Origin of the sequence: Pararhizobium sp. DWP3-4 (assembly GCF_049898205.1) — a bacterium.
In the GTDB taxonomy this organism is placed as follows: domain Bacteria; phylum Pseudomonadota; class Alphaproteobacteria; order Rhizobiales; family Rhizobiaceae; genus Pararhizobium.
Genome location: NZ_JAFCXF010000002.1, coordinates 721522 through 774827 on the forward strand (window position 1 = coordinate 721522; position 53306 = coordinate 774827).

At 59.4% G+C, this 53306-nt stretch carries 69 protein-coding genes, 2 tRNA genes and 1 riboswitch (2 of these 72 only partly in view); of the genes, 34 read left to right on the forward strand and 37 right to left on the reverse strand.

What is annotated here, in order from left to right; translation table 11 throughout:
• The 12 genes from ACP7E6_RS08680 to ACP7E6_RS08735 form a co-directional block, all read right to left on the reverse strand.
• Window positions 1-862, reverse strand: the 5' portion of a protein-coding gene (locus ACP7E6_RS08680; RefSeq protein WP_426229302.1) for a terminase large subunit. 857 nt of this gene lie to the left of the window's left edge; the window shows 862 of its 1719 coding nt (coding positions 1-862); it begins with the start codon at window positions 860-862; the stop codon falls past the left edge of the window.
• Window positions 859-1350 (reverse strand): hypothetical protein, encoded by a 492-nt coding sequence (locus tag ACP7E6_RS08685; protein ID WP_426229303.1) that lies wholly within the window; start codon window positions 1348-1350, stop codon window positions 859-861. The genes ACP7E6_RS08680 and ACP7E6_RS08685 overlap by 4 nt, the downstream gene beginning before the upstream one ends.
• 88 nt (window positions 1351-1438) lie before the next feature.
• Window positions 1439-1693, reverse strand: coding sequence for a hypothetical protein (locus tag ACP7E6_RS08690; protein ID WP_426229304.1), 255 nt, complete (start codon window positions 1691-1693; stop codon window positions 1439-1441).
• A 1-nt stretch (window position 1694) separates the two neighbouring features.
• Window positions 1695-2024, reverse strand: coding sequence for an HNH endonuclease (locus ACP7E6_RS08695; protein WP_426229305.1), 330 nt, complete (start codon window positions 2022-2024; stop codon window positions 1695-1697).
• Window positions 2025-2229: 205 nt separating this feature from the next.
• Complete coding sequence (locus tag ACP7E6_RS08700; protein WP_426229306.1) at window positions 2230-2889, reverse strand: transcription termination/antitermination NusG family protein; 660 nt, start codon at window positions 2887-2889, stop codon at window positions 2230-2232.
• Window positions 2873-4108: a helix-turn-helix domain-containing protein gene (locus tag ACP7E6_RS08705; protein WP_426229307.1), complete on the reverse strand. Its 1236-nt coding sequence runs from the start codon at window positions 4106-4108 to the stop codon at window positions 2873-2875. Before ACP7E6_RS08705 ends, ACP7E6_RS08700 begins: the two co-directional genes overlap by 17 nt.
• Window positions 4105-4263, reverse strand: a complete 159-nt coding sequence (locus tag ACP7E6_RS08710) for a hypothetical protein (protein WP_426229308.1) — start codon at window positions 4261-4263, stop codon at window positions 4105-4107. Before ACP7E6_RS08710 ends, ACP7E6_RS08705 begins: the two co-directional genes overlap by 4 nt.
• A complete protein-coding gene (locus ACP7E6_RS08715; RefSeq protein ID WP_426229309.1) occupies window positions 4264-4563 on the reverse strand; it encodes a hypothetical protein in 300 nt (99 codons plus the stop codon).
• On the reverse strand, window positions 4560-6218 hold the full coding sequence (locus ACP7E6_RS08720) for a hypothetical protein (protein ID WP_426229310.1): 1659 nt from the start codon (window positions 6216-6218) through the stop codon (window positions 4560-4562). The genes ACP7E6_RS08715 and ACP7E6_RS08720 overlap by 4 nt, the downstream gene beginning before the upstream one ends.
• Entirely contained in the window at window positions 6215-6490 is a 276-nt protein-coding gene (locus ACP7E6_RS08725) for a hypothetical protein (RefSeq protein ID WP_426229311.1), read from the reverse strand. Before ACP7E6_RS08725 ends, ACP7E6_RS08720 begins: the two co-directional genes overlap by 4 nt.
• On the reverse strand, window positions 6490-6990 hold the full coding sequence (locus ACP7E6_RS08730; protein WP_426229312.1) for a hypothetical protein: 501 nt from the start codon (window positions 6988-6990) through the stop codon (window positions 6490-6492). Before ACP7E6_RS08730 ends, ACP7E6_RS08725 begins: the two co-directional genes overlap by 1 nt.
• A gap of 256 nt (window positions 6991-7246) precedes the next feature.
• The gene (locus tag ACP7E6_RS08735; RefSeq protein WP_426229456.1) at window positions 7247-7501 is read right to left on the reverse strand and encodes a carph-isopro domain-containing protein; all 255 of its coding nucleotides are present in this window, start codon (window positions 7499-7501) and stop codon (window positions 7247-7249) included.
• 146 nt (window positions 7502-7647) lie between these two features.
• Here ACP7E6_RS08735 and ACP7E6_RS08740 point away from each other — a divergent pair, with 146 nt between their 5' ends.
• Window positions 7648-8292 carry a S24 family peptidase gene (locus ACP7E6_RS08740; protein WP_426229313.1) on the forward strand — a complete coding sequence of 215 codons (645 nt, stop codon included), beginning with the start codon at window positions 7648-7650 and terminating at the stop codon, window positions 8290-8292.
• A 1-nt stretch (window position 8293) separates the two neighbouring features.
• On the opposite strand, the gene ACP7E6_RS08745 is transcribed toward ACP7E6_RS08740, so the two are convergent.
• Complete coding sequence (locus tag ACP7E6_RS08745) at window positions 8294-8668, reverse strand: hypothetical protein (protein WP_426229314.1); 375 nt, start codon at window positions 8666-8668, stop codon at window positions 8294-8296.
• Window positions 8669-8883: 215 nt separating this feature from the next.
• Between ACP7E6_RS08745 and ACP7E6_RS08750 the strand changes: the two genes are divergently transcribed.
• From ACP7E6_RS08750 to ACP7E6_RS08835, 18 genes are all read left to right on the forward strand, one after another.
• Window positions 8884-9198: a hypothetical protein gene (locus ACP7E6_RS08750; protein ID WP_426229315.1), complete on the forward strand. Its 315-nt coding sequence runs from the start codon at window positions 8884-8886 to the stop codon at window positions 9196-9198.
• A gap of 153 nt (window positions 9199-9351) precedes the next feature.
• A complete protein-coding gene (locus ACP7E6_RS08755; protein WP_426229316.1) occupies window positions 9352-9525 on the forward strand; it encodes a hypothetical protein in 174 nt (57 codons plus the stop codon).
• The gene (locus tag ACP7E6_RS08760; RefSeq protein ID WP_426229317.1) at window positions 9525-9746 is read left to right on the forward strand and encodes a hypothetical protein; all 222 of its coding nucleotides are present in this window, start codon (window positions 9525-9527) and stop codon (window positions 9744-9746) included. Before ACP7E6_RS08755 ends, ACP7E6_RS08760 begins: the two co-directional genes overlap by 1 nt.
• Window positions 9724-10062, forward strand: a complete 339-nt coding sequence (locus ACP7E6_RS08765; RefSeq protein ID WP_426229318.1) for a hypothetical protein — start codon at window positions 9724-9726, stop codon at window positions 10060-10062. The genes ACP7E6_RS08760 and ACP7E6_RS08765 overlap by 23 nt, the downstream gene beginning before the upstream one ends.
• Window positions 10059-10235: a hypothetical protein gene (locus ACP7E6_RS08770; RefSeq protein ID WP_426229319.1), complete on the forward strand. Its 177-nt coding sequence runs from the start codon at window positions 10059-10061 to the stop codon at window positions 10233-10235. Before ACP7E6_RS08765 ends, ACP7E6_RS08770 begins: the two co-directional genes overlap by 4 nt.
• A 2-nt stretch (window positions 10236-10237) precedes the next feature.
• Window positions 10238-10468 (forward strand): hypothetical protein, encoded by a 231-nt coding sequence (locus tag ACP7E6_RS08775; RefSeq protein WP_426229320.1) that lies wholly within the window; start codon window positions 10238-10240, stop codon window positions 10466-10468.
• The gene (locus ACP7E6_RS08780) at window positions 10465-10839 is read left to right on the forward strand and encodes a DUF4326 domain-containing protein (protein ID WP_426229321.1); all 375 of its coding nucleotides are present in this window, start codon (window positions 10465-10467) and stop codon (window positions 10837-10839) included. The genes ACP7E6_RS08775 and ACP7E6_RS08780 overlap by 4 nt, the downstream gene beginning before the upstream one ends.
• On the forward strand, window positions 10836-11378 hold the full coding sequence (locus ACP7E6_RS08785) for a hypothetical protein (RefSeq protein WP_426229322.1): 543 nt from the start codon (window positions 10836-10838) through the stop codon (window positions 11376-11378). Before ACP7E6_RS08780 ends, ACP7E6_RS08785 begins: the two co-directional genes overlap by 4 nt.
• On the forward strand, window positions 11375-11917 hold the full coding sequence (locus tag ACP7E6_RS08790) for a hypothetical protein (protein WP_426229323.1): 543 nt from the start codon (window positions 11375-11377) through the stop codon (window positions 11915-11917). The genes ACP7E6_RS08785 and ACP7E6_RS08790 overlap by 4 nt, the downstream gene beginning before the upstream one ends.
• Window positions 11907-12185, forward strand: a complete 279-nt coding sequence (locus tag ACP7E6_RS08795) for a hypothetical protein (RefSeq protein WP_426229324.1) — start codon at window positions 11907-11909, stop codon at window positions 12183-12185. The genes ACP7E6_RS08790 and ACP7E6_RS08795 overlap by 11 nt, the downstream gene beginning before the upstream one ends.
• A complete protein-coding gene (locus ACP7E6_RS08800; RefSeq protein WP_426229325.1) occupies window positions 12182-13021 on the forward strand; it encodes an HNH endonuclease signature motif containing protein in 840 nt (279 codons plus the stop codon). Before ACP7E6_RS08795 ends, ACP7E6_RS08800 begins: the two co-directional genes overlap by 4 nt.
• Window positions 13018-13299 (forward strand): hypothetical protein, encoded by a 282-nt coding sequence (locus ACP7E6_RS08805; RefSeq protein ID WP_426229326.1) that lies wholly within the window; start codon window positions 13018-13020, stop codon window positions 13297-13299. Before ACP7E6_RS08800 ends, ACP7E6_RS08805 begins: the two co-directional genes overlap by 4 nt.
• On the forward strand, window positions 13292-13816 hold the full coding sequence (locus tag ACP7E6_RS08810; RefSeq protein ID WP_426229327.1) for a hypothetical protein: 525 nt from the start codon (window positions 13292-13294) through the stop codon (window positions 13814-13816). Before ACP7E6_RS08805 ends, ACP7E6_RS08810 begins: the two co-directional genes overlap by 8 nt.
• Window positions 13813-14856 (forward strand): hypothetical protein, encoded by a 1044-nt coding sequence (locus ACP7E6_RS08815; protein ID WP_426229328.1) that lies wholly within the window; start codon window positions 13813-13815, stop codon window positions 14854-14856. Before ACP7E6_RS08810 ends, ACP7E6_RS08815 begins: the two co-directional genes overlap by 4 nt.
• Entirely contained in the window at window positions 14849-15223 is a 375-nt protein-coding gene (locus ACP7E6_RS08820) for an HNH endonuclease signature motif containing protein (protein WP_426229329.1), read from the forward strand. Before ACP7E6_RS08815 ends, ACP7E6_RS08820 begins: the two co-directional genes overlap by 8 nt.
• Window positions 15220-15411: a hypothetical protein gene (locus tag ACP7E6_RS08825; RefSeq protein WP_426229330.1), complete on the forward strand. Its 192-nt coding sequence runs from the start codon at window positions 15220-15222 to the stop codon at window positions 15409-15411. Before ACP7E6_RS08820 ends, ACP7E6_RS08825 begins: the two co-directional genes overlap by 4 nt.
• Window positions 15408-15614 carry a hypothetical protein gene (locus ACP7E6_RS08830; RefSeq protein ID WP_426229331.1) on the forward strand — a complete coding sequence of 69 codons (207 nt, stop codon included), beginning with the start codon at window positions 15408-15410 and terminating at the stop codon, window positions 15612-15614. Before ACP7E6_RS08825 ends, ACP7E6_RS08830 begins: the two co-directional genes overlap by 4 nt.
• The gene (locus ACP7E6_RS08835; RefSeq protein WP_426229332.1) at window positions 15601-16668 is read left to right on the forward strand and encodes a tyrosine-type recombinase/integrase; all 1068 of its coding nucleotides are present in this window, start codon (window positions 15601-15603) and stop codon (window positions 16666-16668) included. Before ACP7E6_RS08830 ends, ACP7E6_RS08835 begins: the two co-directional genes overlap by 14 nt.
• Before the next feature lie 40 nt (window positions 16669-16708).
• Here ACP7E6_RS08835 and ACP7E6_RS08840 read toward each other — a convergent pair.
• Together ACP7E6_RS08840 and ACP7E6_RS08845 are read right to left on the reverse strand one after the other, a co-directional pair.
• Window positions 16709-16782 (reverse strand) — tRNA-Gly (locus ACP7E6_RS08840).
• Between the two features lie 66 nt (window positions 16783-16848).
• Window positions 16849-17946, reverse strand: coding sequence for a 2'-deoxycytidine 5'-triphosphate deaminase (locus ACP7E6_RS08845; protein WP_426229333.1), 1098 nt, complete (start codon window positions 17944-17946; stop codon window positions 16849-16851).
• Between the two features lie 108 nt (window positions 17947-18054).
• A riboswitch (SAM riboswitch) is annotated at window positions 18055-18133 on the forward strand.
• A 44-nt stretch (window positions 18134-18177) separates the two neighbouring features.
• On the opposite strand from ACP7E6_RS08845, the gene ACP7E6_RS08850 reads away from it, so the two are divergent.
• A complete protein-coding gene (locus ACP7E6_RS08850) occupies window positions 18178-19362 on the forward strand; it encodes an O-succinylhomoserine sulfhydrylase (RefSeq protein WP_426124009.1) in 1185 nt (394 codons plus the stop codon).
• A 48-nt stretch (window positions 19363-19410) separates the two neighbouring features.
• On the opposite strand, the gene ACP7E6_RS08855 is transcribed toward ACP7E6_RS08850, so the two are convergent.
• A complete protein-coding gene (locus ACP7E6_RS08855) occupies window positions 19411-20031 on the reverse strand; it encodes a CDP-alcohol phosphatidyltransferase family protein (protein WP_426229334.1) in 621 nt (206 codons plus the stop codon).
• A 95-nt stretch (window positions 20032-20126) separates the two neighbouring features.
• Here ACP7E6_RS08855 and apaG point away from each other — a divergent pair, with 95 nt between their 5' ends.
• The gene (gene apaG / locus ACP7E6_RS08860) at window positions 20127-20519 is read left to right on the forward strand and encodes a Co2+/Mg2+ efflux protein ApaG (RefSeq protein ID WP_426229335.1); all 393 of its coding nucleotides are present in this window, start codon (window positions 20127-20129) and stop codon (window positions 20517-20519) included.
• 13 nt (window positions 20520-20532) lie between these two features.
• Here apaG and ACP7E6_RS08865 read toward each other — a convergent pair whose 3' ends face one another.
• From ACP7E6_RS08865 to ACP7E6_RS08875, 3 genes are all read right to left on the reverse strand, one after another.
• Window positions 20533-21528, reverse strand: a complete 996-nt coding sequence (locus ACP7E6_RS08865) for an Hsp33 family molecular chaperone (RefSeq protein WP_426229336.1) — start codon at window positions 21526-21528, stop codon at window positions 20533-20535.
• Window positions 21529-21860: 332 nt separating this feature from the next.
• On the reverse strand, window positions 21861-22778 hold the full coding sequence (gene argF / locus ACP7E6_RS08870) for an ornithine carbamoyltransferase (RefSeq protein ID WP_426229337.1): 918 nt from the start codon (window positions 22776-22778) through the stop codon (window positions 21861-21863).
• A 52-nt stretch (window positions 22779-22830) separates the two neighbouring features.
• Window positions 22831-24024 (reverse strand): aspartate aminotransferase family protein, encoded by a 1194-nt coding sequence (locus ACP7E6_RS08875; protein WP_426229338.1) that lies wholly within the window; start codon window positions 24022-24024, stop codon window positions 22831-22833.
• A 433-nt stretch (window positions 24025-24457) separates the two neighbouring features.
• Here ACP7E6_RS08875 and ACP7E6_RS08880 point away from each other — a divergent pair, with 433 nt between their 5' ends.
• Together ACP7E6_RS08880 and ACP7E6_RS08885 are read left to right on the forward strand one after the other, a co-directional pair.
• Window positions 24458-24991: a GcrA family cell cycle regulator gene (locus ACP7E6_RS08880; RefSeq protein WP_426229339.1), complete on the forward strand. Its 534-nt coding sequence runs from the start codon at window positions 24458-24460 to the stop codon at window positions 24989-24991.
• A gap of 13 nt (window positions 24992-25004) precedes the next feature.
• Window positions 25005-25382, forward strand: a complete 378-nt coding sequence (locus ACP7E6_RS08885; protein WP_426229340.1) for a VOC family protein — start codon at window positions 25005-25007, stop codon at window positions 25380-25382.
• Window positions 25383-25403: 21 nt separating this feature from the next.
• Here ACP7E6_RS08885 and phoB read toward each other — a convergent pair whose 3' ends face one another.
• The 7 genes from phoB to phoR form a co-directional block, all read right to left on the reverse strand.
• Window positions 25404-26087 (reverse strand): phosphate regulon transcriptional regulator PhoB, encoded by a 684-nt coding sequence (gene phoB, locus ACP7E6_RS08890; RefSeq protein ID WP_062583052.1) that lies wholly within the window; start codon window positions 26085-26087, stop codon window positions 25404-25406.
• 107 nt (window positions 26088-26194) lie between these two features.
• Window positions 26195-26905: a phosphate signaling complex protein PhoU gene (gene phoU / locus ACP7E6_RS08895; protein ID WP_426124020.1), complete on the reverse strand. Its 711-nt coding sequence runs from the start codon at window positions 26903-26905 to the stop codon at window positions 26195-26197.
• A 78-nt stretch (window positions 26906-26983) separates the two neighbouring features.
• A complete protein-coding gene (gene pstB, locus ACP7E6_RS08900) occupies window positions 26984-27799 on the reverse strand; it encodes a phosphate ABC transporter ATP-binding protein PstB (RefSeq protein WP_060636187.1) in 816 nt (271 codons plus the stop codon).
• A 12-nt stretch (window positions 27800-27811) separates the two neighbouring features.
• Complete coding sequence (gene pstA / locus ACP7E6_RS08905) at window positions 27812-29134, reverse strand: phosphate ABC transporter permease PstA (protein WP_426229341.1); 1323 nt, start codon at window positions 29132-29134, stop codon at window positions 27812-27814.
• Window positions 29131-30615 (reverse strand): phosphate ABC transporter permease subunit PstC, encoded by a 1485-nt coding sequence (pstC, locus tag ACP7E6_RS08910; protein ID WP_426229342.1) that lies wholly within the window; start codon window positions 30613-30615, stop codon window positions 29131-29133. The genes pstA and pstC overlap by 4 nt, the downstream gene beginning before the upstream one ends.
• 100 nt (window positions 30616-30715) lie before the next feature.
• Window positions 30716-31750, reverse strand: a complete 1035-nt coding sequence (locus ACP7E6_RS08915; protein ID WP_426229343.1) for a substrate-binding domain-containing protein — start codon at window positions 31748-31750, stop codon at window positions 30716-30718.
• Between the two features lie 194 nt (window positions 31751-31944).
• A complete protein-coding gene (gene phoR, locus ACP7E6_RS08920; protein ID WP_426229344.1) occupies window positions 31945-33186 on the reverse strand; it encodes a phosphate regulon sensor histidine kinase PhoR in 1242 nt (413 codons plus the stop codon).
• Between the two features lie 148 nt (window positions 33187-33334).
• Between phoR and ppk2 the strand changes: the two genes are divergently transcribed.
• Window positions 33335-34216 carry a polyphosphate kinase 2 gene (ppk2, locus tag ACP7E6_RS08925; protein WP_426229345.1) on the forward strand — a complete coding sequence of 294 codons (882 nt, stop codon included), beginning with the start codon at window positions 33335-33337 and terminating at the stop codon, window positions 34214-34216.
• 30 nt (window positions 34217-34246) lie between these two features.
• Here the strand turns inward: ppk2 and ACP7E6_RS08930 are convergent, their stop codons facing one another.
• Window positions 34247-35383: a biotin transporter BioY gene (locus tag ACP7E6_RS08930; RefSeq protein ID WP_426229346.1), complete on the reverse strand. Its 1137-nt coding sequence runs from the start codon at window positions 35381-35383 to the stop codon at window positions 34247-34249.
• 371 nt (window positions 35384-35754) lie between these two features.
• Here ACP7E6_RS08930 and ACP7E6_RS08935 point away from each other — a divergent pair, with 371 nt between their 5' ends.
• Together ACP7E6_RS08935 and ACP7E6_RS08940 are read left to right on the forward strand one after the other, a co-directional pair.
• Window positions 35755-36714, forward strand: coding sequence for an NAD(P)H-dependent flavin oxidoreductase (locus ACP7E6_RS08935; protein ID WP_426229347.1), 960 nt, complete (start codon window positions 35755-35757; stop codon window positions 36712-36714).
• A 123-nt stretch (window positions 36715-36837) separates the two neighbouring features.
• Window positions 36838-36913: transfer RNA gene (locus ACP7E6_RS08940), tRNA-Thr, on the forward strand.
• 125 nt (window positions 36914-37038) lie between these two features.
• On the opposite strand, the gene ACP7E6_RS08945 is transcribed toward ACP7E6_RS08940, so the two are convergent.
• Together ACP7E6_RS08945 and ACP7E6_RS08950 are read right to left on the reverse strand one after the other, a co-directional pair.
• On the reverse strand, window positions 37039-37719 hold the full coding sequence (locus ACP7E6_RS08945) for a hypothetical protein (protein WP_426229348.1): 681 nt from the start codon (window positions 37717-37719) through the stop codon (window positions 37039-37041).
• 11 nt (window positions 37720-37730) lie between these two features.
• Window positions 37731-38624, reverse strand: coding sequence for a hypothetical protein (locus ACP7E6_RS08950; protein ID WP_426229349.1), 894 nt, complete (start codon window positions 38622-38624; stop codon window positions 37731-37733).
• Here ACP7E6_RS08950 and ACP7E6_RS08955 point away from each other — a divergent pair.
• Window positions 38610-38852 carry a hypothetical protein gene (locus ACP7E6_RS08955; RefSeq protein ID WP_426229350.1) on the forward strand — a complete coding sequence of 81 codons (243 nt, stop codon included), beginning with the start codon at window positions 38610-38612 and terminating at the stop codon, window positions 38850-38852. The two genes, ACP7E6_RS08950 and ACP7E6_RS08955, sit on opposite strands and share 15 nt — an antisense overlap.
• A gap of 196 nt (window positions 38853-39048) precedes the next feature.
• On the opposite strand, the gene ACP7E6_RS08960 is transcribed toward ACP7E6_RS08955, so the two are convergent.
• A complete protein-coding gene (locus ACP7E6_RS08960) occupies window positions 39049-39345 on the reverse strand; it encodes a hypothetical protein (protein WP_426229351.1) in 297 nt (98 codons plus the stop codon).
• Window positions 39346-39613: 268 nt separating this feature from the next.
• On the opposite strand from ACP7E6_RS08960, the gene ACP7E6_RS08965 reads away from it, so the two are divergent.
• The gene (locus ACP7E6_RS08965) at window positions 39614-39775 is read left to right on the forward strand and encodes a hypothetical protein (RefSeq protein WP_426229352.1); all 162 of its coding nucleotides are present in this window, start codon (window positions 39614-39616) and stop codon (window positions 39773-39775) included.
• A gap of 202 nt (window positions 39776-39977) precedes the next feature.
• Entirely contained in the window at window positions 39978-40166 is a 189-nt protein-coding gene (locus ACP7E6_RS08970) for a hypothetical protein (RefSeq protein ID WP_426229353.1), read from the forward strand.
• Between the two features lie 39 nt (window positions 40167-40205).
• Here the strand turns inward: ACP7E6_RS08970 and ACP7E6_RS08975 are convergent, their stop codons facing one another.
• On the reverse strand, window positions 40206-41033 hold the full coding sequence (locus ACP7E6_RS08975) for a bifunctional allantoicase/(S)-ureidoglycine aminohydrolase (protein WP_426229354.1): 828 nt from the start codon (window positions 41031-41033) through the stop codon (window positions 40206-40208).
• 180 nt (window positions 41034-41213) lie between these two features.
• On the opposite strand from ACP7E6_RS08975, the gene ACP7E6_RS08980 reads away from it, so the two are divergent.
• Complete coding sequence (locus ACP7E6_RS08980; RefSeq protein ID WP_426229458.1) at window positions 41214-41549, forward strand: MOSC domain-containing protein; 336 nt, start codon at window positions 41214-41216, stop codon at window positions 41547-41549.
• On the opposite strand, the gene ACP7E6_RS08985 is transcribed toward ACP7E6_RS08980, so the two are convergent.
• Together ACP7E6_RS08985 and ACP7E6_RS08990 are read right to left on the reverse strand one after the other, a co-directional pair.
• The gene (locus tag ACP7E6_RS08985) at window positions 41542-42693 is read right to left on the reverse strand and encodes an AI-2E family transporter (RefSeq protein ID WP_426229355.1); all 1152 of its coding nucleotides are present in this window, start codon (window positions 42691-42693) and stop codon (window positions 41542-41544) included. The two genes, ACP7E6_RS08980 and ACP7E6_RS08985, sit on opposite strands and share 8 nt — an antisense overlap.
• A gap of 189 nt (window positions 42694-42882) precedes the next feature.
• Window positions 42883-44094, reverse strand: a complete 1212-nt coding sequence (locus ACP7E6_RS08990) for an MFS transporter (RefSeq protein WP_426229356.1) — start codon at window positions 44092-44094, stop codon at window positions 42883-42885.
• Window positions 44095-44484: 390 nt separating this feature from the next.
• Between ACP7E6_RS08990 and ACP7E6_RS08995 the strand changes: the two genes are divergently transcribed.
• The 4 genes from ACP7E6_RS08995 (at window position 44485) to ACP7E6_RS09010 (ending at window position 49857) form a co-directional block, all read left to right on the forward strand.
• The gene (locus tag ACP7E6_RS08995) at window positions 44485-46185 is read left to right on the forward strand and encodes a long-chain fatty acid--CoA ligase (protein WP_426229357.1); all 1701 of its coding nucleotides are present in this window, start codon (window positions 44485-44487) and stop codon (window positions 46183-46185) included.
• A gap of 440 nt (window positions 46186-46625) precedes the next feature.
• The gene (pgi, locus tag ACP7E6_RS09000; protein ID WP_426229358.1) at window positions 46626-48251 is read left to right on the forward strand and encodes a glucose-6-phosphate isomerase; all 1626 of its coding nucleotides are present in this window, start codon (window positions 46626-46628) and stop codon (window positions 48249-48251) included.
• Window positions 48252-48387: 136 nt separating this feature from the next.
• On the forward strand, window positions 48388-48630 hold the full coding sequence (locus ACP7E6_RS09005; RefSeq protein WP_426229359.1) for a DUF6894 family protein: 243 nt from the start codon (window positions 48388-48390) through the stop codon (window positions 48628-48630).
• Window positions 48631-48813: 183 nt separating this feature from the next.
• Complete coding sequence (locus tag ACP7E6_RS09010) at window positions 48814-49857, forward strand: glycosyltransferase family 4 protein (RefSeq protein WP_426229360.1); 1044 nt, start codon at window positions 48814-48816, stop codon at window positions 49855-49857.
• Window positions 49858-50080: 223 nt separating this feature from the next.
• Here the strand turns inward: ACP7E6_RS09010 and ACP7E6_RS09015 are convergent, their stop codons facing one another.
• From ACP7E6_RS09015 to pyrC, 4 genes are all read right to left on the reverse strand, one after another.
• On the reverse strand, window positions 50081-51007 hold the full coding sequence (locus tag ACP7E6_RS09015; RefSeq protein ID WP_426229361.1) for a carbohydrate kinase family protein: 927 nt from the start codon (window positions 51005-51007) through the stop codon (window positions 50081-50083).
• A 74-nt stretch (window positions 51008-51081) separates the two neighbouring features.
• Window positions 51082-51780, reverse strand: a complete 699-nt coding sequence (locus ACP7E6_RS09020) for an orotate phosphoribosyltransferase (protein WP_426229362.1) — start codon at window positions 51778-51780, stop codon at window positions 51082-51084.
• An 89-nt stretch (window positions 51781-51869) separates the two neighbouring features.
• On the reverse strand, window positions 51870-52436 hold the full coding sequence (locus ACP7E6_RS09025; RefSeq protein WP_426229363.1) for a glyoxalase superfamily protein: 567 nt from the start codon (window positions 52434-52436) through the stop codon (window positions 51870-51872).
• 198 nt (window positions 52437-52634) lie between these two features.
• On the reverse strand, window positions 52635-53306 hold the 3' portion of the coding sequence (gene pyrC, locus ACP7E6_RS09030; protein WP_426229364.1) for a dihydroorotase. 381 nt of this gene lie beyond the right edge of the window; only the last 672 of its 1053 coding nucleotides appear in the window; its start codon lies off the right edge, out of view; the stop codon is at window positions 52635-52637.

The window sequence follows — 53306 nt, forward strand, 5'->3', positions numbered from 1 at the left end:
GTGACCAGTTCGCGGGATCGCGCCAGGGCTTTTCTGGAGAGGTCTGCATTGCCTCGGGAAATTCGTAGAGGATCGGGAGCATCCGAACGCCCTCGGTGATGCGACCGTCCCTCACACCGCGAGCATACTGCAATTCATCTCTAAACACGCCGAAGGGTGGTACCTCCGACTGTGTCGTGATGATGATCAAGAGGCTGTCCTCGTTGGTGATCATCCCTCCACGGATCTGGCCGATCACGCGGCTGGCAAAACTTGCATGCGCCATCACGTGGAGTTCGTCCAGAATGGCAAAGGCCGGTATAGACCCTGTTACAACCTTCGGATCGAAGCTCTTGATCTTTAGCTTGGCGTTCATCCGGACGCCGGTTTCGGGATCGACATGCTGATCCACAATCGTCTTCTTGTGGTCGATTACCTTGAACCGGCGATCAAGGTAATCATCTGCCTTGATCATCGCCACGGCCTGCTCGAAGCACTTCTCGGCGACTTCCTGCGTCGGGCCCACGATCATTCCGTCGATGTTCGGCCGTGTGTTCATCATCAGCGCGATCAGCCCGAGCGCCGCCGCATTGGTCGTCTTGCCGTTTTTCTTCGGCACCAGGTTGAAGATCTCGCCGACATAACGTTTCCCGGTCTTTGGGTCAATCGAACCAAAGGCCACACGAACGATGTCGCGCATCCATTCCCCGGCAGCCTGCCCCATCGTCGGCATGCCACGAATATCTGGCACGCGCAGCTTATTGAACAGGGCAACGGCGCACTCTGCGCGCACTTCGTCGAGTGGAATGTGCGGGATAGGTGTCTTTCCCGCCTGAAGCTTCTGAAACCAGTCCGGGCACGCGAATGAGACGGCGTCGGTCAATGCTTGCGTCCCATCTTCGCGAAGATATCGCCGTAGTCATCGGGAATAACCTGGGCGTCCTGCAGTCGTTGCTCTTTCTTGCCGAGAGGTGCCGCCCGCTCCTCTGCGTCGTCGTCTTCATCTCGCTCCGACGGCTTATTGCGGGGAGCCATCGGTCCAGCCTCTGCCAGCCTCTCTCGCAACTGACGGATTGAAGGCGTGTGACCTTCCCGAACCCGCTTGAACAACACATCGAGCATTAGGCCATCGACAAAGACGGCCCCATTTTCCAGCTCACGGGAAAAATGTTTGCGGAGCGTCTTTTCATCGACCCCCATGTCCTCGGCGATGCGCTTATGCGTCCAACCGGCCGCGACACGTACCATGACAAAGTCTTGATTATCCTTGTCTTTTTTGAATGATGGACGGCCCCGCCGATCACGGAGGGGGAGTATCTTATTCCCGAACAAGTCAATGTCAGGCTTGTCGCCAGAATTTTCGTTTGCCACAGGAAAAAAACCTCTGAAAGCGGGGGACGCGGGTCCGGAGGGGCGGCGGTTTTCAGACTTTTGACCCGCCCCCCCCCTTCGGGCCTGATCAGCCCTCGTCGGGGGTCTGGCCGACCTCGACCATGACAGGAGGATGTGCAGTGCCGATGATACGGAGGATGACAGGAGCACCTGCATTGATGCGCTCGATCTCGTCGGGTGTTGGCAACCACGCGGTACACATAGCGTGGGTGCCATCACCACCAACGGTGCAATTGATGGTCTCATCACGAAGGGGAAGGCCCAGGTATCCTTGGCTCTTGCCGATCACGCGGGTTGCTCCCGCGATCATACCAATCTGCATATCACCAACCGGGCTGAGCCCGCTCCTGCTTCTGCTTCTCGCTGTCGTGGTAGGCTTTGCTCACGGTCTGGACATTCTTGATGTCCCAGAACAATTGCTCATCACCGTTGTGTTTGATCCGGTGGTCAGCAACAGGGCTGTTCGGTGCAGGGTACTTCCCCATGCAGATGACACCGGTCTGCTGGCAGGTGTAGGCATCACGAAGCAACACCTCTAACCTCAGCTTGCGCCAGCGCTCGGTCTTGTACCACTTGCGCCATGCCACGTTCTGGTCACGCTCACGAAGGCGAGTCTTCTCATCACCAGCCAGACGGCCGAGCCGTGGTGCCATGGCGCTCAGCCTTGGCGCGAGAGTGGTGAGCTTGCCCATACTCTAAGAGCGCAAAAGGCGACCTATCGGCCGCCTCGTCAAACTCTGTTTATAGCAGTAGCAGTTGCCCTGAATCGGTGCCTCGAAAGTTTTGAGGCTGGTAGGGCGGGGTCCGGGCGCGAGAGCGAAGGTCACTGAGAACCGGATCATCCACTCCACTTTCTAGTCATAAGCGTCTCAGCAATGCAAGAGGCAACAGAACGGGCACTGGACGCCCCAACAGCACCATCTCGACGACAGCGTCGCCGCACCCGTCTGTCCTGCAGGTGATGATTTCGCCCTTCAGGAAACTGAACGGCCCGGCGGTCACCTCGACCTTCTGGCCTTTGCTAAACAGCCCAGCCGGACGTTTGAAATCGTACTCCCCACGCGCCGCCTTCTCATTGAAAGTAGTCATTTCTTGAAAGGCGACACAACGCGGATTATCCCACCCACCAACCACACCACGGACATAGTCGAAACCCTTAAGACCGCGCATCGCTTCAGGGGTGGAAACGCATCGAACAGGCACATAACCATTGAGGACAGGTAGGTCTTGCGGTGGCAATTCCTTGTGTCTGCGGCGAAGAACGGGACCTTTACGCATTGCCACAACCGCATCGATTTCTGCATCGCCGAGCATCTTTTCCACAGTTAGCTCCCGCCCGCTATCGACCTGAAGGCAGATCCACGTTGCCTCCTTTGGCGATTCGTCGGCGATTCGCTTAGAGGCTGCAGCCACTTCCCGCGCTCTAATGGCCTGATGATCGGCTAGCTTCGAAAGCTGCATGATGCCCTTCATCGACACCTTGCCGTCAAATCCGTTGAACCTATGCTGCATGTTCATCGCCCTGCCCTCTGCCGATTGTTTCCTTGAACGTGTCCAGCGCCGCCAAGACAGCGTCGTCGCTGTCACCATCGGTCACCGGGAAGCAGATCCATTCCGCCGAGCCCATTTCTGGCCATGGCCAACCCATCCGCTCATGCAGGCGCTTCCAGGCCGCGACGATCGCGGCATCGCGTTGCGTGCTGTACGATTTGAAGCCCTCTGAAGCCGCAACGAGTTCCGGCGAGACATGCACTGGCTTGAAGCCGTTATGCATCTCGGTGACCTTCGGCCAAGCGTAGCGCATTCGCCATTGCCTACGCTCCGTCTCGCCCTTCTCACCGCCTGCCTTCACAACAGCTTCGAGATAGGCCGTCATGCGTGGCAACGGCTGCTCTGGCCCCAGCAGCGTTGCAATTCGCATCGCCTGCCATGCACGGCTGAAAGCCTTGAATACCTGGGGTGCCTGATGGCTGACACCCGACGCAGTGCCTATCCGTTCCCAAGCACGCTCCGACAGATACGTGGCCCCAGCCTTCGTGAAAGATCGACCGATTGCCTTGGTCGACGACAGATAGGCGGCGGTCCGCTCCTCGCAGTCCCGGCGTTGCTGCGGCGTCAACGCCAGCCAAGCGCGCCGCGTCGTCATCTCGGTATCGCTGGCATAGCTGGGCCAAGTTGCCCACCATTTCCGAAACCGGCGCTCTAGGTTCTTGGGATTTTCTTCCTCTTCCCCATTTTCGCTCGCGCGCTCTCTCTCTCTTTCGTTAGAAGACGGCGTTAAAGATGTATCGTTAATAGGTGCCCGCTGGGCAAGGCAGGGGGTGCCCGACGTGGAAGGCAGGGGGTGCCCGCTGGAGAAGGCAGGGGGGGCATCCGACACAACGCCCGCTATAGGATCATATTCCTCGTCCACTTCACCATCATTCCAAGAAGACATGACCATATCCGACACGGCCCGATCGTGAATGACACGGTACCAGTGAGCGGAGTCGCGGCCGTCTGCGCTTTCGATCTCGCGTTTTTCGACAACCCCAATTTCGTAGAGTCGACTTAGCGACGCCTGGACCGTGGAGCGACCGCAGCCGAGTTCGTCCGCCATCTTGACCTGACTGCGTCGGCACCATCCCTCTTTGTTTGTGAAGCTGCCGAGAAGGCACAGCACCTTGAGATCGCTGCCCTTCAGGCGGCTGTCGGTGATGATCCAGGCAGGAACGATAGAAAACCGTGCATTACTCATGCCGCACCTCGAACGTGTATGGCGAGCACGATCCCAAACCAGAACGTAGCGAGTTCGGCAAAACCCAGCAGACCAAAGCGCTCGCGCAGGTGATCGCGCCGAGCTCGTGAATTCCAAATGATGACCAAGGATATCAGCAAGATCGAATCCGTCATCTACGCCCCCTTCCCCTCGCCGCCGCGTGCGATAATCGCCAGCCCGATGCGGGCATATTCCCGCTCGAACCGAATCCGTTGTGGAATTGTCCCGCTCGAGTCGCGGATGGCCGAAGACGCGGCGACCTCAGCATTGAGCGCCGCTATCCCGTCTTGAAATCCGGCGGTTACGAGGAGGTCATGAATGGCAACATGATCCCGTGAGAGGACCTGCTCAGGCACCCTCAGAAGCCAGCGGGCGCGCATGGCGTCGTCCGGGGCATTAGCCAGCTGTTCGATAATCGGAAGCATGATCGTCATTCCGCCGCCTCGCTGACACGCGGCGCCAGCACCGGATAAGCGCCGTCATCGTCCGCTTCGCCAATCAACCCGGCCGCGAGGAACTCACCAATCAGCGCTTCCGCCACACTGTCGCGAACACCGATCTCGCGGCGCAGATCGCGCCGACCGAACGCAGCAACAGACCGTATCCAGACAAGAGCCAACTCCCGGCCTTCGTCGATCCGCTCATCCATGGTTTTTCGTGGGGTTGTACGGGTGAAGTCCTCGTCATCGTCGATAAACGACGCCATCGAAACAGCGCCGCCGTCGCCTGGCGCGAGCCCTGACCGCTCCTGATAGTCGGCCCAGTCCACCCGCTTCATGCTGGTGTCCTGCCCATAGGTTCCGTCAGGCTGCAGCTCCCAGACAAACCACGCGGTGTTCATCCGGCTGGACGCCCTTTTTCCGTCATAACCTTCGCGATGCATCATCGGCAGGCGCCGCTTGAACACGTAAACCCTCGCCGGCGGGTTATCGTCCATCACGAACGACCGAGCCTCATCCTTAAAGCCGCAGAGAAAATTGAGATTTAGGAGCAAGGCCATCTTGCGTGGCCGGTGCACGCGCAGCGCATGCGCCACGAAATCGTTCAGGACATCGCCATAGGGCGGGTTGGTGACGATATCCGGCCCCTCGCCATCACCCGCCACGCTGGCGAGAAAGTCGCCGACCGCCTGACGTCCCCCATGCTGATCCGTCGCGCCACGGTCGACGAGGTCGGAAAGGAGAACCGCATAACCCTGCCCTTCCAGCACCTTCGAAATTGCGCCCAGGCCGCATGCGGGCTCCCAGATGGTCCCCGAGAAATTTTCAAAGGCTAACAGGGTCCGCATCGCCTCCGGCGGCGTCTGGTAGAAATTGTCGCCGCGATCCTTTTTGCTAGCCGAGGCCGTGCCGATCGCAGATCGCAGATTGGCGCGGGAAGGCTCTAGACCGCCCTCGACCCGCGCTTTTACCGTGCTTTCGAGGAAGCCGGGCGAGCGCTCATGCGCCTCGCGGTACCGCCGTCCTTCCATGATTTCCTTGCGGGTCAGGCCCGCATCGGCCAGCTTGAAAACGTTCTCGTCTGGAACGTTTTTTGGCCGCCCTTGTCCCGCCGCCTCGCCACGATCGCGCGCCGCGTCATAGGCGTCCGCTATCCGAATTTTGGCCCATACCTCAATCAACAGCGCATCGGCCTGCATGCGATGTGCCTTATCGACCAGCCGCTTTCCGGCAGCTCCGAATTCTGCGGCAAACCCGGCTGCCGCCTTGCTTTCGCGATAGGCGCCCGAGGCAAGGACCTTGGCCGCCACCGCGTCTCCCTCGTCGAGCAGCGACCGTGCACGCTCGATTGTCTGCACCAGGTCAGATGCATCGGGCGCCACCGCCGGAAGGTTTTCTATTTCATGCGGCCCCTGCTCAGCCTGCGCCGGTCCTGCCAGAACAACCATTGAAACAGCGACCGCGAGTTTTTGCGCCTTCTCGGTCGGATACCAGATCGTGCCATCCTTCGGATCACGCGACAGCATGCCCTTCCCGTTCAGCTTGCGCGCCGCCGACTGTTCCTGCGGTGTCGCGCACCGATACGACCCAGACAGGCATGCCGATTGCAGTACCCTAGCCTGGGCTTCACCAATCTGGCCGTTCATCATTCAGCACTCCGCAATCTGGCGAGATACGCCCGGCCCTTTGGTGAAATGGAGACACAACGCCGGTCTGGCCCTGCGGGACCGGCGAGATCCTGCCGGAGGCAGGCCTGCGACTGGCGCCGATCGTCATCGGTTTCGAGAAACAGCCGCCCACCAGCCGCTTCCAGCTTGCGCAGGAAGGCACGAGCCGTACCCTCAAGCGTCACGTCGAGCGTCGACTGCATCGGCGAGGAAGCGGAAAGGCGGCCTGGCAAGGTGAGATGGCAGAGCGGCATCAATCACCCACCACGCGCAGGCCCGCCGAAATCCCGCCCCGCGCGATGATCTGGGTAAGTGAAGTCTTCATGTCCGGGATTTTGCGTTCCATTGCCTCAAGGTTGCGCATCGAGATCATTGCCTCGGAGGGCGTGATGACCATGTCGGAGACAGCAGCGGCCAGGCCGATCTGCAATTCACCGTTCAGCCGCTGCAGCTCGCCATTGTCCCGCATGACGCACCGCCCGTCCGCCGGCTTGTCCTTGGGGCTGACGAGCGTGCATTCGTGCAGTTCGGCCATGGCGCGTGTCACGACGGGATCGCCGCATTCAGCCTCAAGGCGGATGATCGCCGTGATCGGGAGAAGCTCGGTATCAGTCGTCGAGTTGCAGCGACCAATCTGGCTTTTCGAGATCGATGCCAGTTCCGCGCTTTCCTCGATCCCGCCGTTAAGCTTGATCAACATGCGGTTGGCGGCTTTCAGCCGGTGAAACCATGCATTCGTCATTGTATCGGACATCGGAACGTCTCCCGCGCAAGCGCGCAAAAAAGCCTTTCCCGCGCCGGGAATTTCGAGCGGGTTTTCCCATAGTGGGAAGAGATGAAACTTGCGAATGTCAGCCCATCAGATCACGGAGGACCGCAGGAACATGGCAAACCAAAAAACAAAGTGGCCCCGGCTGGGAGGAGGAGATGCCGGGGCCAGTCGGCAAGGCCCGTGGGAGAGGGGAGGAACCCCACGGTCTCTCTGCCTTGCTGGGGGAACCGATAAGACATCATTGAGCGGCCTCATGGGTGAGTTGGAACTCCGTCGAGACCTCTCTGACCGCGCAATTTGCGAGGTACAGCTCCGTTGGCCCGTATGCCGTCAACGCAATGATCGTCGGCCAGTGACGATCTGGTATTCCAGTCCTCGTCCACTTGTAGACCGCGTCGCGGGAAATCTCAGCGCCAGCTGTAACGCTGGCGCGCGCAATCGCATCGGGGCCACCCGCATCCTTGATGATCTTCCTAATCGAGATTTCGCTCATAGGTGCACCAATACTGGATTTTAATTCCAACTTCAAGGCACTCGAATTCCAAACCGGAAAATAAATCCGAAAGTATGATGGTTAGCATGTTTTGGTGGCAGAGATTAGATCAGAGGCGGAGCGAGCTTGGCTGGAATAAGGCTGAGATGGCTCGTCGCACAGGAATACCTTACGACAACATCAACAAATATTTGCGTGGCGAAGTTGAAAACCCGCGCGGGGACACCTTGGAGGCGCTTGCTAAGGCGATCAGGCGGCCATTGGTGTGGCTGCGAGATGGCACTGAAGTTGGGGAAAATGACGTCACCCCTTCCGCCGGCAAACTCGTAGCAGCAGCAATCGTAGGGCGGGTCGAAGCTGGATCGTTTCGCGAAATCGACGAGTTCGACCAGTCTGAACAGGTTTTAATTTCCGTTCCGGCCGACGAGCGGTTCCCGCACGCTCGTATGCTGGTGTTCGACGTATCCGGGGATTCCATGAATGATCTAAGCCCCAGGCCGATCTTGGATGGCGACCGCATCGTTTGCGTTGCCTATGAAGATGTCGCACATGAAGCGGTACTGCGAGACCGTATGGTCGTAGTGGTCGAGCGAACGCGCGACGGAGGGCAAACAAGAGAGTGGTCGGTTAAGCAGGTAGAGATCTATCAGGATCGGACCGAATTTCACCCTCGATCAACAAACCCTAAGCATAAGCCAATTGTTATTTACAGAGACATTAATGCCGACGATGGCGTGAAAGTAGAGATAATTGCATTAGCTCGAAGCATTCAGAACGATCTGACATTCTAACTTACGCTGCCAGCGCTTCGGTCTTCATGAAACGCGAGCATGCTTCGCGTATCCCCGCAATCAGCCAGCTTTTTGGCTCGGTGCACAAAAGCATTTCACCATCGGGACCAAGAAAGTTCATCACAGGATACACCCCGAAGTCTGGGCCGTGACCTACTGGGGATAGCTTAGTAACCCTGAAGCTGTAGCCCGGAAACTTTCGCAGCAGAAGGTCAATTAGTTTCTCCTGCTGAGTAAGCGAGCCGCGATTGTCTGGCGGGGGCACAATTACAAAACTCATCACATCCCTACAGGTCATAATTCTTCTCCTGTCCAATACCGATGATGTTTCCGACCAGACATTGGCAATCCATGCAGTGAAATCGCATTTCGCCAAGCAAACCACTCTCAATGAGTTCGTCTATGTCCTCCGGCGCGTCGTCCACAGCAGGCACGTCAATGCGCCGCTCACTTTCCCGCAAGCAGTTTGAGCATCGAAGGTGAAGATTGAAGACGCGAGGCTTGTGTCGAAGCGCAACTGACATAACGTTTGTTCTCCTTTGGTTCTCATAAATCCAGAAATTAACTGTCGAGTCGAGTCGAATCATCAATATGGAATTTAAATCCAATTACGGATTGACCTTTCAGACTATTGGATTTATTTTCCAGTTTGTCCGCGCCATCCTGGCGCCATGGAGAACGGAAATGACCACGAACAAATTTGACAACGCTTCCCCCCGTCAAATCATCGAAGCAATGGCAGAGGGAATGCGACGCCAGGGCGACGGCTGCACCGATCGCCACCTGAAACTGCTCGGCTTCAGCCAATCCCATCTAGACCTCTACGGCGATGCCGCCCGTGAGATGGCGATGGCCAAGGCCGAGCCTCTTTCCAAGGTCCGCGTTCCCGCCCGTCGCGCGGCCTAACCCGATGGACACCCGCACGCTCACGGAAACCGGCGAAGTCGTTGTCGCTGACGAGGCGCCAGCCGCCTCGCCGTTCCTGAGTTGGTTTCTGACGGGCGCGCTCGCCACCCTCCCCATACACGGCCTTGTCGCCTTCATTTTTTGGAGAATGTCATGAAGCATCGCCTCACCAGTTATGAACTTGCACGCCTGCAGGTACGTCAGGATCGTCGTCTGCTTGCCATTGTCCTCTTCGGTTTGCTCATGGCCCTCTTCATGAGCGCCGCGCTCATCCCCGCCGGCATTCACCGCCAGGCTGCGTGGCACTATGCTGAGGCCCGCGTCTGATGTCGCGCGCCCTTCAATTAGCTTTGGCCGAATGCCGCCGCGACGCCGTGGAGCCATCAGGCTCCTTCGAGCAGATCGCGGCCCGCCATGGCCTCGACCCTGAAGACCTGTGCGTCGCGTGGTTCGACGATCCCGCACGAGAATCCACAACCCGCCTGCGCCAGCAGCGTGACAGACAGCAGCAGGAGAGCCGCCTCCATGACGCACACCAGTCAGCTTAAGGTCTCCGCCGCCCCAGCACGAGCAACACACGAGTTCATACCCGCCGTCGTCGAGACGATCCGGGCCGACGTGTTCGCGGGCTATCCGACGCGTGAGATCGCGAAACGCCACGGCGTGTCGTACTCCGTCATGGAGGTGTTTCTCGCGACCCGCCGGGGCCGCTGGTTGAGTGAGCGCCGGGCACCGTACCAGGTGAAACGCGATCGAATCGTGCTGTTTCGCCCCAGATCGCGCCGCGACGGCGGCTACGACATTCGCCCATTCTCAGTCGCCAAGATCTCAATGCATGTCGCAGCCCTGGAGGGAAGGCCATGAAGCCAGCCCCGATCGAGCGCCCTATGCTGCCATTCCGGGTCCATTTCAACGACCCGGCAATCCAACCGTTTGATATCGACGCCTGCGACGCGGCCGAAGTGCGCGAGCGCATGAAGAAGCAGAGGCCGGAACAGTCGATCAACAAGATCAAGATCGTCAGGGAGAACTTCTAGCTATGACTGACGTTACCGTCGACACCGGCCCCCTGAACGACACTCAGACCCAGATTGCGCGAGCGGTCATGTCGCTACTGGAAGGCTTCGAATACGAAGACGCTCTTGCAGCCATGATGGCAGTTCTAGCCGGTTGCGTCGCAAATGGGTCTACATGTGCCCGCGAAGCAAGGACCCTTGCCGAGGCGCTCGGCGAGGCGTTGGTCGAACTCGTAGAGGACGGAAGGTCATGACACCCCTTCGCCTCCGTCTTTCTCGCGCCAAAGGTTTCGATCTGCAAGCGATGTCGATCGCCACCAACGGCCTCTCGGCCGTCAACGTCGCACGGCCGTCGAAATGGGGGAACCCGTTCATCGTCGGCAAGGATGGCACGCGCTCCGAGTGCGTTGATTTCTACATCACCATGCTTACGCGGGGGTACTTTATAGCCTTATCGCCCTCAGTCGAGAAGCAGCGCGAGATCCGCCACTACGTTTCCGACAATCTCGCCAGCCTAAGGGGCAAAAATCTCGCCTGCTGGTGCGCTCTGGACGGAAAGCCCTGCCATGCTGACGTGCTTCTGACGGCCGCCAGCCGGATGACCTGCGACGAGGTGGGCGGATGAACCTCGCTGATGCCAAACGCATGTTGCCGGAGATCCGCGAGACGCTTGGTCTTTCCAGCGAGGAATGGAGCGAGAGCTACAACGTCGCCGAGGGACGCACCGAGCTTTGCAGCAAGGACCGCCTTACCGGACGCGTCGATCCGATGGCATCTATCCTGCCCGAATGCGGCTTTGCCGACCAGCGTTTGATCCTGCGTGCCCGAACCTACCTTGCCGCACTCGACGCGCTGTTCGTCGAAGCGTGCCGCGTCATCCGCAGCCAAGAGCCTCCCGAGGCGACCGCCGAGCGCGAGCGACGCCGCAAGGAGAAAGAGACCGATCATGCCCAACATTGCGGACGCCTCTGCAACGACAGGGTTTTCCGCCGCTACCTGCTGGAGCGTCACCAGCTGACCGACCAGTCCGACATAGAGCGCATCAACACCCGCGTGCGCCACATCCTTGCGGTCCAGTCGCGCGCCGAACTCAACACTGACCCGGCCGCCCTTGCTCGCTGGAAAAATCTACTGGCCGACTTTTACGCATGGAGAAAGCTATGACCGAGATCGAACACCAGGGCACGATTGCAATGTCAGCACCCGAAGGTCTTCCTTTGAGTGATATCGTCGCCCGCCTTCGCCGATATCGGCCGCGTGACGAATTCGGCGATCCAGTCAAGCACACAATCTGCGACGAGGCCGCCGACCAGATTGAGCGCCTGCGCACCCCACCACCCCAAGATCTTTCGCGGGGGTCTCAAGACGTTCTGGCTGAGCGCCGCCGGCAGGTAGAAGTCGAAGATTTCCGCATCGACGAGGACGATCACTACACGTCCGGCGAGATGGTGTGGGCAGCAACCTGCTACCTGCAGAACGCAGCGGTTGCCGCGAAGATGCAAGGTCTCGGCTTGTTGACCGCCAGCCAGTGCGACGAGCGTGGCAAGTCGCTTCCCAAGCCCGAAGCGTGGCCCTGGGACGCCGAGTGGTGGAAGCCAGCCGGCCAGCGCCGCGACCTGGTCAAAGCAGCCGCGCTCATACTCGCCGAAATCGAGCGCCTAGACCGCGCCGCTGCCACCCTGGAGACCGCTCATGAAAAATAGGCTCATCGATCTCAATAATCATCTGTTCTCTCAGCTTGAGCGTTTGAGCGAAGAAAACCTGACGTCCGATCAGATCGAGAACGAGGTGAAGCGGACGGACGCTATCGTTGCCGTCAGCGAACAGCTTATCCGAAACTCCGAACTGTCTCTCAAGGCTGCGACCCTCGTTGCCAACCACGGCGACCGTTTTAAGCCGATGCTTCCGACGATCTTCCGGCCGGCAGAAACTTTGGAGGGCAAGGCGATCACCGATGGGACCGAGAAATGAGACGCGGCCCTATCCCCTACAGTGCCGAAGAGATGGTCTGGCTCGAAGCAAACTTTAAGCTGGTGATCAGCGACTATCATCGCGCCTTTGTTGCCGCGTTCGGGCGCGACGACGTATCTCTCTGCCACCTCAATCAGTTGCGCAAGCGCAAGGGATGGAAGGTCGGCCGCGACGGCGGGCGCTATATCGGTCGCCGCCGGCGCTTTAGCGATGCCGAGATCACGTGGCTGCGAAACCATTGCTCGATGCCGATCAGCGAATACCATCCGGCTTTCTGCAAAGAGTTCGGCCGAGAAGATGTTTCTGCTGCCAATCTTCACGGCCTGCGGAAGCGCGAGGGCTGGAAGACAGGCCGAACCGGACATTTTGTGAAGGGCGCGGAACCTCTCAACAAGGGCAAAAAATGCGCACCTGGAACAGGTGGGCTGCACCCGAACGCGCAGCGCACACAATTTCGACCCGGCCGACTTCCGCACAACCATCAAGGCGCAGGCCACGAACGCATCGACAGCAAGGATGGCTACGCGATCATAATCGTGGATGAGGTCAATCCCTGGACTGGTGCTGCGACCCGCCCGATGCACAAGCATCGCTGGCTGTGGGAGCAAGCTAACGGCCCGATCCCGGATGGTTTCGTCCTGAAGTGCATTGGCGAGGACAAGACAAATTGCGACCCGTCGAATTGGGAACTGATCCCGCGTGAAGTCTTGCCGCGGCTGAACGGCCGATTTGGCATGCACTACGACCAGGCCGCCCCTGAAATCAAACCGACCATCATGGCCGTGGCCAAGCTGAAACATGCGGTGACGCAGGTTCGCAGGAGGAAATCAGCATGAGCGACACCCAAAACCCACCGCCCTCACAGAATGTGGAAGCGTGGCAACCAATGGACACGGCGGAGTTAACCGGGCGAAAAAACATCTTACTCGCCTTGCCACACGGCGATGTCAGCGAAGGATATTGGGGCGCCGCCCACTACGACAGGCGTAAGCGCGATTATGTCATGGGGTGGGTCACCAGCCCGAACAGCGGACTTGTGCGCCCTATCGCTTGGCAACCCATGCCAAAGCACCCGAACGCCGCCCTCAAGTCGGAGGGCTCAGCCGATGAGTGATCTTACCTTTGGCGCTCCGGACCTCTCGGAAGTCAGCGGCGAAGAGCCGACTTCGCATCTCCGTTGGAACAACGACATCCTTGAACAGAAGTGGGAGCGGCGGGTGTATTCGCCACGGCCGTCAATCAGTCACGATTGGCGGACTGTGCCCGTTACCGGCGATACGCAATCGCCCGCAGAGAATTTGCTTGCACTTTCCGAGGATCAGATCGCGGCCGTCCTGCACCTAGTTGAAAGCCGTCTCTGCATCATATGGGCGCAGGTCGGCGCGCGTGAAGCCTTTGCCAACGAGCTTCGTGTTCTGGAACCGGTCAGCGAAGACGAGGCAGAGCTGTGCTCTGCCTGCGATATGCCGTTTGAAGACGGCGACATGGTCTACTGGAACAGCGACGATACCGGTCATCTTCACGCTGGCTGCTGTGGCCCGGGGCGGGAAAGCTACGTCAACGCCGATGGCGAGCCCTTAAAGGACGGCGAGCTGATCCCTGCGCCCTTCGTGTGGAGGGCCGGCCGATGAGTGATCTTCTTCAGCGCACCGCCGAAGGCATTCAAGAGAGGATGGACGAGATCCTTGCCAACTTCAAACCCGGCGCGAAAGTCACCGTCTTGGTCCGCACTCCGGATAAGCCGACAGCCGATTTCTGCATGACCGATGACAACCTCTGGGAGGTTACCGCCATGCTTAAACGACGGATGGTCGATGCAGGTTATCCGGTAGTCAGCAGCGAGCCATTGGCCTTCATTTCGCAAAAGGCGTTCGGCCAGCTGATCGCCGATCGCAGCAGCGAATACCTAATGACGGTACCGCGTGACAAACCGGGGCCGATGGAGGTCGCGCTCTTTACTTGGCCAACTCCTGCGCCCGAAGCCAACCCGCCCGTACCGGACATGGTGACGCCCACCTTGGATCGATCCGCACTCCGCACCGCGATCCGGCGAGGCCTGGAAGGTGAGAGCAATGTAGCGCCGGTGGTTGAGGCTGTTTTGGAGAGCGTCGAAACCTACCTTGCGGAAGCTTTCCGAAATGCGGCATCGCCCGCACCGAAAGAGATTAGTGGAGCGGACAACCGCGACGCTTGTGGGCCTCAGCTTTCGCCTACTCCGCCATGCGGAACCCTGTCGTGCTCGGACTTGGCTTTAGCCTACTGCCGCTCCACAGCCGCAGACTACCAGAACAATGGCAACGATTCCACACCGCCCGCAACGAGACTGATGGGGGTCGAGAACGCCGCGCTACGCAAAATCATCAGCGATGCGGCGGCTGCTTTGCCAAACGGCGCCTATATCCATCCGCAAGCGTCGGTCGGCTTCATGGAGGGTCTTCCGAAAGAAATCGCCATGGTGTGCGCCGATCTCAAAACGGCTGCCAGCAACACACCGCCAACACCGAATGTGGCGGGTGAACATGCAGAGACTGCTGTTTTAGCTGCAACGCGTGATGGTGGAACGCATGGCGCACAAGCGCAGAACGAAGACAAGATCAAGGTCCTTGCCGAGGCGATCGAGCGAGGCGAAGCCTATCCTACTCCCGCTCCGGGGGCGGAAACCGATGAGTAGTCGCCGCGACCGCATCCGAGCGAAGATCATGGCGCGGGTCGAGATCGACCCTGTGACAGGCTGTTACAACTGGACCGGCCCGACTTCGGGTAACGAGGGCCGGGGGGCAGACTATCCCCGCATGTCGCTGGACGGTCAGACGGTTGCTGTTCACAAAGCCATGTGGACCAATGAGCACGGCTTCATCCCCGGAAAGAAGGAGCTGGACCACGTCTGCCGCAACCGCCGCTGTGTCAGGCCGGACAACGATAAGCACGTTCAAATGGTCACCCGTAAGCGCAACGCCATACGACGGGAAGAGGCGCGCCGTGCGCGGCTTGGTCATAACGGCGGGCCGTCGCTTGAATGCGAGGAGGTGATGCCGTGAGGGCAGAACTCGACAGCAACAAGCGCCGCCGGCAGCAGATGTATCTCAAGGGTTTTAGACAAGCTCGCGATCTCGCCATCCAGGTGATCGAGACTGTCGACACCACGGATCGCAGCCTACTGGCAAACGCGGTCCGCGCCATTCACCCGCCGACGAAGATCCGGCATAAACCGGAGGACAAGCCATGAGCCGAACAGCAACCATCAACAAGGTGGAACTGAATCAGATCGCAGCGCTGGCGACAGCCAAGAACGTCATGATCGAGATCGTCCGCAACGGCACGACAATCCGCGTTTCACCGCACCAAATGCGGCCGGCAGTTGACGAGAGCGAAGAATCCGCACTTGATCGTGAGCTTGAGGCATTCAAGGTGAAAAATGGTTACAGTTGATCTGAAGGGCATCCATACGGTTAAGGCCAAGGGCAGCGTCTATTACTACGCATGGCGCGGAGGCCCCCGCCTTGAGGGCGAGCCTGGCACGGATGCCTTCATGAAATCCTACAACGAGGCCATTGAGCAGAGACGGATACCGGACGCAGCGAAATTCCGCACGCTGGTCACACTTTATCGCGCCAGCCCCGACTATCAGAAGCTGGCCGCCAGCACCAAAAAGAACTGGTCGGGCTGGTTGGACCGCATCAGCATCCACTTCGGCGATATGAGCATCCGGCTTTTCGACCGTCCGGAGAAGATCCGGCCGGTCATTCGGCAGTGGCGCGGCAAGTATGCGGCGACGCCGAGGGCAGCCGACTATGGTCTTCAGGTGCTTTCCCGCGTCCTGTCTTATGCCGTAGATCCCCTTTCGAAGATTGCGACGAACCCGTGCGAAGGCATCAAGCAGATCTACACCAATGATCGCTCTGCGATTATCTGGGAGGAGCAGGACATAACAGCGATCCTTGCAAAATGCTCTACCGAGGTGAGCTGGGGCGTACGCCTGGCCGCACTCACAGGGCTTCGGGCGGGCGATCTGTTTCGACTGGCGTGGACGCACGTTGGTGAAAACGCCATCGTGATTTCCACGGGCAAGAGCAACCACCGTCGTGAGGCAGTCATCCCGATTTACGCTGAGCTGCGCGAGCTGCTTGCCGAGATACCGAAACGCCAAGTCACCATCCTGACAAACAGCCGCAAGAGACCTTGGTCGAAGGATGGTTTTTCTTCCGTCTTCACCAAAGCCAGGGACGAGGCCGAAGAAGCCAAGTTGATCCCGGCAGGCTTACACTTTCATGACCTGCGTGGAACGGCGGCGACAAAATTCTACCTTGCCGGGCTGTCTGTGAGGGTCATTGCAGAGATTATGGGCTGGGAAGAAGACACCGTGGACAAGATTATTCGTCGATATGTGAGCCGTACCGCAGCCACGGAAGCGGTGATCAAACAGATCGACAAGGCCAAAGCCAGAACGAAGACTGTAAAACTACCTGTAAAACCGTCTGTTTGAGGGGCTGTCGAGATTGGCCGCAAAGCCCTGAGAAACAAAGTGGAGCGGGTAGCGGGAATCGAACCCGCACGATCAGCTTGGGAAGCTGACAAGCTACCACTACATCATACCCGCCTTGCGCCCGAGGTTTCCACCAAGCACGGCTGCCTGTCAAGGCGGCAGCCGCTTTTCCGGCGGAATTTACTCCGAACGGAAATGCTTGGAGAGTTTCAGGCCCTGGGCCTGATAGTTGGAACCGAGACCGAGGCCGTAAAGCCCTTCGGGGCGCTCGATCATGTGCTCGTAGACCAGGCGGCCGACGATCTGGCCATGCTCGAGGATGAACGGCACTTCGTGACTGCGGACTTCGAGCACCGCGCGGCTGCCCTTGCCGCCGGCCGAGACGTGGCCGAACCCGGGGTCGAAGAAGCCGGCATAATGGACACGGAATTCGCCGACCAGCGGATCGAACGGCGTCATTTCGGCGGCATAGAGCGGCGGCACATGCACCGCTTCGCGCGAGACGAGAATGTAGAACTCGTCGGGATCGAGGATCAGTTCGTCGCGGCCGCGGCTGTAGAGCGGTTCCCAGAAATCGAAAATGCCGTGCTCGGCCTTCTTGTCGACATCGATGACGGCGGTGTGGTGCTTGCCGCGATAACCGATCAGGCCATCGGCACCGGTGCCCTTGAGATCGATCGACAGCGCAATGCCGGCCCCGGAGACGTTGGGCTTGTCGCTGGCGACCAGCACGTCGCTTTCGTGCAGTGCCAGCACTTCGGTTTCGGTGAGCAGCGCATGGCCGATGCGGAAGCGGATCTGCGACAGGCGAGAACCACGCCGGACGATGACCGGGAAGGTGCGCGGGCTGATTTCGAGATAGAGCGGGCCGGAATAGCCGGCCGGGATCTTGTCGAATTCCTGGGCGCGATCGGTGATGACGCGGGTAAAGATGTCGAGACGGCCGGTCGAGCTTTTCGGATTGGCCGACGCGGACATTTCCGGTGAAAGATCGAGGCTTTCCATCAGCGGCACGATGTAGACGCAGCCGGTTTCCAGCACCGCCCCTTTGGAGAGATCGATGACGTGCAGCTTCAACCGGTCGAGCTTGTCGGCCACCAGATGACCGGGACCGGGCATGAAGCTGGCGCGCACACGAAAGGCGATCGAGCCCAGACGCAGGTCAAGGCTGGCCGGCTGGATCTGGTCGGCATCGAGCTTTGCCTCGCTTTTCAACCGTCCCGCATCAAACAGCGCAGCAATGGCGCGATCGGCTAGAATGCCTGTGGCCCTGGTCATTTCCATCGTCCTCTTTGCCGCACCCGGCACGTCATAAACCAAATTGTCCCTGTGACATATCTTCTTGTTCGCGGGAATTGACGCAAGCGCGGCTAATCAGTAAATACTGACTTATCCCGTGGTGATTTGGCCGGTCGGCTTGCAGCCACGTAAAACAAATAGCTAAAAAGGCCGGGTTTGAAACCGGCTTGCTTTACGCGGCCGGTTTTTTTGTTTTGAAAGAGACAATCGATGAGCAACAATTGGCGCCCCGCGACACAGCTCGTTCACGGCGGCACGACCCGTTCAAACCATGGCGAAACCTCCGAAGCCATCTTCATGACGCAAGGCTTCGTCTACGACAGCTCGGAAGCGGCGGAAGCGCGCTTCAAGGGCGAGACGGACGGCTTCATCTATGCCCGCTACGGCAGCCCGACCAACGACATGTTCGAAAAGCGCATGTGCATGCTGGAAGGCGCCGAAGATGCGCGCGCCACCGCATCCGGCATGGCTGCGGTTTCCGCCGCAATCCTCTGCCAGCTGAAGGCCGGCGACCATATCGTTGCGGCCCGCGCCCTGTTCGGCTCCTGCCGCTGGGTGGTCGAAACGCTGGCGCCGAAATACGGCATCGAATTCACGCTGATCGACGGGCGCTTCCTTGAAAACTGGGAAAAGGCCGTCAAGCCGAACACCAAGGTGTTCTTCCTCGAAAGCCCGACCAATCCGACGCTGGAAGTGATCGATATAGAAGGCGTCGCCAAGATCGCCAATCAGATCGGCGCCAAGGTCATCGTCGACAACGTCTTTGCGACGCCGCTGCTGCAGAAGCCGCTGGAACTGGGCGCCCATATCGTCGTCTACTCCGCCACAAAGCATATCGACGGCCAGGGCCGTTGCCTCGGTGGCGTGATCCTGTCCGACAAGGAATGGATCAACGAGCACCTGCACGACTATTTCCGCCACACTGGCCCGGCCCTCTCGCCGTTCAACGCCTGGACGCTGTTGAAGGGCATCGAGACACTGCCCTTGCGCGTGCGCCAGCAGAGCGAGAATGCCTCGCGTGTCGCCGATTTCCTCGCAGAGCAGAGCCAGGTCGCCAAGGTGATCTATCCCGGCCGCAAGGACCATCCGCAGGCCGATATCATCGCCCGGCAGATGAAGGGCGGCTCGACGCTGGTTTGCTTCGAGCTGAAGGGCGGCAAGGAAGCGGCCTTTGCGCTGCAGAACGCGCTGGACGTGGTGCTGATCTCCAACAATCTCGGCGATAGCAAGAGCCTGATCACCCATCCGGCAACGACAACGCACAAGAACCTTTCGGACGAAGCCCGCGCCGAACTCGGCATTTCGCCGGGCACGGTGCGCTTCTCGGCCGGGATCGAGGACAGCGAAGACCTGATCGAGGATTTCGCCCGTGCTCTGAAGTCGGTTCAGGCCTGATTTCGAGTTTTGTGAAACGCCCGTGTCCTGCCGGACGCGGGCGTTTTTCTATGCCTGGGTTTCTCTCCTGAAGCTCGCCCGTGCCAGCATGATGCGCGACAGGGCCGTATAAAAACAGACGAGCGCAAAGATCACCGCGATCTCGCAAAACCATTGCGGAAACAGGCAGAAGGCCAGGAAGACCCCGATCGTTTCGGTCGCCTCGGCAAGACCGGTGGTGAAATAGAGCGACTTCGCGCCGCGCGCATCCGTCGTAAGACCGCGTTTTTCAGCCATGATCGAAAAGGCGAGGAAGCTGGCGCCATTGACATAGAATGACAGCAGCAAGAGCCCGCCGGCAACGCCGTTCTCATAAGGGTCGGCCAGGATGAAGGCGAACGGGATGAGACCGTAGAAGGCAAAATCGAGCACGATATCTAGGAAACCGCCGAAATCGGTTTTTCGGGTCGCCCGGGCGACGGCGCCGTCGAGGCCGTCACAAATCCGGCTTAAGCCGATCAGAACAAAGGCCCAGACATAAGCGTCGAGAACAATGGCGATCCCGGCCGCCAGACCGATCACGAAACCCATGATGGTAACCGTGTCCGCCCCGATACCGCGCACCGCCAAACCTTGACCTGCACGATCCAGCCAAGGGTCGAGCCGCTTCCTGAGATGACCGTCCAGCATGCTGTGCCCTATCCAGACAGTTTACGCTGTCCATTATTCTTGACGAAACCATCTTGCTGTAGAATATCGCCTATGGACTTGAAAAGGGTTTGCATATGTACCGCGCGCTGACACGCGACATCGAGGTGACCGTCGAGCCTTATTATCTGGAGGAGCAATCCGATCCGGATGACAGCCGGTACGTCTGGGGTTACCGGATCCTGATCTCGAACCTGTCCGACGAGACGGTCCGGCTGATGACGCGCTACTGGCATATTACCGATGAAAACGGCCAGGTTGACGAGGTCAATGGACCTGGCGTCATCGGTGAGCAGCCGGTTCTCAACCCCGGCGATACCTATGAGTATTCTTCCGGCTGCCCGCTCGATACGCCATCAGGGGTAATGTTCGGCCACTATTTGATGGAAACCACGCAAGGCGTGTCCTTCAACGTCGCCATCCCCGCCTTCTCGCTGGATTCGCCCGGCCAGAACCGGACGCTGAACTGACGGCCGCAGCGTCTTACTGCGGCTTCACTTCCGTTGCCTCGAAGCTGTAGGTCGTCGAGCAGAACTCGCAGCTGACCGACACCATTCCGTCCTCCGCCGCATGGTCGATATCGTCCTGGCTGAGGGCGGCCAGCACATCGCGCAGCCGCTCGCGTGAACAGCTGCATTTGTCGTAGACGGCCTGCGGCGGATAGACCTTGACGCCACGCTCATGGAACAGCCGGTAAAGCAGACGCTCGGTACCAACGGTCGGATCGGTCAGTTCGTCGGCATCGATGGTCTGAACCATGACGCTGGCTTCACCCCAGAGATCATCGACCTCGAAGTCAGCGTTGGCATCCGTCGCGTCGCCATCTCCACCGTGCAGGTCCCGCTGGCGCATGCGGTCCGGCGTTTCCGGCAGAAACTGCGCGACCATGCCGCCGGCCCGCCAGCGATGGCGTGGCTTGCCGTTCTCATCGCGATCGAGCAGTTCGGCGACACCCAGGCGAACCTTGGTGGGGATCTGTTCTGACTGGCGGAAATAGACGCCGGCAATCTCTTCCAGCGAGGCGCCGTCCAACGGTACGATGCCCTGATAGCGCTGCATATGCGCGCCCTGATCGATGGTGAAGGCAAGGATGCCCTCGCCGAGCAGATGCTGCGGCTGGGTCAGGCCATTCTCTTCCGCAATCTTCAGAGCTTCCTCATTGTAACGAGCATAGGCACGTACCCGGTCCGGTGTCGCGAAATCGGCGACGACCAGATCGACCGGGCCATTGCTCTTGGTCTGGATGATCAGCTTGCCTTCGAATTTCAGCGAGGTGCCGAGAAGTACCGTCAGCACGACCGTTTCGGCAACGAGACGGGCGACCGGTAGGGGGTAGTTGTGGCGCTCGAGGATCGCATCCAGCATCGGGCCGAGTTGCACGGCGCGGCCGCGCACGTCGAGGCCTTCCACCTGAAACGGCACGACATGATCGTCGCCGGCAAAATCGAACTGGCCGAGGCCAAAGTCTGCTTCCGTCATCACTCTGCTCCTAGCCCTCGGACGTTTTCCCGCCATGAAGGCCGGGGCGCTGTCCGATGCTTTCTATTGATCCTGCGCAAGCCCGCTTTGTCCAGATCGTTCCTGAAAAAACGGCCGTTCGCTCAGCCGCCTCCATGGAGGACGGCGGCGCGGATGGATGGATATTTCTGAATACGAATGGCCGGCAAAGGAGGACGTGCCGCCTGCCGGTCATTCAACGTGTTGCTTAGATCGTGTGCCACCACCCGGTTTTCAATATGCCGGGCAAGCCGGCAAAAGCGCCGCGATCTTTCAGGTTTGCTTTGCCGCTAGGCACTTTTGCGCGACAGTTGCTAGAGAGCGCCGAGGCACCATGCAAGAACCGACTTTTGCGCATGCAGACGGTTCTCGGCCTCGTCGAAGACAACCGACTGCTTGCCGTCGATGACCTCGTCCGTCACCTCTTCGCCGCGATGGGCCGGCAGGCAGTGCATGAAAATCGCGTCCTTGTCGGCCTTCGCCATCAGCTGGGCATTGACCTGGAACGGCTGGAAGACGTTGTGGCCGCGGGCGCGGTGTTCCTGGTTCATCGACACCCAGGTATCGGTGACGACGCAATGGGCGCCGTCCACGGCCTGATCGGCATCGTGATAGAGCTTGATCTCGCCGCCATTGTTGCGGGCCCAGTTGAGGATCTTGTCGTCCGGCTCCGAGCCGAGCGGCACGGCCATGTTCATCCGGTAGCCGAAACGCGCCGAACCTTCAATGAAGGAATGCAGCACGTTGTTGCCGTCGCCGGTCCAGGCAATCGTCTTGCCCTTGACCGGCCCCGCATGTTCCTCGAACGTCATGATATCGGCCATGATCTGGCAGGGATGCGTCGCATCCGTCAGGCCGTTGATCACAGGCACGGTGGCGTGCTCGGCCAGTTCCAACAGCCGGTTATGATCGGTGGTGCGGATCATGATGGCATCGACGTAGCGGGACAGGACCTTAGCCGTGTCGCCGATGGTCTCGGCGCGGCCGAGCTGCATTTCGGTACCGGACAGAAACAGCGTCTCCCCGCCGAGCTGGCGCATGCCGACATCGAAGGACACGCGGGTACGGGTCGAGGGCTTTTCGAAGATCATCGCCAGCATCTTGCCGGCCAGCGGCTTTTCGGCTGTTCCGGCCTTGGTGTCGGCTTTGCGGACGCGGGCGTCCTCGATGATCGACCGCAAGTCGGTTGTCGTCATGGCAGAAAGATCGAGAAAATGTCTGGTACCGGCCATTCTATTCAAAGTCCTGTGTTTTTTCAGCGTGTTGGCGAAGCGTCGTTCAGGCCTATGCCTGTCGTCGCTCCGTTGTCAGCTGTTCGGCGGCGCGTTCAAGCCGCGCCAGGCCTTCACGGGCTTCTTCCGCCGTCGTCACCAGCGGCGGCAGCAGGCGTATGACATTCTCGCCCGCTGGCACCGCCAGCAGTCTTTCGGCGCGGATGGCCTTCAGCAGATCGGCAGACGGCACCTTGGCCTTGATGCCGAGCATCAGGCCTTCGCCGCGGATTTCCTCGATGACATCGGGGAAACGATCGGCCAGCGAGGCAAGCCCTTGGCGGAAGACCAGCGAGACATCGCGGACGTTCTGCAGGAAATCGTCGGCAAGGATGACATCGAGAACGGCATTGCCGACGGCCATGGCCAGCGGATTGCCGCCATAGGTCGAGCCATGGGTGCCGGCGACCATGCCGGACGCCGCGTCCTCGGTCGCAAGGCAGGCACCGAGCGGGAAACCGCCGCCGATGCCCTTGGCGACCGCCATGATGTCCGGGGTGACGCCAGCCCATTCATGCGCAAACAGCTTGCCGGTCCGGCCGACGCCGCTCTGGACCTCGTCGAGGATGAGCAGCAGGCCGTATTCGTCGCAAAGGGCACGCAATTCCTGCATGAATTCCTTCGGTACCGTGCGGATACCGCCCTCGCCCTGGATCGGCTCGATCAGGATCGCAGCGGTCTCTTCGCTGATGGCAGCCTTCAGGGCGCCCATGTCGCCGAATGGCACCTGATAGAAGCCCGGCGCCTTCGGGCCGAAGCCTTCCAAGTACTTTGCCTGCCCACCGGCGGCGATGGTCGCCAGCGTGCGGCCGTGGAAGGCGCCTTCGAACGTGATGATGTGAAACTTTTCCGGCTGGCCCTTGGAAAAATGATAGCGCCGCGCCGTCTTGATGGCGCATTCCAGCGCTTCTGCACCGGAATTGGTGAAAAACACCTTGTCGGCGAACGTCGCTTCCGTCAGCCGGCGGCTGAGGCTTTCCTGGCCGGGAACTTCATAAAGGTTGGAGAGGTGCCAGACCTTGTCTGCCTGCTCCTTCAATGCCGACACAAGATGCGGATGTGCGTGCCCCAGCGAATTAACCGCCACACCGCCAGCAAAATCGAGATATCGGGTACCGTCCTCGGCGATCAGCCAGACGCCTTCGCCGCGCTCGAAGCGCAGGGGCGCGCGTGCATATGTGTCATAAAGCGGCGTGGCATCGGCCATGGCGCATGTCTCCTCAAACCATCACGGCAATTGTACAATCGGCGTCGTCGACAGGGCTGTGACCAACCCGCAAAAAATCAAAATGCCGCCTTTCGGCGGCAGGGGCACTATCTTCACTTCGCACTGCGATGTCAACAAAAGCCCATGATTTCCGGCAATTCACGGCTATACAACGGACGCAATTTTTTTAGCCGGATACCCTTGCAAAAATGCCACGCATCGCAAGCAAGTTGGGGAAAACTCAGAAATCGATTCGGTGAGATTCCCCGGACTCTTGTCAGAGAGTCCCCCGGGCTCTACGTTAAGAAACAATTACTAGAACGCATGCGGCGGACCTAGTCACCAAAAGTGTTATCGCGTTTCAGCCTCGGATCACATCCAGGGCTCGGTGGAGGATTCGACCATCACCAACGCTGGGAATGGAGACAAGACCATGAATTGGACTGACGAGCGGGTCGAAAAACTCAAGAAATTGTGGGCCGAAGGCTTGAGCGCGAGCCAGATCGCTGCACAGCTCGGCGGCGTCAGCCGTAACGCCGTCATCGGCAAGGTCCACCGTCTCTGCCTGCCGGGCCGCGCCAAGGCCGGCGGCAGCACTGCAACGGCACGTGCAAAACGTCCAGCACCGTCCGCTGCGCCGCGTGCACCGACTTACACAGCGTCGCGCATGACCGCCACCCGCACAGTGACCCGCACCGCCGGTGCAACCGTCATGAAGGAAGAAGTGGAAATCGGCGCGAGCGAGGATCAGGAAGCAGCACCGGCCGGCAATAACGTTGTCGTTCCAATGTCGCGCCGCCTGGTCCTGACCGAGCTTACCGACCGCACCTGCAAGTGGCCGATCGGCGATCCGATGAAGGACGAGTTCCACTTCTGCGGCAACGATTCCCCGGACACATCGCCCTACTGCACATTCCACGCCAAGCTTGCCTACCAGCCGTCCGGCGAGCGTCGCCGGGCCCGCTGAGGCCGGATCGGCCGTGCGTTTCGTCAATCCCATCCCGTTCGTGCGGGATATTGGCATCTCGAAGACTTTCTATTGCGAGATACTGGGATTGGTGATCAGCCGAGACTTCGGCAATTTCATCATGTTTGAAACGGGATTTGCCATCCATGACGGCAAATCCCTGGAAACGACGATCTGGGGACATTCGTCAGTCATTCCCGAGCCCTATGGCCGCCAAAATATCCTGCTCTATTTCGAACACGATAAATTGGATGCGCTTTTCGAGCGCATTGCCGGCGATGTAAACCTCATCCACCCCATCGAGACGCAAGCCTGGGGGCAGAGGGTCTTCCGCCTTTATGATCCGGATGGTCACGCCATAGAGATTGGCGAACCGCTCGGCAGTGTCTGACGGTTCTTCCCTGTACGGCGCTCAGCTTTCGAGCGAATAGCCGGCGCCGCGCACGGTGCGGATCACGTCCTGCATGTTGGAAAAGTTCAGCGCCTTGCGCAGGCGTCCGACATGGACGTCCACGGTGCGCTCATCGACATAGATGTCGTGGCCCCAGACGCCGTCCAGAAGCTGCGAGCGCGAAAAGACACGGCCGGGCGAGGCCATGAAGAATTCCAGCAGGCGGAACTCGGTCGGTCCGAGACGAACTTCGCGGGTCTTGCGATGGACGCGATGGGTTTCGCGGTCGAGTTCGATATCGCCGCATTTCAGCAGCGTTGACAGCACTTCGGGCTTGGCCCGGCGCAGCATCGCTTTGACCCGCGCCATCAGTTCGGGCGTCGAGAACGGCTTGACCACATAGTCGTCGGCGCCGGTGGCGAGCCCGCGAACACGTTCGCTTTCCTCGCCGCGTGCCGTCAGCATAATGATCGGCAGGCGCTCTGTCTCGGAGCGCTGGCGCAGCCGGCGGCACAGTTCGATGCCGGAAACCCCCGGCAGCATCCAATCGAGGATCAGGAGATCGGGAAGGCGTTCCTGCAGGCGCATTTCCGCCTCGTCGCCACGATTGATCGTATCGACTTCAAACCCTTCGGCCTCAAGATTGTATCGGAGGAGGACGCTGAGCGCCTCTTCATCTTCAACGACGGCAATTCTTGGCAACATTCAGTTCAGCTCCTTGGCGCCCGGCCGGATGGCCGAAGGCTTGCCGAGCGGCTCCAGCGGTCGCTCGCGCAATCAGTGCGTAAGAATTTACTTACTTTATCGCGTGATCAGTTACCGATCGCGCCGACCGTGTTGGCCGTATCGTCCTTCGGTCGCTCGCCGACAGGCTGCGCGCCGGTCGCCATATAATAGATGGTTTCGGCGATGTTGGTGGCGTGGTCGCCGATGCGCTCGATGTTCTTGGCGCAGAACAAGAGATGCGTGCAAGGCGTGATGTTGCGCGGATCTTCCATCATGTAGGTCAACAGTTCACGGAAAAGCGACGTGTAGATCGCATCGATCTCGTTGTCGCGTTCGCGGATGCTGTTGGCCTTTTCCGGCGAACGCGACGCATAGACGTCGAGCACTTCCTTGAGCTGAACGAGCGCAAGCTCGGCCAGATGCTCGAGGCCGCGGGCCAGCTGACGCGGCAGGCTGGCGGTCGATACGGCGATGACCCGCTTGGCGTTGTTCTTGCCGAGATCGCCGACCCGCTCGAGATCGGCGGCAATGCGGATCGATCCCATGATTTCGCGCAGGTCGGCAGCCATCGGCTGGCGCTTGGCGATGGTGACGATTGCTTTTTCGCCGATCTGGCGCTCGGCCTCATCGAGAATGGCGTCGTCGGAAATGACCTTCTGGGCAAGCGCCAAGTCGGAATTGACCAGCGCGCGCACGGATTCGGCCACCATCTGTTCGGCCAGGCCGCCCATCTCGGAGATACGCCGGGTCAGGTACTTCAGATCTTCGTCGTAGACGGAAGCAATGTGCGTAGACATGATTGTTTTTCCTTGCGATCACAATCCGGGTTGGAAGGCCACCACCCTGCCCTCATGACAGGGTGGCAAGCTAAGTCCTCAGCCGAAGCGGCCCATGATGTAGTCCTGGGTCCGCTGGTCGTCCGGATTGGTGAACATCTTGTCGGTGTCGTTTTCCTCGACGAGATTGCCGAGGTGGAACATGGCGGTGCGCTGCGAAACGCGGGCGGCCTGCTGCATCGAGTGCGTGACGATGACAATCGTGTAGTTCGTGCGCAGTTCATGGATCAGTTCCTCGACCTTGGCGGTCGCGATCGGATCCAGCGCCGAGCACGGCTCGTCCATCAGGATGACTTCCGGGCTGACGGCAACGGCGCGGGCAATGCACAGACGCTGCTGCTGACCACCGGAAAGGCCGGTGCCGGATTCATGCAGGCGATCCTTCACCTCGTTCCAGAGGCCGGCCTTCTGCAGGCTTGACTCGACGATCTGATCGAGTTCGGCCTTGGTGCGGGCGAGACCGTGGATCTTCGGACCGTAGGTGACGTTTTCATAGATCGACTTCGGGAACGGGTTGGGCTTCTGGAAGACCATGCCGACGCGGGCACGAAGTTCCACCACGTCGATGCTCGGGTCGTAGATGTCGCCGTCATCGAGGGTGATCTTGCCGGTAACGCGGCAGCTGTCGATGGTGTCGTTCATGCGGTTGAGCGTCCGCAGGAATGTCGACTTGCCGCAGCCCGACGGGCCGATCAGCGCGGTGACGGTGTTTTCGCGAACATTGAGGTTCACATCGAAAAGCGCACGCTTCTCGCCGTAATAAACCGAAACGTCCTTTCCGATCATCTTGAAGGGAACAGTGTTCATTTTCTGGTCCAGCGCCTTTTCAACTGCTGCTTCTGACATCATGTTCATGTTTCTACCTCACTACCAGCGCCGCTCAAAGCGACGCCGCAACAGGATTGCGCCAAGGTTCATGACGACGAGGAAGATCAAGAGGATCATGATCGCACCCGAAGTCCGTTCGACAAATGCACGTTCGGCTTCGTTGGCCCACATGTAGATCTGGACCGGCAGAGCAGTGGACGGGTCCATCGGCGAGCCCGGATAATCGACGACGAAGGCCACCATGCCGATCAGGAGCAGCGGCGCGGTTTCGCCGAGCGCATGCGCCAGACCGATGATGGTGCCTGTCAGGACGCCCGGCATGGCGAGCGGCAGGACGTGGTGGAAGATCGTCTGCATCTTGGAAGCGCCAAGACCCAAAGCTGCCGAGCGGATCGATGGCGGAACCGCCTTCAGGGCTGCACGGGTGGCGATAATGATCGTTGGAAGCGTCATCAATGTCAGCACCAGACCACCGACGACGGCAGCCGAACGGGGCATGCCGGCGAAGTTGATGAAGATCGACAGGCCAAGCAGACCGTAGACGATGGACGGAACGGCCGCGAGGTTGTTGATGTTGACCTCGATGAGATCGGTCAGACGGTTCTTCGGTGCGAACTCTTCCAGATAGATCGATGCTGCAACGCCGATCGGGAGGGCAAGCACCAGGACGATCAGCATCATATAGAGCGAACCGAGAGCGGCGACCCCGATACCGGCAGCTTCAGGACGGCTCGATGCACCATAGGTGAACAGGCCCGTATTGAACTGCTTGGCCATCGCGCCGGTTTCGGTCAGCTTTTTCATCCATTCGAGCTGCTGATCCTTCACCTTGCGGTTGGCTTCGGCAACGGTCAGGTCGATCTGGCCCTTGTTGGCGCTGTCGATATTGCCTTCCGCCAGAAGGGAAACATTGGCGGTCGTGCCGATGATGGCCGGATTGGCAACAACCAGATCGCGCAGCTGGGTGCGGGCACTGGCCGAAACCATGTCCGTCGCCTGCTTGACGAGCGGCTTGTTGGCCGGATCGATGCCAAGCGCTTTCACCAGCGCGTCACGCACCAGAAGAGGATAGTTCGCCGTCATCAGCTTGGCAGGATTGGCGCCCCGCTCGTTCTTCGGATCGACGATCTGTTCCGAAAACTCGATCGGCAGGGTGATCGCCGTCTGCTGGAAAGCCGTGTAGCCCTTGGAGACGACGGTCCACAGCAGAACGAACAGAAAGAACAGGCCGATCAGGATGGCGGTCAAGCCGTAAGCCTTGAAGCGGCGTTCGGCGGCATAGCGCTTCTTGATGCCGATATCGCGTCTTGTCTGCGCCGGGCGCACGAAGGCGGACTGTACGGAGGATGTCATGTCGGTCATTCGTACTGTTCCCGATACTTGCGCACAATATAGAGTGCATAGATGTTGAGGCAGAGCGTGATGGCAAACAGCGTGATGCCGAGAGCGAACGCCACCAGCGTCTGTGGCGAGTTGAACTCAAGGTCGCCTGTCAGCTGATTGACGATCTTGACGGTGACCGTGGTCATCGCCTCGAACGGGTTGAGCTGCATGCGGGCGGCAACACCGGCAGCCAGCACCACGATCATGGTTTCACCGACAGCACGCGAGGCCGTCAGCAGCAGGGCACCGACGATGCCGGGAAGTGCTGCCGGGAGGATGACGCGCTTGATGGTCTCAGAACGGGTGGCGCCGAGGCCAAGCGAACCATCGCGCAGTGAACGCGGAACCTGCGTGATGATATCGTCCGACAGCGACGACACGAACGGGATCAGCATGATGCCCATGACGAGACCAGCGGTGAGAACGCTCTGTGCCTGGATGAAATTGACGTAGTTTCCAGTCACCAGTCCATTCAGCTGGGCGGATATATCGCGCAGGAAAGGCCCGACCGTCACCAGCGCGAAGAAGCCGTAGACGATAGTCGGAATGCCGGCGAGAATTTCCAGCAGCGGCTTGGCAATGCCACGCACGACAGGCCTTGCATATTCCGCCATGTAGATGGCGGCAAACAGGCCGACCGGCACGGCAAAGAGCATGGCGACGAAAGCGATGTAGAGCGTGCCGGCCAAAAGCGGCAGCAGACCGAACTGCCCTTCCGTGCCACCGCTACCAGCGGCCGAAAAGCGCGGGTCCCAGACCGTGCCGAAGAAGAACGCGCTGGGGGACACAGACTGGAAGAAGCGGATGGCTTCCGACAGCATCGAGCCGACAATGCCGACCGTTGTCAGGATCGCGATGGAAGAGGCAACAAGCAGTGCGCCCAGCATGACACGTTCGACGCGGTTTCTAGCCCGGAACGGGGCGCTGATGCCGCGAATGGCGAAAACGGCGCCGGCAATGGCGATGATCAACACGACGGCGCTCATCACCCACCGGCTGCCATCCCTGAGCGAATTGTAGTGCTGCGCCGCTTCAACCATGTAGGGCTCGCCGGCATTTGCCATCGGAACGCCCTTGGCAGCCAGCGCATCCCGAAGATTGCTGGAGCCGCTGGTGACAGTCGCAAGCTCATCGCTGTTCAGCAGCTTCAGACCGTTGGCGACCTGCATGACCTGACCAAGCATCAGCTCGGTGGTCGCACCACCCTGGCTTTGCACCGATTCCGGCAAAGCGGATCGAACGGAATTTTCAACGAAGAACGGGCTGGCGAGAAGCCACAGGGCAAGAACGAACGCCGCCGGCAGAACCGCCCAGATGGCAACATAGACACCATGATAGCCTGGAAGAGAATGCAGGACGGAAAGCTTGCCATTGGAGCTGGCCATAGCCCGGGCGCGCCCGGCAAAATATGCCGCAAGGCCAACGATCAAAATGATCAAAAGAATAAGAGAAGTGCTCATCGATATGTCCCCCCGGCGTGTCAATCATCGACAGCCGGCAAATCCGCATACTCGGGAGGTCCGGCACGGCAAGGCTGCCGTGCCGGATTTTTGACTGGTATTAGAGCAGGTTGCCGTCGGTGAAGGCCTTGCGGTCGGCTTCGCGCTCGGCATCCGGAGCCGGAACGAGACCATAGGCAGCCAGCGGGCTGTCCGGGCCGACCATCTGGTCGTCGAGGAAGAATTCAACATATTCCTTCAGGCCCGGGATAACGCCGAGGTGAGCCTTCTTGACGTAGAAGAACAGTGGGCGCGAAACTGGATATTCGCCGGAAGCAATCGTCTCCGTCGACGGAACGATGCCGCTGACGGTCGCAACCTTCAGCTTGTCAGCGTTGTTTTCATAGAAGGACAGGCCGAAAACGCCGATGCCGTTCTTGTTGGAAGCGATACGGGCCAGGGTTTCCGTGTAGTCGCCGTCGATATCGATCGCCAGACCGTCCTTACGAACGGCGATGCACTTCTTGGCAGCTTCCTTTTCGTCGGCAACGAGGCCCTTGATGGCAACGTCAGCACCGGTGTCCTTGCAGCCGTGGGCCAGCATCTTCTCGTCGAAGACTTCGCGCGTGCCGTGCTTTTCGCCCGGAATGTAAGCGGCGATTTCAACGTCCGGCAGGTCCTTGTTGACTTCCGACCACTTCTTGTAAGGGTTGGCAACCAGCTTGCCGTCGATGACGAGTTCGGCAGCCAGAGCGAGGTAGATGTCCTTCGGCTCAAGCTTCAGGTCAGCATTGCTGCTGTCCGTTGCGAAAACGATGCCATCATAGCCGATCTTGACTTCCTGGACTTCGGTAACGCCGGCTGCCTTGCAGGTTTCCAGCTCGCTGTCCTTGATCTTGCGCGATGCGTTGGCGATATCGATCGTGTCCGGGCCAACGCCCTTGCAGAATTCCTTCAGGCCGGCACCCGTGCCGCCGGATTCAACGACCGGAGTCTTGAAGTCGGGGAAGGTTTCGCCGAACGTTTCGGCAACAATCTTTGCGTAAGGCAGAACGGTCGAGGAGCCGGCGACCTGGATCTGGTCGCGAGCAATGGCAACGCCTGCAAAAGCGGCGGATGCAACCAGAGCTGCAACAGTAAGTTTCAAGGACTTCATCAGAATACTCCCATAATGGGCTTGTGTGGGTGCGCTTTTCACCAGCGCTCGCTTTCGCCGTGTCGATCGGCCGCCCTAGTTAGCGCCCGATGCCCACACCTTTTATGTCAACTTGACGAAACATTTGTGACAGGTCAACAGGCTGAAATAATTCACTATTTTAAAAAAATGACATTTCAGGTGAAAAGTTTGTGTCAAAACCTCACGGTAAACACCGTACCCTTGCCGACTTCGGACTGAACAAGCAGTCTGGCGCGATGCCGGGTGAGGATATGCTTGACGATGGCAAGCCCGAGGCCCGTGCCTTTTTTCGACCGGCTGGCCTCGACATTAACCCGGTAGAATCGTTCGGTGATACGCGGAACATGCTCTGCGGGAATCCCCGGCCCGTGATCGCGCACGGAAACTTCCGCCGGCATGCCACCGCCGCCGGACAGCGTGACCTCGACCTTTTTGCCCTCCTGGCCATATTTGCAGGCGTTTTCGATCAAGTTCTCGAAAACCTCCGTCAACTCGTCGCGGTCGCCCTGCACGATGACCGGCTCATCCGGCACGATCAGCGAAATCTCGACGCCGACATCCTCGGCGAGCGGCGCCAGCGCATCCCGGACATGGCCAAGCAGCGGCGCCAGATTGATCGCCTCATCCGGCGCGATATGGGATTTGAGCTCCAGCCGCGACAAAGACAGGAGATCATCGACCAGCCGGCTCATCCGGGTCGCCTGCTCGTGCATGATGCCAAGAAACTTTTCGTGCGCCTTCTGGTCGTTGCGGGCAGGCCCCTGCAAGGTCTCGATAAAACCACGCAAGGAGGCCAGCGGCGTTCTCAGCTCATGGCTTGCATTGGCGACGAAATCGGAGCGCATCCGGTCTATGCGGCGCGCCTGCGAAATATCGCGGTAAGACAGAACGTATAGCCGTTCGTCGGTCCGTTGACCGATCTCCGCCGGGGCGACGCGGACGATATAGACTGCCTCGGACGGGAACCGTTCCGAATGCTCTATCTGGTTGACCTTGCCAGTGATGATGGTCTCACGGACCATATCGAGAATGCCCGGCGAACGGACGCGAGCCGACAGGTCCGAGTTTGGCGGGATGGTGCCAAAGGCCTTTTCCGCCGCCTGATTCTGCAACAGGACCGTCTCATCGGGCGCCACCACCAAAATCGGGGTGTCGAGCGCGTTGAAGACCGTCGCGAGCATATCGAGATCAGTGTCTTCCACCACCGAGGGCACAACCTCCGGGACCGGCGGCTTCGGATCAGCGGACCGATTGAACAGGACGATCATCCAGACAAGCCAGAACAGCAGCACAGCTGCGGTATGAATGCCCGAGAAAACAAGACCTCCGGCAGCGGCGACGGACAGGCCGATGACCCATATCTCCGACTTGGCTGTCCCCTTCAATCGTTCCCAGACTTTTGTTGTATCTTCCAAAATCGTCTCACGTGCACGGTGCAATTGACCGGTGATAGCGGAGGTTCATGACATGATTTTCACGGCATGCTTGAAATCGCAATGCAATTGTGGCCTCCTCCCGTGAAATCGGCGGCCGGCCGTACAATCCATTCAACAAGGATAGGTCATGACGGATATTCAGGAAAACAAGCCGGTCGAGTTGGTGGTCAACGGTAAGGAGCGGGTTTTCGACATCGACAATCCGAAGCTACCCGGCTGGATCGACAACAATGCGCTGGCTTCCGGTGACTTTCCCTACGACAAGAAATTCGACGGCGACGAATATGACGATCTGCTGGAGAAACTGCAGATCGAGCTGGTCAAGGTTCAGTTCTGGCTGCAGGAAACCGGCAAACGCGTTCTTGCGCTGTTTGAGGGACGCGATGCCGCCGGCAAGGGCGGTTCCATCTATGCCATCCGATCCTATATAAATCCCCGTTCCGCCCGTGTCGTCGCGCTGCCCAAACCGACGGAAACCGAGCAGGGACAGTGGTATTACCAACGGTATATTTCGCATTTCCCGGCGGCCGGCGAATTCGTGATGTTCGATCGCTCCTGGTACAATCGCGGCGGCGTTGAACCCGTCATGGGCTTCTGCACGCCGGAACAGCACAAGAAGTTCCTGAGCCATACGCCACGGCTGGAGAAACTGATCACCGGCGACGATATTTTCTTTTTCAAATTCTGGCTGGATATCGGCCGGGAGATGCAATTGAAACGGTTCCACGACCGGCGGCACGATCCGTTGAAGGTTTGGAAGCTTTCGCCGATGGATATTGCCGCTTTGACGAAATGGGATGACTACACCGAGGCACGCGACAGCATGCTGCGGGAAACCCATACCGATTATGCGCCTTGGACAGTGGTTCGCGCCAACGACAAGAAGCGGGCCCACCTGAACCTGATCCGTTACCTTCTGAATTCGCTCGACTATGACGGCAAGGACAAGAGCGCGATCGGCAAGATTGACGACAAAATCCTCGGCTTCGGCCACGGCTTTGTAAAATAGCCGTGGCGTTCCATCACTCGATGGACGCGCTTATTGGCCGGGAAGAATCCGAACCGCATAGACGCTGAGGCTGTTGCCGGTACCGGTGACATCGCTGTTGATCAGGATGCGTCCCGGCGAACTCGGCGCAAGGCTGCGATCGAACGTCACCTTGAACAGCATGTCGTTCTTTTCCTCATTCACCGTGAACCGGTGGCGGCCGCAATCGCCGAGCGAGGAGAAATCGCATTCGACCGAAAACTGCGTCTGCTTGCCGGTGTCGGCCTGGACGCTGAGGGCGACGGTCGATGTCTTGCCGGAAATCTGCTCAAGCACCGAAGCCGGAATCTCGATCGATACGTTGCCGTCCGCGTCGGCCGTCGCCGAGGTGATGCGAAGGCGTTGCCCACGCTCGTCGCCGACGGGATCCGCTGCGGCGCGGCTGTCCGCCTTGACATTGCTCGTATCGGCAGGCGTGAAGACGTCAACCCAATCGCCGGAAAATCCCGCTTGCGGCCCCAGCGTCTTCAGGCCGGCTGCGCCGTCGAAATCTTCCGATTGTACCGTCGAGGGCGGATTGGCGACGCTGGTATCGCGCTCCGCCGCCGTTTTCAAAAGCCCACTGGTTTCAACCCACCAGGCGCCCATCACGGCAGCAGCAACCAGCGTCGTGATGACCATGACGAAGGAGAGAAAGCTGCCACGCTTGCGCCGCCGGGGTTTTGCCGCCGCTTCGCCTTTGGCAGCCCGACCGCGCTTGCCGGCTACCGGTTCGGCCGATGCTGCCTCGGCAACACGCGGCCCATCGCGGCGCTCCGGACGCAAGCCGGAAAGCCCGCCGTCGGCGACGGGGCTATCCGCCGGTTGCGCATTTCGTTCGGACGGCATGGAGATGTCGTGATCAAGCTCCGCCGATGGCACCGGGATATTGGCGGTCTCGGCGCGGACCGGTGGCGGCACCGATGCAGCAGCTTTCAGACTGGCACGCTCCTCCAGCTCGATGGCGTGGATAACACCTTCAAGCCGGTGGCGCTGCTGGGCGATCACGTCGGGATCGTGCACATCCTGCTTTTTGAGGCCGGCCTCGAGCGCGTTGCGCGCCGATTGGTAGATGCGCGCGCGCGTTTCGGAATTCGCCCTCTCGGAGCGTTCCAACGCCTGTCTGATAGCAGTTTCCAGTCCGCTCACTCTTCGTCCTTCTTGGTGCAGGCATCAGTGACCTTGCAAGGCCTAAGGCGCATCGAGACCCACAGCGGCCGGATGACTGTCGCCTAAAAACCTTACACGACCGGCCTTGGGCCTTACAAACAATCCATCCTCAACGGCAGACTTTCCTTGCAAACCCGGCACGCTTTTGAATGTGTTAACAATTGGGTAACGGTTGACGCTGCGATCTGCAAGCCTTGCGCGTCAAACGGCCCGTCAGCACCGGGGAAAACCCGGTGGTTTTGGCAGAACCATGGGTATCAGCGCCGACAAATCAGCCTTTGCAAAACGCAAAGCCGCTGCTAAAGTTCTTACGTTTACGGAAACGTCAAAATAAAAACCGGGAGTGAACCTTGTCCCTGCCAGCCATTCTCAACGGCACAACGCGCCTGCCCGTCATCGCCGCGCCGCTGTTCATCATATCGCATCCGGCCCTGACGCTTGCCCAGTGCAAGGCCGGGGTCGTCGGCTCGTTCCCCGCGCTGAATGCGCGGCCGGAAGCCCAGCTGGATGAATGGCTGGCCGAAATCACCGAGGACCTCGCCGCCTACAATTCCCGCAATCCCGGCAAACCGGCAGCCCCCTTCGCCGTCAACCAGATCGTCCACAAGTCCAACAAGCGGCTCGAACACGACCTGATGCTCTGCGTCAAATACAAGGTGCCGATCGTCATCTCCTCGCTTGGCGCCGTGCCCGAGGTCAATGCCGCAATCCACTCCTATGGCGGCATCGTGCTGCATGACGTCATCAACAACCGCCACGCCAACTCGGCCATCCGCAAGGGTGCCGACGGATTGATCGCGGTTGCGACCGGTGCCGGTGGCCATGCAGGCACACTCTCCCCCTTCGCGCTCATTCAGGAAATCCGCACCTGGTTCGACGGGCCGCTGCTGCTGTCCGGCGCCATATCAACCGGCGGCGCGGTTCTGGCGGCGCGGGCCATGGGTGCCGACATGGCCTATATCGGCTCGCCCTTCATCGCCACCACCGAGGCGCGCGCCAGCGATGCCTACAAACAGATGATCGTCGACAGCGCGGCCGCCGACATCGTCTATTCCAACGCCTTCACCGGTATCCACGGCAACTACCTCAAGCCCTCGATCGTCGCCGCCGGCCTCGACCCGGATCACCTGCCGCAAGCCGATCCGTCCAAGATGGATTTCGAGACGGCCACCACCGGAGCCAAGGCCTGGAAAGATATCTGGGGCTGCGGCCAGGGCATCGGCGCCGTCACGGAAGTCGTCCCTACCGCCAGCCTCGTCGATCGGCTGGCTGTGGAATATGCAGCGGCAAGACAAAGGCTGGCGCTGTAAAAGGCGCCATTCCCCTTGCCGCAAGCTTTTTTCCCGTTCTCAAAACTGATGACTTGAAATCCCAGCCGTTTGCGGGTATCAGCCCCTCACACATCGTTTCGCAACCTTGCGGAACGCATGCTGGCCGCTTTAGCTCAGGTGGTAGAGCACATCATTCGTAATGATGGGGTCAGAGGTTCGAGTCCTCTAAGCGGCACCAGTTAACCCACCGAAATATATGAACGTAGACCCGCATTTTCTCAGTGGGAGATGCAGCCTGCAAGCTGGGTCGCCGTAACCCGCCAAATAAACCACCTTTCTGAAGTCATCGACGTAGAGAGAAATTCAAGCGGCTGGTTGTGTTCGTGCCGTGAGCGTCAGTGCAGCCTCAATAATTTCATCAAATGCTCTGTTACGAAAAAAATATTGGCCGCCCATCGTTTTGTTGTTGCTACCTACCGTGAGCAATCCTCTGCTTGCGAGCTCATGTAGACTTTCTAGGGCAGCTAAATAGGTGATCTCCTGGCCGTGGCAACCATAGATCCTAACAAGTAGCCTAGGCCCGAAACACAGTTCGTTGCTGTCGTCGTCCGGTAGCGTTCCGGATATCTCGAAGGCTTCCTTGCATCGAACAAGTGCTGTTAGCTCGCCTAGCGAAAGCAATTCAAGCTTCCGTGCAGCCCGGCCAACCCTACCCACGTCTGCCCTGCCCATTTCGTTGTTCAGATTGCCAGCTATTAAAGCCGCCAGAACGAAGAGGTTATGGTCATATTCCCCCAGCCGCACCTGCTCAAAAAAACGATAGGCAGCAGGTACGTAGAAAGCGGCCTGCTCATCGGACAGAACTTCGATGCCTTCCCGCCTTACAGCCTCAATAAGCTTGCCCTGATAGAGCTCAATTCTGCTTTCCAGAAAATGCTGTGACAGCTCCCTGATCGTAGATAATCCGGGGATGGTCGAGCATATCGCTCCGGTTATTTTCCAAACTGTCAGCGCGTTCTTTGTTGGTTGGGGAAATTCTTCCAAATCACAGCCTCCTACGCATCAAACAACTTCGACCGCCGTATCCACTCCAACTCTGTCAGCAGCTCGGCTTCAACAGTCACATTCTCTGAGAATTTGTTAGCATTCGCAGCAAGCAGGCGTCGTGCGGTCGTTATTGCCGCCCCCTTGCCTGAGCACTTCTCGAAAACGCGCTCTACGCATTCGCCAATGTGGTCTTGCCAAAGCGTCACCTCAACCAGTGCATACCAAACGCCCTTGTCTGAACGCTGGGCACGAAGGATTTCAAACCGCTCCTGCGCCATTTCCGCGACAGCCTGATAAAGCAGGCCGTATTCCGGATCATCGCTTGAGCGAGTGCGAGCTTCGAATATGAAACCCTTGAGGCTCGGTTCTTTTAGATTGTCGATCGAATTTTCAATTTTCCAGAATCCGCCAGCAATTTCATCCAGAGCATGCTTCGCGTCGTAGGTTAGAGGAGGGCGCCGCTTTGAAACGCCGGCAGCCTGATGCAGTCGATCGGCCTTTGTTTTCGGCCAAATATCTTTGATGACACGCTCAATGTCAGCGGTACTTGGCTGCCAGCGGTGTTCAGTGTCAATTTTCTTCTTGCTAATACGAGGGCGGAGATCGACCACCGTCTGATTGGATGATTCGGACACCCCGAGAGAGCTCATGACTTCCGCAAATGAGCTGTGAAGACCCTCGCGGATGCCTCCCGTGCCGTCAAAGGTCCAAGTTGATCCACTGGTATCGAGGATTTCGAGCGGCTTTCCCTCGTCTAGCTGTAGGCGAGCTGTGAGGATTTTCTGTCGCGTTCCCGCATATTGCGGCATCGCGTCAGTGCCAGCGACCAACCCCTCTACAAGCCTCTGCGAGAGGCGTAACGGCGGTTCCTGTTCTGGAAAGAGATAATGGCGAAGGGACATGCAAAAGCCTTTGAAAATATTCGACCATCAAAGACAAGTTCATTCCACAAGGCAATGGATGCCGGGCAGAAAATGGCCCCGCACCAGGCCTTTCATTCGCATTCGCTTTCAAGGCCAGCGGCCGCATCATTGGCAGCAGCAAAAAGGGCGCTCTCTGATATCATTTTTACGTCGTCGTTTTACGCTGGGGAGGGCGAGCGACTTATGGGGCTTCGGGATTTTTTTTAAGCACAAGCAAACTCCCACCGCCGTGGCGGCGCTTCACAATGTCGGCGAAGCGGCAAGGAAAAACATTGCTTTCATACACGAGCTGAATGGTGATGTGCGTGAAACGTGGGGCTATAATCAACAAACAGGCAGTTGCGATTCTCACTGGATTTCAAGCGCTCATTCTACTCTTCAAGTTGTGACAAACGCACTCCGCTCAGTTGGGCAGCTGGTAATAGGGGTCTTCCCTGTAGGTCGCGCCGACGTAGCAATTTGTCCCGAAGCATCGAGGACTTCTGCGGTCTCCCGTTTGAACGTAGAAAACTCGCGGCCTGCCCCGATAGCTCGCCCCTTGCCTGACGTCGTAAGCGCGCCGCTCCATGACCAACCGCTCGCGATAGGCGGTGGGCACACGCGCATTGGAATAGAGGTATCCGCGTTCATCGACGCAACCCGACAGGATCACGCTGGACAATCCGAGGGCACTGAGAATCAGTGCTAACGTGTGGCTCATGCTTCCTCCAGAATGGAGAGATGGCGCGATGTTGAAACAAGGCAAGTCCTTCTGCCCGGCTAATTTTCCAGATTTCCGGCTGATCTGCAAATCCAATGACCGCGCGCAGGTTCGGAGCGTGAAAAACACGCAACAGGACTGTTCAAATCCTTAATCGAAGGTTAATGCGGGGAGTAGCACCACACCGGGATGTTCAAGCCCGGCGCAAGCGACGCAGCCTATCTTGCCCTCACCTCCGGCATGATGCCGGGCAGCAGAGGACAATGACATGTCGAACATCATCGAGTATTCAGCCGAACCCAGCGACGCAGCCATCGCCATGTTTCTGCAGGACGAGAACGGCGACAAGCTGACCGATATTCTGGTGGATGCTCTCGATGAAGCCTTCCGGATTCTGAGCGACGAACTGGTTTCTGGGCCGCTGAACTAGTCCCTTCTGACCCGGCCTGTCCTTTCAAAACACGACTGACTCATGACTGTCTTACATCATATGTAAGATGCCCCTTGGTACGCATCGCATTTGCGGGCCCGGCTCCTCAGGCGAACATGGTTAATTTTTTAACTATTTTCCGGCTATGAGCGGAACGGTTCGGCGGATCAGCCGTTGATGCGACAACCCGGGAGGACCTTCGATGATCTTCAATTTGCTCAAGGGCAAGCGTAACGAATCGGCAGACACCGGCACCTATGCCGACGGTGCTTTCGACCTTCCGTCGCGCGAGATCAAAGCGGAACCGCAGCGGCTTCGCGGCCATATGGCCCATCAGCGGGACTATGGCAGCGACCGGACGATCGCACCGATCCCCGCCGGATTTGCCTGAAGCTTTTCCAGCAGGAACGCTTTACGATGATGTCGCCGCTCAGGCGCGCGGCTTCAACTTCATGTGACGGTTGACGTCCTTGTAGAGCAGGTAGCGGAATTTTCCGGGGCCGCCAGCGTAGCAGGCCTGCGGGCAGAAGGCACGCAGCCACATATAGTCACCCGCCTCAACCTCGACCCAATCCTGATTGAGCCTGTAGACCGCCTTGCCCTCCAGCACATAGAGCCCGTGCTCCATGACATGGGTTTCGGCGAACGGGATCACCGCACCGGGCTCGAAGGTAACGATCGTCACGTGCATGTCGTGGCGCAGGTCGTTGGGATCGACAAAACGCGTCGTTGCCCATTTACCCTCGGTGCCGGCCATCGGCGACGGCGCGATATCTGCTTCGTTGAGGAAAAGAGGCGTTGGAACGTCAAGTCCCTCGACGAACTCATAAGCCTTGCGCACCCAGTGGAACCGTACGGTCTGGCCGCTGGTATTGCGGACCGACCATTTGCTCGCAGGCGGAATGAAGGCATAGCCACCCGGGCGCATCTGATGCACTTCGCCGTCGAGCATCACCGTCAATTCCCCCTCGACGACGAACAGCACGCCTTCGGCAGCGTCATCGAGCTCCGGCCGGTCGCTGCCGCCGCCGGGGGCGACTTCCATGATGTATTGCGAGAAGGTCTCGGCAAATCCGGAGAGCGGCCGCGACAGAACCCAGAGCCGGGTATCCTCCCAGAACGGCAGGAAACTGGTGACGATATCCATCATCACGCCCTTGGGGATGATGGCGTAGGCTTCGGTAAAGACGGCGCGGTCCGTCAACAGCTGGGTTTGCGCGGGCTCGCCGCCCTGCGGGGCGTAATAGGTGCGGTTCATCTGCTTCCCTGAACTTTCGAATGGATAAGCCAAGACGGCGGCGGGATGCCATCGGGCGTGGAAAACCATTAGCGCAACGCAGCGCGCAGAGCACGCGGCAATTCCCTCCGATCTCTGGATTCACTTTCGCGCAGAAGGAGGAAATCGGCGCCGCGCTGTGATCGGGGGCATCTGCATATCCTGACCATAGCGTCGCTCAAAGCCCTTGCCGGCCTTGTGCCGCTGGGCTCTCAGGCGGATGTCAGACGGTTTCGCCCGAACATCGTCATCGGCATGGATGAGGCTGAACCAGGCTTTCCCCGATCGGCAGGCGGCTGCGGATCGGCGACGCGCTGGGTTGCTGTCACCGAGCCCTGCGAACGCTGCAGCTTTACGGCGCTGGCACAGGGCGAACTGCCTTTCGCCAATGAGGTTCTGCACGCGATTGCCCGCCATGGCGGCGGTGGTTTTGGCGCTCTGGCCAGCGTGGTAGAGGCCCCGCCGATCCAGCATGGCGACGCCGTCAGCCTTATTTGATGATCGTGCTTGGCGGTGTCGGGGTCGTCACCTCGCGCAGCCATTCCCGCCAGATCGACACGAGCAATGCCATCAGCACCGGTCCGACGAACAAGCCGAGGAAGCCCATGGTCTTGACGCCCCCGACAAGCCCGAAGAATGTCGGCAGGAACGGCAGCTTGATGGGGCCGCCGACCAGCCTGGGCCGCAACGTCTTGTCGACGATGAACAGTTCGATGGTTCCCCAGGCAAACAAGGCCACAGCCGCGACCGGCGATCCGCTGGCGAAGAGATAGACGGATACCAGCGTGAAGCATAGCGGCGCACCGCCGGGGACAAGCGCCATGATGCCGGTGATGATGCCGAGCGTGACCGGCGACGGAACGCCTGCCATCCAATAGGCGATCCCCAGCACGATACCTTCGCCGATGGCGATGATGCCCATGCCGGTCACCGTCGAGCTGATGGTCAACGGCACGATGCGCGAAACGCGTTCCCAGCGCATCGGCAGAATACGTTCGCCAAGACGATCGAGCTGGGCGACGAGCTTTTCTCCGTCGCGGTAGACAAAGAAAAGCGTGATCAGCATAAAGAGAAGCGTCAGCATCGACTGGAACGCCGATGCGCCGACAACCAGCACGCCGCGATAGATATTGCCGATATTGGATCCGCTGACGAGTTGCACCAACTCACCGAGCGCGCCGGGGTGACCGACATACTTTGCCCACTGGACGCCAAGCCAGACGCCCAGCCCCGGAATCTGGGTCAGCCATATCGGTACCGGAGCACCGGCAGCGTTTGTCTCGATCGTCCAGACGGCCCAGTTGTGAACCTCATCGACGGCGTAGACGGCAGCAAGCGAGATCGGCGCAACAATGAAGGAGATCACGGCGATAATGGCAATCGTCGCCCCGATCGTCCGGTTGCCGCCGATGGCGCCAAGGAGCCAACGGTAGATCGGCCAGCTTGCAAAACCGATGACCAGCGCCGCCAGAACCGGCACGAGAAAGCCATGAAAGAAATAGACGCCTGCCAGAAGGACGAAGACCAACAGCCAGCGCGCAGCCGCAATAGGGCCCACAAGCGCCGAGCGTTCATAGGCCGTGCGGCCAAAAAGGCGCGGTTCCGAGGGCAGTTCGTCCCGTTCACGATTGCTCAGTTGCAAAAAGCGTTCCTCCAAGTGTCACCAAGATGACAGCAAAACTCACGGCTAGCCAGCGTGTTTCCGTCGTGTACGGCAAACTCGTCAGCGTGCGGCATAGGTAAGTATGACCGCATGGTCAACACAAGCGGATGACAAACGTTTTTTGATCGGGAAGAACGACGGTTAACCGCGGCGGCATTCCACGTCACGTTATCCTTGGCTGGCGGCCGCCCTCTTCGACCGGTCGAGGAAGACCGACGATAGGAAAATGCCGATACCGGCCACCGACATCATCGCGCCGACAAGACCGGTCGATGTCCAGCCGTAACCGGCGGCAATGGACAGGCCCCCGAGCCAGGCGCCCAGCGCATTGGCGAGATTGAAGGCGGAATGGCTGAGCGCTGCGGCCAGCGTCTGCGCCTTGCCCGCCACATCCATCAGCCGCATCTGGATACCGGGTACGACGGCAAAACCGCCGCCGATCAGAAGAACGTTGATGACCGCCATCCAGGGCGTCGTCATGGTGAAATAGAACAGCACATAGGCGAAAAGGTTGAAGACCAGCGCGATGCCGATGGCCGGCATCAGCTTCCAGTCGGCAAGGCGCGAGCCGACGATATTGCCAAGGATCATGCCCGCACCAAAGACCGAAAGGAGGATTGGAACGGTTCCGAGCGATACGCCTGCAACCTCGGTGAGGGCCGGGGTGATATAGCTAAAGACCGAGAACATGCCGCCACAGCCGATGGCGCAGATGCCGAGCGTCAGCCAGACCTGGGATTTTCCAAGCGCGCCAAGCTCCGTCAGCGGCGATGCCGACGGGTTGCGCCGATCCTTCGGCACATAGAACCAGGTCAGGACGATCGTCAGTACGCTGATGGCGCCGACGATGGCAAAGGCTGCGCGCCAGCCGAGTGCCTGGCCGAACCATGCCGCCAGCGGCGTGCCAACCAGGGTCGCGACCGTCAGGCCCATCATGACGCGGCCGATGGCGCGGGCCCGCTGGTGCGGGGCAGCCATGCCGGCGGCAACCAGCGCTGCAACGCCGAAATAGGCACCATGCGGCAAGCCGGCCAGAAACCGGGCGGCAACCAAAAGGCCAAAACTATCGGCGACGGCGCTGGCAAGATTGCCAAGCGCAAACAGGCTCATCAGGGCAAGCAACACATTGTGCCTTGAAAACCGCGCGGCAAGGACTGCAATAAGCGGTGCGCCGACGACGACGCCGATCGCATAGGCGCTGATGACGTGGCCGGCATAGGGAACCGAAACCGAAAGATCGCCGGCCACCTGCGGCAAAAGCCCCATGATGGCGAATTCGCCGGTACCGATACCGAAGCCGCCAACGGCCAGGGCCAATTCAGCGCTGGACATGCCGCCCCAGCGGGCGGCCGGAATGGAAGAAAGAGCGTCGTCTGACATAGGAAGACCTGCCTGGAGCCACATGGGCCCGAAGGATTTTCGTTCTGAAATGGGAAGCCGAGGCGGAAACGGGATGAAGACCTTGGCGCTATTGCGATGCAATATACGCTTTTGCGCCTGCTCGCAAAGAGATTGATGCGCAGGGATGCCACGAAATCTGGCCAGGTGCGCGTCGCTTATTGACGTTTACGTCAAGGTTATATAATCCGGAACACTCTTGATGGCGTGCAACAAAAGCCCCATCTTGATCATGCGAAAGATCTGGAGGGATTTTTCGCGTATGCGCTGGAGGCTTGCCGGAGACACTTTCGGACAGGGTTGTGCATGGAAAAGGGAGAGACGGCGCGCTTCACTTTTGGGCGCGGCGCGGACCGATGAGGGAGAGAGACGATGCCTGACACATTGATGCAGACCCCCGGCCCTCATGCGGCTAAACCCTGGCTGCAATCCTACCCCCCCGGCATGCCGGCCGATATTATTCCGTTGCCCTACGATTCGATCGGCGACCTCTTCGCGCAGTCCTGCAAGAAATATGCGGATCGCGCCGCCTTCACCTGCATGGGCAAGACGCTGACGTTCAGCGACCTCGATACGCAGAGCAGGAAAATCGGTGCCTGGCTGCAATCGACGGGCCTTGCCAAGGGTGATCGCGTCGCCGTGATGATGCCGAATATCCTGCAAAACCCGGTGATCGTCTTCGGCATCCTGCGGGCCGGCTATACGGTCGTCAACGTCAATCCACTCTATACGCCGCGCGAACTGGAACACCAGCTGAAGGATTCCGGCGCCAAGGCAATCTTCGTTCTGGAAAATTTCGCCCACACCGTCGAGCAAGTGGCGGCACGCACGGATCTGAAACACACCGTCGTCGCCACGATGGGCGATCTTCTCGGCCTCAAGGGCCTGATCGTCAACATCGTCGTGCGCAAGGTAAAGAAGCTGGTGCCGGCCTGGTCTCTGCCGGGACATCTGTCCTTCAAGGCGGCTCTCTCAAAGGGTGCGGGCCAAACGCTCAAGGCCGTGGATGTGAAACCCGGCGATGTCGCCTTCCTGCAATATACAGGCGGTACGACCGGTGTCTCCAAGGGCGCAACGCTAACCCATTCCAACCTTTTGTCGAACATGGCGCAAATGGGTCTATGGCTGGAAACAGCCTTCCTTCAGAAGAAACGGCCGGAACGCCTGGTGTTTCTCTGCGCCCTGCCGCTCTATCATATCTTCGCCTTGACGGTGAATTCACTGATGGGCTTAAGCACGGGCGGCGAGAATATCCTGATCCCCAACCCGCGCGACATCCCGGCCTTCGTCAAGGAGATCGCCAAATACAAGATCAATATCTTTCCGGGCCTCAACACGCTTTTCAACGCGCTGATGAACAATGCCGAATTCCAGAGACTAGACTTTTCCGACCTGGCACTTACCTTCGGCGGCGGCATGGCAGTGCAGCGCCCGGTTGCGGAGCGGTGGGAGAAGATGACGGGATCGCCGATCAAAGAAGGATACGGCCTTTCGGAAACTTCCCCCGTCGCCACCGCAAACCGGCTCGACGGCAATGACTTCACCGGCACGATCGGTCTGCCGCTACCCTCGACCGATGTCGATATCCGCGATGAGGAGGGCAACACCCTGCCGCTCGGTGATATCGGCGAAATCTGCATCCGTGGCCCGCAGGTGATGGCCGGCTATTGGCAACGGCCGGACGAAACTGCCAAGGCCATTTCCGATGACGGCTTTTTCCGCTCGGGTGATATCGGTTTCATGAATGCGGAAGGTCTGGTCAAAATCGTCGACCGCAAAAAGGATATGATCCTGGTCTCCGGTTTCAACGTCTTCCCCAACGAGATCGAAGAAGTGGCCATGACCCTTGCCGGCATTCTCGAATGCGCCGCCATCGGCGTGCCCGACGAACATTCCGGCGAGGCGGTGAAGCTGTTCGTGGTCAAGAAGGACCCGAACCTGACCGAAGCCGAGGTCAAGGCGCATTGCGCCGCTAATCTGACCAATTACAAGCGCCCGAGGTTCGTCGAGTTCCGCACCGAGCTGCCGAAGTCGAACGTCGGCAAGATCTTGCGCAAAGACCTGCGCGGGTAGATTCCGCAATCACTTGTCAGAACGTCGCAAAACCTCTATTTTAGGGGAGTGATGACTGGAGCGTGAACTCCAGCCATCGTTTGCTTAGTTAAAGAATTGAACCCGCACGGTGATTAACCAGCTCGTGCGGGTTTTTCTTATGCCAAAAGTGACGCTAAATGGTCGGAACCACATAGATCACCTCCACATTCGAGGACAGGGCTGTGTCCTGCTACAGTCCGGGAAGCCCATCCGCCCGGATGCGCCAGCTGGCGTGACGTTGCTGCTTTCGGCCTCGAATGCGTCAAATACTATTGCAAGCTGACGATTTTGCAATCTAAAGGTGTTTTCCTCCCGGCGAGGAAAAACACATCGCGCGGCTTTTTATAAGCACGCTCTTGATTTGCTAAGGGCAAAGCGACTAGCTATCGCAACCCTTCCGCAATGCAAGGAACCCTGCCATGAGCGCGCTTGTCGAACAGCTGAAATCCACCGTTTCCGACACCAACGCAACAGATATCCGGGCTGCTTTCGCCAGTGATCCCAAGCGTTTCGCCAAATACAGCGTGACGCTCGACGACATGCTGTTCGACTATTCGAAATGCGCCGTCAACGAGCAGGTGCTGGACGGGCTGGAGGCAATCGCCAAGGCGGCCAAGGTCACGGATAAGCGCGATGCGATGTTTGCCGGCGATATCATCAACATCACAGAAGGCCGGGCTGTTCTGCATACCGCACTCCGCAACCGTTTCAACACACCGGTTCTGGTCGACGGCAAGGATGTGATGCCGGATGTCAACGCCGTGCTTGCGGCTATGGGCACCTTCTCCGACGGCATCCGCTCGGGCGCGCTGAAAGGCGCGACCGGCAAGAAGATCACCGACGTCATCAATATCGGCATCGGCGGCTCCGATCTCGGCCCGGTCATGGCGACGCTGGCGCTGGCACCCAATCACGACGGTCCCCGACTGCATTTTGTCTCCAATATCGACGGTGCGCATATCGCCGACACGCTGAAGCTGCTCGACGCAGAAACATCGCTGTTCATCGTCGCTTCCAAGACCTTCACCACCATCGAGACAATGACCAATGCCGCGACCGCACGCGCCTTCATTGCCGAAAAGCTCGGCGAAAAGGCTGTCGGCCATCATTTCTGCGCCGTCTCGACCGCGCTCGACAAGGTCGCCGCGTTCGGCATCGAAGCGGACCGCATCTTCGGCTTCTGGGACTGGGTCGGCGGCCGTTACTCGATCTGGTCGGCGATCGGCCTGCCGTTGATGATTGCCATCGGCAAGGAAAACTTTGGCGAGTTCCTGGCCGGCGCCCACGCGATCGACAACCATTTCCGCACGGCGCCATTGCGCGAAAATATCCCGATGCTTCTTGGCCTTCTCGGCTTCTATCATCGCAACGTGCTCGGCTACGCCACGCGCGCCATCCTCCCCTACGACCAGCGCCTGTCGCGGTTCCCGGCCTATCTGCAACAGCTCGACATGGAATCGAACGGCAAGGGCGTTACGCTCGACGGTACACCGGTTGAAGGCAATTCCGGCCCGGTTGTCTGGGGCGAGCCAGGCACCAACGGCCAGCACGCCTTCTACCAGCTGATCCATCAGGGCACGAGCATCATTCCGGCCGAATTCATGATCGCCGCCAACGGCCACGAGACCAATCTACGCCACCAGCACCAGCTGCTGATGGCCAACTGCCTGGCCCAATCCGAAGCCCTGATGAAGGGCCGCACACTTTCGGAAGCCAAGGCACAGATGGCCTCGAAAGGTCTCGACAAGGACTTTATCGAGCGTATCGCGCCGCACCGGGTCTTCACCGGCAACCGCCCGTCGCTGACCCTCGTCTATGACGAGATGACACCCTTTACCTTCGGCCGACTGATTGCACTCTACGAACACCGCGTCTTCGTCGAAGGCGCGCTGTTCAACATCAATTCCTTCGATCAGTGGGGCGTCGAACTCGGCAAGGAACTGGCGACGGGCCTGCTGCCGGTCGTCGAAGGCAAGGAAAGCGCGGCCGGTCATGATAGCTCGACCGCCGGACTGGTTGCCGCGTTGTTGAAGGCTGCGAAATAACGGCCAGCGCCGCAGGACAGCGATGAATACAGGCTGAACGCGCAATTCAGCCTGTATTCGGACACAATGCGATATCCCTGAACGCGCGTCCTCAAGCCGGAGAAATCTCCAGCGGCGCACGGGTTCAGGGCATAACGTGGAACACTATTTCTTCGATCTGCATTTCGACGGCGAACAGGTTGTCGATGAAGACGGCGTCGATCATTTCGACGTCGGTTCCGCCGTCTATTACGGCCAGAGGATTGCCGACAAGATCGGCCGCGATACTGATTATCGCTCGCTCACCGTCCATGTGCGCACCTTCGAAGGGCCTGTCCTGGCTATCGTTGCCGCTTCAGCCGGCCGCGGATATGAGCAACTGGCGTTGATCGGACGGTAAGCGCCAAGGCGCCACCCTTCCTGCCTCCCCCTTTCTTCGAAGAAAACAATCCCGCCATTCGTCAACACGGCCGATCATCCGCCTGTCATCAGAGCATGATCAAACGGGCCAAATGCAGCCGTCACCTGATTCGAGGTCAGCCGGTTCTTTCCGGCAGGTGGCAAAGCCCCGTCGAGGCCTCTTATGGAAAAAACCGTTCTCGTTGTCACCGATGCCTGGCATCCGCAGGTGAATGGCGTCGTGCGCACGCTTGATGAGCTCGCCCGGTCCCTGAAGGAACAGGGCATTGCCATCCACTTCCTGACACCGGAACGTTTTGCGACCTTTCCGCTGCCTTTCTATTCCGATATCCGGCTGGCACTGCCGATGCGGCGGCAGGTGGCGGGCGAGATCGACGCGGTGGCGCCGGACTACATCCATATCGCGACGGAAGGGCCGCTTGGTCTTGTGGCGCGGGGCATTTGTCTGCGCCGGAAGCTGCCGTTCACGACCAGCTATCACACCCGGTTTCCCGAATTCGTCAGCGCCCGGCTGCCCATCCCGGAAAGCTGGAGCTACTGGTGGCTGCGCCAGTTTCATAATTCCGGCAATGGCATGATGGTGGCGACCGCTTCGCTCGGAACAGAAATGGCAGCCCACGGCTTTCACAATATCAAGCGCTGGACGCGGGGCATCGATACCACGCTGTTTGATCCGGCACGCCGTCAGGACCTTCCGTTTCCCCGCCCGATCTTCCTGAATGTCGGACGCGTTGCCGTGGAGAAGAACCTGCCTGCTTTCCTCGATCTCGATCTGCCCGGCAGCAAGCTTGTCGTCGGCGACGGGCCTGATCTCGCGGCGTTACGGCAACGGTATCCGGATGTGCATTTTCTAGGAAAACGCCTGGGCACGGAACTTGCGGCGATCTACGCCTCGGCCGATGTCTTCGTCTTTCCGAGCCGGGTCGATACATTCGGCAATGTCATTCTGGAAGCACTCGCCAGCGGCTGCCCGGTTGCCGCGTTTCCGGTGACGGCACCGAAGGACATTCTGGGCGATGGCGGCGGTGTACTGTCCAGCGATCTCAGGCAGGCAGCGCTTGATGCGCTAACGCTTTCACGTGAGGAAGCACGGCAAAAGGCGCTGACCTTCAGCTGGAGCGAATGCGCCCGCCAGTTTCTCTCGAACCTCGCCGGCGTGCCCCGCAGCGCCTTTGCCGGGCGCGGCTGCCGGTTGCGGCCGATGTAGACGGCCGGGACAGCTTATTTTGCGGTGCAGCCTGCGGCCTCTTAGCGAATGTCGAGTTACCGCAACAGATAGCCGAAAGCGTTCTCTTACCCTCCCTTGAGGCGGAGGGTCGGCACGCAGTGCCGGGGTGGAATGATATGAAATCTCCCGATGACACTGAAGTTGCGATCGTCACCCCCACCCGCCGCTTCGCGACGACCTCCCCCCTCAAGGGGGAGGTGGATTAAAGACCAATCTCGTAGCTCCACGGCGGGTTTGCTCCGGCGCGTGAGACGGTGACAGCGGCGGCCTTGGCACCCAGCGCTAATGCGTCGCGGACGGCGCTTTCGCTAAGGTTCGCGACCTGTTGCTTGGTCAGCAGGTTGTTCATCTTCAACGATGCCAGGATGCCGGCATCGAACGTATCGCCGGCGCCCACCGTATCGACGACATCGACCTTTTCGCCCGAAACCGAGACCTTGCCACGTGACGTATAACCATCGGCGCCATCGGCGCCCTTGGTGATGACGACGAGTTTGGGGCCGCGCTGCAACCATTTGGCCACCAGTTCGTCATGCGTGCCTTCTTCGCCGAACCAGTCGAGATCCTCGTCGGAAAATTTGACGATGTCGGACATCTCAGCCATCCGCAGCATGCGGGCCTTGTGGGCCTCGGCATCCTTGATGAAGCCGGGGCGGATATTCGGATCGAAGGAAATCACCCGCTTCTGATATTCTCGGGTCATCAGCGCTTCGTAAGTCGAGCCGCACGGTTCGGGGATGAGGCTGATCGCGCCAAAATGCAGCGCCTCGCAGAAATCGCCAAGCGCCGGCAGGTGGTCCTTGGTGATCATCCGGCCGGCCGTGTTCTCGTCGAAGAAGGCATAGGTTGCCGAACCGTTGACCAGTTTGACGAAGGCGACCGTGGTGTGCAGCGGCAGGGTCGCGCAGGGAGCGAAATCGACATTGCTGGATTTCAGCGTCTCGCGCAGCATATCGCCGAACATGTCGTCGGAGAGACCGGTGAAGAAACCGGTGGGGATGCCGAGGCGTCCAAGCGCGATGGCCGTATTGAAGATCGCGCCGCCGGAATAGGGAGCAAACGCCGTTTCGCCCGCCGTCGTCTGGCGCGGCAGCATGTCGATCAGGGCTTCTCCACAGCAAACGATCACGGCGACGTCCTCCCCATCATGGATATTATTTCAATCGATTTAAACCAAAGCGCGCCAAAATTCCAGCGCCGTTTTCAGGCTGCCGGAAGCTCGCTGACGCCGCCATTGCGGCCGGACCATTCGAGCGGTGCGTTGAGGAAAGCCTCGACCTCGGACAGGGTCTTTTCGTCGAACAATTTCTGCTGCTTGGCGACATCAAGCACATCGCGCCAGGTGGCGATATTGTGCAGGGTCACACCCTTGTCCAGCATCTCGCCGCGAGCCTGCGGGAAGATGTCGTAGTAGAACAGCGCCATGCCGTGATCGACCACGCCGCCGGCGGCGCGGATGGCGTCGATGAACTTGAACATCGAGCCGCCGGCCGTCGTCAGATCCTCGATGACGAGAACGCGGGCGCCTTCCGGCATATGGCCTTCGATCTGGGCATTGCGGCCGTGGCCCTTCGGGGCCTTGCGGACATAGATCATCGGCAGCGCCAGGCGTTCGGCCAGCATCGCCGCAAACGGAATGCCCGCCGTTTCGCCCCCGGCGATGACGTCGAACTGCTCGAAACCGGCTTCGCGCAGCACGGTGGCTGCGGCAAAATCCATCACTGCCGAGCGGATGCGCGGATAGGAGATCAGCTTGCGGCAATCGATATAGACCGGGCTCGCCATGCCGGACGCAAGCTTGTAGGGCTTGTCGGCACTGAAATGCACCGCCTTGATTTCCCAGAGCATCTTGGCGACGAGTCCGGCCATCACGGCCTTGTCGGGAAAGGATGTCTGGATCATCGGCGGGGCTCCTGCAGCTCGGGATTTTTATCCCCCGCCGCATAGCAGGTCAGGCCGCGCAATGCCAGAGGTGGAGGGCGCCGCCGAAATCAATCGTTCTGGTTCTCGCCCTGTTGCTGGCAGAAGGTGATGCGGTTGTTGAAGGGATCGATCACCTCGACCTCCAGCCCCCAAGGCGCCTTTTTCACCCCCGGCTTCATGTAGCGATAGTTCTTGCCCGCCAGTTCCGCCTGCAATGCTGCCGCATCCCCGACACGGACGAAGGCGCGGGCGCCGGGGCTTGCGTCGCCGGCATGTTCGCTCAGATGCAGGATCATGTCTTCCCGGGTGACCTGGCAATAGAGCGGGAAATTGTCGCCGAACCGATGTTCCCAATCGAGCGTGAAGCCTAAGAAGCCGCAATAGAACTCCATCGCCTTGGCGACGTCGAAGATGCGGAAGATCGGGATCGGCGGTTTGATGCCGACATGACCGTCCTGCTTTTGCGTCGGCTTTTCCACCGCATCGATCTTTGCCGACAGGATATTCCATTGATCGTAGCCGAACTGGCCGGCAACGATTTCAAGGGCTTCGCTGTGGGAAAGACTGGTATTGCGATCCACAAAGGCCTGTCTGAGCACCTTTGCCATCAGTTTCGCATCGCGAAAATCGCGCATGGTTCATCCTCCGTGTGGCGGCAAACAGGACGATCAGTGCCCGCTCTGCTGACCCGTTCGCCATCAACGCCAAAGGCAAGGATGAGAAGGTTTGGATGGATGCATTCACCATTCGTGCCGGAGCACTGCGGGGCGGCTGGCCGCATCCGGCCGGCGCCAGTGTTAGGCGAAGTTTTCTCCGCTATCAAGCCGGATCGCTCAGACCACTTGCCAATGCAACGGGAACATCGGATCGAACACCGTGACCGTGCCGGCCTCCGTCTCGATCTTTTCCGGAAATGTGACGGCCGCCGCCTGCTTGCGCAGCGTGATCGTCTCGTCGTTGACCGGCAGACCGTACCAGGCCGGGCCATTCAGCGAGGTGAAGGCTTCCAGCTTGTCCAGCGCATTTTCCTGCTCGAACACGTGGGCAAGGCAGCTCATGGTGTTGATCGAGGTGTAGATGCCGGCGCAGCCGCAGGCGCATTCCTTCAACGGATCGACATGCGGGGCTGAATCGGTGCCGAGGAAGAAGCGGCCGTCGCCGGATATAGCTGCGGACCGCAGCGCAAGCCGATGCAGTTCCCGCTTTGCGACCGGCAGGCAGTAATAATGCGGACGGATACCGCCGACCAGGATGGCGTTGCGGTTGATGATCAGGTGATGGGTGGTGATCGAACCGGCAAGATTGCTCTTGGACGCCTTGATGTAATCGATGCCGTCCTTGGTGGTGACATGCTCCATCGTCACCTTCAATTCCGGCAGGCGGGCGCGCAACGGCTCCAGCACGGTTTCAATGAAGACGGCTTCGCGATCGAAGATATCAACTTCAGGCGTCGTCACCTCGCCGTGGACGCAGAGCGGCAGGCCGATCCTGGCCATGCGCTCCAG

Coding starts and splice junctions, on each gene's coding strand:
- ACP7E6_RS08690 (WP_426229304.1), bottom strand. CDS start 1,693: ATGCAGATTGGTATGATCGCGGGAGCAACCCGCGTGATCGGCAAGAGC.
- ACP7E6_RS08695 (WP_426229305.1), bottom strand. CDS start 2,024: ATGGCACCACGGCTCGGCCGTCTGGCTGGTGATGAGAAGACTCGCCTT.
- ACP7E6_RS08700 (WP_426229306.1), bottom strand. CDS start 2,889: ATGAACATGCAGCATAGGTTCAACGGATTTGACGGCAAGGTGTCGATG.
- ACP7E6_RS08705 (WP_426229307.1), bottom strand. CDS start 4,108: ATGAGTAATGCACGGTTTTCTATCGTTCCTGCCTGGATCATCACCGAC.
- ACP7E6_RS08710 (WP_426229308.1), bottom strand. CDS start 4,263: ATGACGGATTCGATCTTGCTGATATCCTTGGTCATCATTTGGAATTCA.
- ACP7E6_RS08715 (WP_426229309.1), bottom strand. CDS start 4,563: ATGACGATCATGCTTCCGATTATCGAACAGCTGGCTAATGCCCCGGAC.
- ACP7E6_RS08720 (WP_426229310.1), bottom strand. CDS start 6,218: ATGATGAACGGCCAGATTGGTGAAGCCCAGGCTAGGGTACTGCAATCG.
- ACP7E6_RS08725 (WP_426229311.1), bottom strand. CDS start 6,490: ATGCCGCTCTGCCATCTCACCTTGCCAGGCCGCCTTTCCGCTTCCTCG.
- ACP7E6_RS08730 (WP_426229312.1), bottom strand. CDS start 6,990: ATGTCCGATACAATGACGAATGCATGGTTTCACCGGCTGAAAGCCGCC.
- ACP7E6_RS08735 (WP_426229456.1), bottom strand. CDS start 7,501: ATGAGCGAAATCTCGATTAGGAAGATCATCAAGGATGCGGGTGGCCCC.
- ACP7E6_RS08740 (WP_426229313.1), top strand. CDS start 7,648: ATGGCTCGTCGCACAGGAATACCTTACGACAACATCAACAAATATTTG.
- ACP7E6_RS08750 (WP_426229315.1), top strand. CDS start 8,884: ATGGAATTTAAATCCAATTACGGATTGACCTTTCAGACTATTGGATTT.
- ACP7E6_RS08755 (WP_426229316.1), top strand. CDS start 9,352: ATGAAGCATCGCCTCACCAGTTATGAACTTGCACGCCTGCAGGTACGT.
- ACP7E6_RS08760 (WP_426229317.1), top strand. CDS start 9,525: ATGTCGCGCGCCCTTCAATTAGCTTTGGCCGAATGCCGCCGCGACGCC.
- ACP7E6_RS08765 (WP_426229318.1), top strand. CDS start 9,724: ATGACGCACACCAGTCAGCTTAAGGTCTCCGCCGCCCCAGCACGAGCA.
- ACP7E6_RS08770 (WP_426229319.1), top strand. CDS start 10,059: ATGAAGCCAGCCCCGATCGAGCGCCCTATGCTGCCATTCCGGGTCCAT.
- ACP7E6_RS08775 (WP_426229320.1), top strand. CDS start 10,238: ATGACTGACGTTACCGTCGACACCGGCCCCCTGAACGACACTCAGACC.
- ACP7E6_RS08780 (WP_426229321.1), top strand. CDS start 10,465: ATGACACCCCTTCGCCTCCGTCTTTCTCGCGCCAAAGGTTTCGATCTG.
- ACP7E6_RS08785 (WP_426229322.1), top strand. CDS start 10,836: ATGAACCTCGCTGATGCCAAACGCATGTTGCCGGAGATCCGCGAGACG.
- ACP7E6_RS08790 (WP_426229323.1), top strand. CDS start 11,375: ATGACCGAGATCGAACACCAGGGCACGATTGCAATGTCAGCACCCGAA.
- ACP7E6_RS08795 (WP_426229324.1), top strand. CDS start 11,907: ATGAAAAATAGGCTCATCGATCTCAATAATCATCTGTTCTCTCAGCTT.
- ACP7E6_RS08800 (WP_426229325.1), top strand. CDS start 12,182: ATGAGACGCGGCCCTATCCCCTACAGTGCCGAAGAGATGGTCTGGCTC.
- ACP7E6_RS08805 (WP_426229326.1), top strand. CDS start 13,018: ATGAGCGACACCCAAAACCCACCGCCCTCACAGAATGTGGAAGCGTGG.
- ACP7E6_RS08810 (WP_426229327.1), top strand. CDS start 13,292: ATGAGTGATCTTACCTTTGGCGCTCCGGACCTCTCGGAAGTCAGCGGC.
- ACP7E6_RS08815 (WP_426229328.1), top strand. CDS start 13,813: ATGAGTGATCTTCTTCAGCGCACCGCCGAAGGCATTCAAGAGAGGATG.
- ACP7E6_RS08820 (WP_426229329.1), top strand. CDS start 14,849: ATGAGTAGTCGCCGCGACCGCATCCGAGCGAAGATCATGGCGCGGGTC.
- ACP7E6_RS08830 (WP_426229331.1), top strand. CDS start 15,408: ATGAGCCGAACAGCAACCATCAACAAGGTGGAACTGAATCAGATCGCA.
- ACP7E6_RS08835 (WP_426229332.1), top strand. CDS start 15,601: ATGGTTACAGTTGATCTGAAGGGCATCCATACGGTTAAGGCCAAGGGC.
- ACP7E6_RS08845 (WP_426229333.1), bottom strand. CDS start 17,946: ATGACCAGGGCCACAGGCATTCTAGCCGATCGCGCCATTGCTGCGCTG.
- ACP7E6_RS08850 (WP_426124009.1), top strand. CDS start 18,178: ATGAGCAACAATTGGCGCCCCGCGACACAGCTCGTTCACGGCGGCACG.
- ACP7E6_RS08855 (WP_426229334.1), bottom strand. CDS start 20,031: ATGCTGGACGGTCATCTCAGGAAGCGGCTCGACCCTTGGCTGGATCGT.
- apaG (WP_426229335.1), top strand. CDS start 20,127: ATGTACCGCGCGCTGACACGCGACATCGAGGTGACCGTCGAGCCTTAT.
- ACP7E6_RS08865 (WP_426229336.1), bottom strand. CDS start 21,528: ATGACGGAAGCAGACTTTGGCCTCGGCCAGTTCGATTTTGCCGGCGAC.
- argF (WP_426229337.1), bottom strand. CDS start 22,778: ATGGCCGGTACCAGACATTTTCTCGATCTTTCTGCCATGACGACAACC.
- ACP7E6_RS08875 (WP_426229338.1), bottom strand. CDS start 24,024: ATGGCCGATGCCACGCCGCTTTATGACACATATGCACGCGCGCCCCTG.
- ACP7E6_RS08880 (WP_426229339.1), top strand. CDS start 24,458: ATGAATTGGACTGACGAGCGGGTCGAAAAACTCAAGAAATTGTGGGCC.
- phoB (WP_062583052.1), bottom strand. CDS start 26,087: ATGTTGCCAAGAATTGCCGTCGTTGAAGATGAAGAGGCGCTCAGCGTC.
- phoU (WP_426124020.1), bottom strand. CDS start 26,905: ATGTCTACGCACATTGCTTCCGTCTACGACGAAGATCTGAAGTACCTG.
- pstB (WP_060636187.1), bottom strand. CDS start 27,799: ATGAACATGATGTCAGAAGCAGCAGTTGAAAAGGCGCTGGACCAGAAA.
- pstA (WP_426229341.1), bottom strand. CDS start 29,134: ATGACCGACATGACATCCTCCGTACAGTCCGCCTTCGTGCGCCCGGCG.
- pstC (WP_426229342.1), bottom strand. CDS start 30,615: ATGAGCACTTCTCTTATTCTTTTGATCATTTTGATCGTTGGCCTTGCG.
- ACP7E6_RS08915 (WP_426229343.1), bottom strand. CDS start 31,750: ATGAAGTCCTTGAAACTTACTGTTGCAGCTCTGGTTGCATCCGCCGCT.
- ppk2 (WP_426229345.1), top strand. CDS start 33,335: ATGACGGATATTCAGGAAAACAAGCCGGTCGAGTTGGTGGTCAACGGT.
- ACP7E6_RS08955 (WP_426229350.1), top strand. CDS start 38,610: ATGGCGAAGGGACATGCAAAAGCCTTTGAAAATATTCGACCATCAAAG.
- ACP7E6_RS08950 (WP_426229349.1), bottom strand. CDS start 38,624: ATGTCCCTTCGCCATTATCTCTTTCCAGAACAGGAACCGCCGTTACGC.
- ACP7E6_RS08960 (WP_426229351.1), bottom strand. CDS start 39,345: ATGAGCCACACGTTAGCACTGATTCTCAGTGCCCTCGGATTGTCCAGC.
- ACP7E6_RS08965 (WP_426229352.1), top strand. CDS start 39,614: ATGTCGAACATCATCGAGTATTCAGCCGAACCCAGCGACGCAGCCATC.
- ACP7E6_RS08970 (WP_426229353.1), top strand. CDS start 39,978: ATGATCTTCAATTTGCTCAAGGGCAAGCGTAACGAATCGGCAGACACC.
- ACP7E6_RS08975 (WP_426229354.1), bottom strand. CDS start 41,033: ATGAACCGCACCTATTACGCCCCGCAGGGCGGCGAGCCCGCGCAAACC.
- ACP7E6_RS08990 (WP_426229356.1), bottom strand. CDS start 44,094: ATGTCAGACGACGCTCTTTCTTCCATTCCGGCCGCCCGCTGGGGCGGC.
- ACP7E6_RS08995 (WP_426229357.1), top strand. CDS start 44,485: ATGCCTGACACATTGATGCAGACCCCCGGCCCTCATGCGGCTAAACCC.
- pgi (WP_426229358.1), top strand. CDS start 46,626: ATGAGCGCGCTTGTCGAACAGCTGAAATCCACCGTTTCCGACACCAAC.
- ACP7E6_RS09010 (WP_426229360.1), top strand. CDS start 48,814: ATGGAAAAAACCGTTCTCGTTGTCACCGATGCCTGGCATCCGCAGGTG.
- ACP7E6_RS09020 (WP_426229362.1), bottom strand. CDS start 51,780: ATGATCCAGACATCCTTTCCCGACAAGGCCGTGATGGCCGGACTCGTC.
- ACP7E6_RS09025 (WP_426229363.1), bottom strand. CDS start 52,436: ATGCGCGATTTTCGCGATGCGAAACTGATGGCAAAGGTGCTCAGACAG.